Below are 55,933 nucleotides of genomic sequence, written 5' to 3'. Positions count from 1 at the left end.
TTATCACGGTCGCGGCGATGCCCGATCATATCACGCGCACCAATCTTCGCACCCACAGAACTCATGGCTGGCCACACCGCATGACCGCATCTCCTGCCTCCGTCGTCTCGGCCAGAAAGCTTGGCCTCACCTTCCAGACCAATGATGGCCCGGTTCATGCGCTGTCGGATGTCGATCTGGAGGTGGAAAAGGGCGATTTTGTTTCCTTCATCGGCCCCTCCGGCTGCGGCAAGACGACCTTTCTTCGCGTCATCGCCGACCTGGAGAAGAACACGGGCGGCGAAATCAGCGTCAACGGCATGACGCCGGAAGAGGCACGCAAGGCGCGAGCCTACGGCTATGTCTTCCAGGCGCCGGCGCTCTATCCTTGGCGGACCATCGAGAACAACGTCGCGCTGCCGCTCGAGATCATGGAATATTCGAAAGCCGAGCAGAAGCAGCGCGTCCAACGCACGCTTGACCTCGTCAACCTGGCGGGCTTCGGCAACAAATATCCGTGGCAGCTTTCCGGCGGCATGCAGCAGCGGGCCTCGATCGCCCGAGCACTTGCCTTCGACGCCGACCTGCTGCTGATGGACGAGCCCTTCGGGGCGCTGGACGAGATCGTCCGCGATCACCTCAACGCCCAACTGCTGAAGCTCTGGGCGACGACGGAGAAGACGATCTGCTTCGTCACCCATTCGATTCCGGAGGCCGTCTATCTCTCCACCAAGATCGTCGTCATGTCGCCCCGCCCCGGCAGGGTGACGGACGTGATCGAGTCGACGCTGCCGCGCGAACGGCCGCTGGACATCCGTGAGACGCCGGAGTTCCTGGCAATCGCCCACCGGGTGCGTGAAGGCTTGAGGGCGGGGCACAGCTATGAGGAATGAACGCCTCTCCTCCCGCATTGTCCCCGTTCTCACCATTGTCGCAATCATCATCGCGATCTGGTACCTGGCTGCCATCTGGATGAACGCGCCGTTCCAGCGCGATCTCGACCGGCGCGGTAACGTGACGTCGACGACGATGGAGTTCGTCGGCAAGACACTGTCGCAGCCGAAGCCGGTGGTGCCGGCGCCGCACCAGGTGGTGCAGAATGTGTTCGAGAACACCTTCCTGCGCAAGGTGACGAGCAACCGAAGCCTGGTGTACCATTCCTGGGTGACGCTCTCCTCGACGCTCGCAGGTTTTGCGTTCGGCACGGCTCTCGGCGTGCTGATCGCCGTCGGGATCGTGCATGTGAAGGCGCTTGATCGCAGCCTGATGCCCTGGATCATCGCTTCGCAGACGGTGCCTATCTTGGCGATCGCGCCGATGGTCGTCGTGGTGCTGGCGGCGGTGAATGTCACCGGTCTGATCCCCAAGGCGCTGATTTCGACCTACCTTTCGTTCTTCCCCGTCGCAGTCGGTATGGTGAAGGGCCTGCGCTCGCCGGACCTTATCCATCTCGACCTGATGCGAACCTACAATGCCAGCACCTGGCAGACCTTCTGGAAGCTCAGAATGCCGGCCTCCATGCCTTTCCTGTTCACCTCGATGAAGGTCGCAGTCGCCGCAAGCCTCGTGGGCGCCATTGTCGCCGAACTTCCAACAGGCGCCGCTGCCGGCATCGGCTCAAAGCTGCTCGCCGGGTCCTATTACAGCCAGACGATCGACATGTGGGCAGCGCTGATCGCCGGTTCGCTACTGGCCGCCATGCTGGTGACGATTGTTGGCATAGGAGGACGCGTGGTGGATCGGCGGATGGGAGTCCAGGCGACATGACCCTCCTCCTCCGCTCCGGGCAGGGCGTCCTTACCCTGCTCCTCTGTCTTGTCGCCCTGGTGCGGCTGCCTCTTCTGGCACCGGACGCGCCTTTCCCCTTTGGCATGGAGACCACTGCGCTCATCCTGCTGCTGATCGCCATCGGCGCCCTCGTCTCTTTTCTGCCAATCGGGCGGCTGGCGCGGGTGTCCGTCCTGCTGGTGACGGCGCATCTTGCAGCCTGGCTTCTGATCGGCGGCATTTCCGGCAACGAGGGCCAGGCGCGGCTCTCCTATTTCCTGCTGATCGCCGCAAGCTGGCTCCTTGGCTGGCGGTGCATCTCAGAACTCGCCGAGATCAAGCCATCCAGCCGCCAGTTCACCATGGCGCTCCGCTTGCTGATCCCGGCGATCTTCGGCGCGTGGATCCTGATCCTCTGGGAAGCGATCACACGCGGGGCTGGCATCCCCTTTATCCTTCTGCCTCCACCGTCGGCGATATGGGATCGGATCACCGGTTCGCTCCCGATCCTGGCGGCCGACGTACGCCAGACCATCTTAAAGGCCGTTCTGTTCGGCTACCTGGTTGGCTGCGCCGCAGGCTTCATCGTGGCCATCCTGGCGGACCGAGTGGCCTTCCTGCGGCGCGGCCTTCTGCCGATCGGCAATCTGATGTCGGCTCTTCCTATCATCGGGGTGGCGCCGATCATGGTCATGTGGTTCGGCTTCGACTGGCAGTCGAAGGCAGCCGTCGTCATCGTCATGACCTTCTTCCCTATGCTCGTAAATACTGTGGCTGGCCTCGGTGCATCCGGGTCCATCGAGCGCGACCTCATGCGCTCCTATGCTTCCGGCTATTGGCAGACACTGTGCAAGCTCAGGTTGCCGGCCGCCATGCCCTTCATCTTCAACGCGCTCAAGATCAACTCGACGCTGGCACTGATCGGCGCGATCGTCGCGGAGTTCTTCGGCACGCCGATCGTCGGCATGGGCTTCCGGATCTCCACCGAGATCGGCCGCATGAATGTTGACATGGTCTGGGCGGAGATCGCCGTTGCGGCGCTTATCGGATCGGTCTTTTATGGCGTCGTGGCGCTCGCCGAGCGGGCGACGACGTTCTGGCATCCGTCTAACCGTGGTGGCTAGACGTTTCCGCCTTCCGCAACGACGGAGGGCGGCGAAACCTCAGAGGGAAAGGATAAGAACAATGAGAAATATCCTTATGACATTGATGGCGGGTGCGATGTCGCTTGCGGCAGCGCAGGCGGCCATGGCCGCGGACATAACCCTGCAGCTTAAATGGGTCGCCCAGTCTCAGTTCGCCGGCTATTACGTGGCGCAGGACAAAGGCTTCTACGAGGACGAGGGACTTGATGTCGAGATCAAGGCCGGCGGTCCGGACATTGCGCCGGAACAGGTGATTGCTGGCGGCGGCGCCGACGTCATCGTCGCCTGGATGGGCGGTGCGCTGGTTGCCCGGGAAAAGGGCGTGTCGCTCGTCAACATCGCCCAGCCCTTTCAGAAATCGGGCCTGCAACTCATCTGCCCGAAGGACGGCCCGATCCAAACTGAGGCAGACTTCAAGGGCCACACCCTTGGCGTCTGGTTCTTCGGCAACGAATACCCCTTCTTCGCCTGGATGAACAAACTGGGCTTATCCACCGAGGGCGGAGCGGATGGCGTGAACGTCCTGAAGCAGAGTTTCGACGTCCAGCCGCTCGTCCAGAAGCAGGCCGACTGCATCTCGGTCATGACCTACAACGAGTATTGGCAGGCAATCGATGCCGGCTTCAAGCCGGAGGACCTGGTGGTGTTCAACTATACGGAGATGGGCAACGACCTGCTGGAGGATGGGCTCTACGTTCTTGAAGACAAGCTGCAGGATCCGGAGTTCAAGGAGAACATGGTGAAGTTCGTCCGGGCCTCGATGAAGGGTTGGAAATATGCCATGGAGAACCCTGAAGAAGCTGCGGAAATCGTCATGGACAATGGTGGCCAGGATGAGAACCACCAGAAGCGGATGATGGGCGAGGTCGCCAAACTGATCGGCGATGCGACGGGCAAGCTGGATCCGGCCGTCTACGAGCGAACCGCCCAGGCATTGCTCGACCAGAACATCATCACGAAGAAACCCGAGGGCGCCTACACGACCGAGATCACCGACGCCGCCATGCAACAGTGACTCAAGTATACTGCAATAAGCAAAGAAACGCGCGGCTTAGCGGTCGCGCGTTTACGTAATACATAACAAAAACTGGCTTCACCCATAACCGCTGACGATTGATTTGTGCGGCTTGCGCACGTAAAAGGACCCAACGGATGAAACGCCGGAAGCTGATCTTGTAACTACAGTGATCGGCTCCCAAGTGAACATCGTATATAGGGCCATGAGGGTACGGGATCCCGGGTGACTCGACCCTGATACCGCTCTCCACTTCTTCTGGAACCGACACGCATGCTTCGCAAGTACGCCTCTCTTGCCGGTCTCATCCCGGCTGCCATTCTCGCCCTTGCCGCTCCTGTGCTCGCGCAGGACGAGGAGAAGGCCGCACGCGAACCGACCTCGCCGTCGATCGTTGTCACGGAGGCGGTCGAGAAGCCGCTGACGGATCGCGTTCACGCAACCGGCACCATTCGCCCAGTTCAGGAAGTCTATGTGCAGCCGCTGGTCGACGGACTTTCCATCCGCGAACTGAAGGCCGAGGTCGGCGACCGTGTCGAGGCAGACCAGGTACTGGCGACGCTGAATGACGACACGCTGATCCTGCAGAAGAGCCAGTTGCAGGCGAACAAGGCAAAGGCGCAAGCGGGACTTGCTCAGTACAAGGCACAGGTGATCGAGGCGCAGGCCAACCTCGATGACGCCATCCGCCAGCGCGACCGCGCAACGCGCCTTCAGGAGTCGGGAACCAGCACCGCCTCGCAGGTCGAGCAGGCAACCGCGGCGGCTGAAGTGGCGCAGGCGCGACTTCAGGCTGCGAAGCAAGCCGTCGCCGTCGGTCAGGCCGAGATCGAGGTCGTTGACAGCCAGATTGCCGACATCGACCTGAAGCTGGCGCGGACGGGCGTGAAAACGCCGGTTGCGGGGATTGTCTCCGCTCGCAACGCAAAGGTTGGTGCCATCGCCAGCGGCGCAGGCGAACCCTTGTTCACCGTCATCGAAGACGGCGCGCTCGAACTCGTAGCCGACCTTTCGGAGACGAACATCCAGAAGGTCGAGCCGGGTCAGAAGGCGCAGATGACGATTGCCGGTGGCAATGAGACCACTGAAGGTGAAGTTCGCCTGGTTTCGCCGACCGTCGACCCTGTCAGCCGCCTTGGCTATGTCCGCATTGCCATTGACGAAAAGAGCGGCGCGCGGGCCGGCATGTATGCCAGCGCTGAGATCACCGTAGATCAAAAGACCGCCCTCGCCCTGCCGCTTTCGGCCGTTACCTCCGGCCGCGAAGGCTCCTACGCCCGCAAGGTCGAGGACAACGTCGTCAAGCAGGTTGAGATTCAGACCGGCATTCAGGATGGCGGCTTCGTTGAAATTGCAGACGGCTTGACGGCCGGTGACATGGTTGTCGAAAAGGCTGGTGCATTCGTGCGCGACGGCGATCGCATCTCTCCGGTTACCGCCCAATCGGCCGCTTCGAACTGAGCGAGGACGCAAGATGAACTTCTCCGCCTGGTCGATCCGCAACCCGATCGCCCCGCTGCTCGGCTTTGCGCTGCTGATCTTCTTGGGGCTGCAGTCCTTCTATTCCCTGCCGATCACCCGCTTCCCGAACATCGACGTGCCGGTGGTCTCCGTCACCGTCGTCCAAAGCGGTGCCTCGCCTGCCGAATTGGAAATGCAGGTGACGAAGGAGGTCGAGGACGCCGTGGCCTCGATCAGCGGCGTCGACGAGATTACCTCGACCGTCACCGATGGACAGTCGCAGACCGTCGTGATGTTCCGCATCGAGAAGCCGACCGACGAGGCTGTGCAGGACACGAAGGATGCGATCGACCGCATCCGCAGCGACCTGCCGGCAAGCGCAGAGGAGCCGATTGTCTCGAAGATCGATGTCGAGGGGCAGGCGATCCAGACCTTCGCCGTCTCCTCGCCGAACATGACGCTGGAGGAATTGTCCTGGTTCGTCGATGACGTGATCAAGCGCGAACTGCAAGGACAGCCGGGCATCGGCCGCATCGACCGCTATGGCGGTGCCGACCGCGAAATCCGCATCGCGCTCAATCCTGACAAGCTCGATGCGTATGGCATCACCGCGGTCGACGTGAACAACCAGCTGCGTGGGACCAACGTCGATCTGGGGTCGGGCCGCGGACAGGTTGCCGGTAACGAACAGACCATCCGCACGCTCGGCGACGCACGTACTGTCGCGCAGCTGACGGACACAACAATAGCGCTGCCCGGCGGCCGCTTCGTCAAGATTTCCGAACTTGGCCGGATCTCGGACACCTATGAGGAACAGAAGTCCTTCTCCCGCTTCAACGGCGTTCCCTCCGTCACCTTCGCCGTCTTCCGCGCCAAGGGTGCGAGCGAAGTCTCGGTTGCAGAAACCGTCGAGGAGAGCCTGACGGGTGTCCGCGCCACTCATCCCGACGTCAACATCGAGATGGTGGACGATTCCGTCTACTTCACCTACGGCAACTACGAAGCCGCGCTGCACACGCTGATGGAAGGAGCCCTGCTGGCGGTCATCGTCGTGATGCTGTTCCTGAAGAACTGGCGCGCAACGTTGATTGCGGCCGTGGCGCTGCCGCTTTCGGCGATCCCGACCTTCTGGGTGATGGACCTCCTCGGATTCTCGCTGAACCTCGTGAGCTTCCTGGCTCTGACGCTGGCGACCGGTATCCTCGTCGATGACGCGATCGTCGAGATTGAAAACATCGCTCGCCACATCAAGATGGGCAAGACGCCCTACCGGGCGGCGCTGGAAGCCGCAGACGAGATCGGTCTTGCCGTCATCGCGACGAGCTTCACCATCATTGCCGTCTTCGTTCCGGTGTCCTTCATGCCGGGCATCCCCGGCCAGTACTTCATCCAGTTCGGCCTGACAGTTGCCTTCTCGGTATTCTTCTCATTGATGGTTGCGCGTCTCATCACGCCATTGATGGCCGCCTACTGGATGCGTGCCGAAGACGCGATCGACGATCACCACGACAATGACGGCCGCCTGATGAAGGCCTATACCCGTCTCGTCACCGGCACCACCAGCAAATGGTACATGCGCTACGCAACGCTGCTGGGCGCGATTGCCTTCCTCATTGGTTCGCTCGCGCTCCTGGCCCAGGTGCCCGGCAGCTTCCTGCCGCCGGAAGACTCGTCCCGGATCGTGCTGTCGGTCGAGCTACCGCCGAACGCGACGCTGGACGAGACGGCACAGACAACCGACCAGATCTACGCAGCCGTGCGCGACCTTGAGGGCGTCGAGAGCGTCTTCGTCCTGGGCGGCGCCTCGCCCAAGGGCGACCTCGAACTGCGCCGTGCTACCGTCCGCGTCATCTTGGAAAACATCGACCACTCCCTGTTCAAGACGCTCGTCAACAAGGGGCTGGGATCAATCCCTGTGCTCGGCGAGCTTATCCCGAAGGTGCCGGACAACGGACGCACGCGTCCCCAATGGGAAGTGGAGCGCGAGCTCTTCGAGAAGGTGCGGAGCATTCCGGACGTCCGGATCTCCAAGCTTAACGACCGCGGCGAACGTGAACTCAGCTTTAACTTCCTATCGTCCAGCGAAGAGGACCTGAACCTCGCAGTCAGCCGGTTGGAATCGGAGCTGCGCACCTCGCCGATCCTCGCCAACGTGAGCTCGGAAGGCGCCCTGCCCCGGCCGGAACTGCAGATCCGCCCGCGCAAGGATGAGATGGCCCGCCTCGGCATCACGCCGCAGCAGATCTCCGAGACTGTTCGCGTCGCGACCATCGGCGACATCGACGCGCAGCTGCCCAAGATGTCGATCGACGATCGGCAGATCCCGATCCGGGCGCAGGCGTCGCTCGACCTGCGGCAAGACCTTGCCGCCATCCGTGCACTGAAGATAAAGACCGCCACTGGCGAAATGGTGCCGCTCTACGGTGTTGCCGATGTCGATTATTCGGAAGGCCCGAGCTCGATCAAGCGCTACGACCGCAGCCGGGTCGTCTCCATTGGCTCGGACGTGCCTTTCGGCACGGCGCTCGACACCTCCACGGAGGAGTTTAAGCGTATCGTCAGCGAGACTGAGCTTCCGCCGACGGTGCGACTTGCGGAAAGCGGCGACGCGAAGGTCCAGGCTGAGATGGTTCAAGGCTTCGGCAATGCCATGCTGCTCGGCCTGCTGCTGGTGCTGGTGGTGCTGATCCTGCTGTTCAAGGACGTGATCCAGCCGTTCACTATCCTGTTCTCGCTACCGCTCGCGATCGGCGGCGTGGCGATCGGGCTGATCGTGACGCAGAACGCGCTTTCCATGCCGGTTCTGATCGGCATCCTGATGCTGATGGGCATCGTGACGAAGAACGCCATCCTGCTGGTGGACTTCGCCATCGAGATGCGCCGTCACGGCATGGAGCGGGTGCACGCCATGGTGGAAGCCGGCCGCAAGCGTGCCCGGCCGATCATCATGACATCGATTGCCATGTCTGCCGGCATGCTGCCTTCAGCGCTCGGCGTCGGCGAAGGCGGCTCGTTCCGCGCGCCGATGGCGATCGCCGTGATCGGCGGCATCATCGTCTCGACCGTGCTCTCTCTGGTGGTCGTGCCGGCCTTCTTCCTGATCATGGACGACCTTTCCCGCCTGCTCGGCCGCGTCTTCGGCCGCTTCGTCGGCAGCAAGGAGGAGGAAGAGGAGACGCTCTCCTCCGAACAACTCACGCGGCATGCGGAGGAAACCACCCAGTCGATTGCCACGCTGGAGCAACGCATCGCCTCGATCGAGAAGAAGAACGGCGCGACCGAAGAGCCCGACAAGGGCGGGCAGGGTTCGAACGTGCTGCGGCTCACCCCTTGGGCGGCTGAGTAGCGATTTCGCGGCGCAGGCGATCAGAAACATGTTCAAGGCCGGGTGAAAGCCCGGCCTTTTGCGTTGCACGTCGGCGCAATTGATCGAGGTCAAATGGCTCTATCACCGCGGCTGTTACATTCCCCCCATGACCGGTCTCTGAAACAGCCGGAAGCGCCAACGGAAACAGCGACGGTCCAGATGAACAAGAGCCTGAAACTGAACAGCCGGGACAAGGCGCTTCTGGTGCGCACGCCGTTCATGACATCACTCGGCGGCGACTCGCTAGTGAAGATGGTGAATGCGGCGACGATTGCCAGCGTCCCTGCCCGCCATGTTCTGTTTGGTGAGGGCGAAGCCTCAGACCACTTCTACTGCGTACTCTCCGGCTATGTACGCCTCTACCGCCTTCAACCGCGAAGGCCGGGAAGCCGACATCCGCATCTGTGGTCCCGGCGATACCTTTGCCGAATGCCTGATCTTTGGCGACGACACCTACCCTTTCAATGTTCAGACGGCTGAAAACGCCACGCTTGCCCGTTTCGGCATCCACGCAGTGCGGACACTGGCGGAACAGGCGCCCGATGTCGCCAAGGCGATCATGCGCTGCCTGTCGCAGCACCTGTTGGCGACCATGGAATGCGTCGCGAACGATCGTCTTCACACCGCCCAGCAGCGGGTGGCGGAATATCTGCTGAAGAATTGTCTGGTCGACGGAGGCGCGACGTCGCTCCGCCTGCCGTTCCAGAAGAGCCTGCTCGCGGGCATGCTGGGGCTTGCGCCGGAAGCGCTCTCGCGCGCCTTTTCCTCGCTTTGCCGCGTCGGCGTGGCCGTGCGTGGGCGGCATCCTCCAGATCGGCGACGTCAACGCCCTGCGCGACATCTAGAGGCCGCCGTTCTCCTTCAGGAAGCGGACGACGTGGTCGACGCCATCGCCGCTCTTGAGGTCGGTGAAGAGGTGCGGCCTCGGATCCCGCATCTGCCTGGCATCGCGATCCATCACATCAAGATCGGCGCCGACATAAGGCGCCAGATCCTTCTTGTTGATCACCAGGAGATCGGAACGCGTGATCCCGGGGCCGCCCTTGCGCGGGATTTCCTCGCCCTGGCAGGTGGAGATCACGTAGATAGTGAGGTCCGCCAGGTCGGGCGAGAAGGTCGCGGCGAGGTTATCGCCGCCGGATTCGATGAAGACGATATCGAGGTCCGGAAAGCGCTCATTTAAGCCCGCGATCGCCTGCAGGTTGATGGTTGCATCTTCGCGGATTGCCGTGTGCGGGCATCCACCTGTCTCCACCCCCACGATGCGGTCAGAGGAAAGAGCCTGCATCCGCACCAGCGCCTCGGCGTCTTCGCGCGTATAGATGTCGTTGGTCACCACCGCGATGGAATACTTGTCCCGCAGGGCCTTGCAGAGCTTTTCCGTCAGCGCCGTCTTGCCGGACCCGACGGGGCCGCCGATGCCGATGCGAAGCGGACCATTCTGCGATTTCATGCGATATCCTTTCGTCTGCGAAGGCTCGTTCCTCAGGAGCGAAAGAGCCTGGAATGCTGTGTTTCGTGCCGTAGCGAAGCAATGTCTACCTGAATGGCTGCCGTACCGAGATCGTCCAGAGTGGCGCCCGAGACATCGCGAATGACTTGCCCGATCTCCGTCTCCAGCGCCGCCAGAATGGCAACGCCATCCATCTGCCCGCAGGCGCCGAGACGGATGCCGGCGGACACGGCCTGCGAAAGGGCCGCATGCAGGTAAGCCGCCAGCACATCCTCAAGCGATATCCGGTGCGCCGCAGCGATGGCGCCGACCGCGACTGGAAACGGCACGTCAGCCGGCAGACGCTCCAGCACCGGCGCCGGCCAGGCGCGTGCGGTGGCGACGAAGGCTTTGCCGAGGGACAGCGTCTCGAAATGGCGTTCGGCCGAACCGGCAAGCGCCAAGCCCAGTTCAGAAAGCTCCGCCAGTCCCTCATGGTCCTCATGCCGCCGCCAACCCTCACCGAACAGAATGGCATCGTTCCAAAGGCTCCCATGGCGAAGCACGGCGACCAACCATGACCGCAGCTCCGAAGCGTCCTGCACAAGCCGATCATGCACCGCCCGCTCCAATCCGCCGGACCAGGCAAAGCCGCCGATCGGGAAGGCAGGGGACATCCATGCCATCAAGCGAAGCAGGGTCTGCGTTCGAAGCTCTTCACCCGTCATGGCTATCCATGCCGGTGATGATGGTCGTGCCCATGAGAATGTCCGCCGTGGGCGTGGTAAGCGCCACGGACTGGATGGAATGGCTCCTCCACTTCGGACACGGTCGCACCCAACCCTTCCAGCATCTTGCGGATGACATGGTCGCGAAGGATGAGGATACGCTCCGCCTCGATCTGCGCCGAAAGGTGCCGGTTGCCGAGATGCCAGGCAAGCTCTGTGAGATGCATGCGGTCGCGTGCGGTAATCTCGAACAGCTTCTCCGCAGCTGCCGCAATCGCGAGATTGCTGCCGTCCTCCAGGACCAGCCGGTCCCCATCGGCAAACAGCACCGGCTCCTTCAGGTCGAGCATCACCATCTCGCCATTTGACAGATGCAGCACCTTGCGCCTCAGATGGCGCAGGTCGTGCGGCAGCGCGATCGTGTCGACCGGGGGATCGGTGATGACGCCGGCGTGGTGGTATGCGGTTATGCGTTGCATGCGTTGGTCCTCGAACGGGGATCGCGCCCCAGCGGCTTCCGGAAATAGATGACGCGTTCGGTCTCGATGAAACCCCAGTGCTGATGAGCCCTGTGAGAGGAGATGTTGTGCATCTCAGCGTCCGAACAAAGTTCGACATAGCCTTTCGCCCTAAGATCCGCCTCAATCTGTGCCAGCAGGAGCCGGGCGATCCCCATCCGGCGATTGTCCTCTTCCACGAAGATTCCTTCTAGGAAAGGCACCGGCGTCGACGTGCAGCCGTTCGCATAGGGACGGATAGAGATCTCGGCGAAAGCTATCAGGACCTCGGCACGAAACGCGCCATAGCAGGTGCCGGCTTGGCGACGCTGCAGATCCTCTATCTCAGCAAGATGCGCCTCAGCCGATTGGTCCGACCACAAGGAATGGCGCAATGCCGACCATGGCTCGAAGTCCGGCGGCGTCAGCAAGCGGACGGAAACGAGATCGCACGGCATCGTCAAAACAGGAAATAACGCTGCGCCATCGGCAGCACAGTGGCAGGCTCACAGGTGAGCAATTCACCATCGGCACGAACCTCATAGGTTTCCGGGTCGACCTCGATGTGCGGCGTCAGCGAATTATGGATCATCGACGCCTTGGAGATGCCGCCGCGGACGTTCTTCACCGCTACCAGCTTCTTCGCCACGCCGAGACGCTGCGCAAGTCCACCATCCAACGAAGCCTGCGACACGAAGGTGACGGAGGAATTGGTCCTGAGCTTGCCATAGGCGGCAAACATCGGCCGGTAGTGCATCGGCTGCGGCGTCGGGATCGAGGCGTTCGGATCTCCCATCGGCGCTGCGGCGATGGATCCGCCAAGCAGCACCATCTCGGGCTTCACGCCGAAGAAGGCCGGGCTCCAGAGCACCAAGTCGGCCCGCTTGCCGACTTCCAACGAGCCAATCTCATGTGAGACGCCGTGGGCGATCGCCGGATTGATCGTGTACTTGGCGATATAGCGGCGGACGCGGAAATTGTCATTCTCGCCCTTCTCGTCACTCAGCCGGCCGCGCTGGCGCTTCATCTTGTCGGCCGTCTGCCAGGTGCGGATCGCCACTTCGCCGACGCGGCCCATGGCCTGGCTGTCGGAAGAAATGATGGAAAAAGCGCCGATGTCGTGCAGGATGTCTTCCGCCGCGATTGTTTCCTTGCGGATGCGGCTCTCGGCAAAAGCGATGTCTTCGGGGATCGACGGCGACAAGTGGTGGCAGACCATCAGCATGTCGAGGTGTTCGGCCAGCGTGTTGACTGTGTAGGGCCGCGTCGGGTTGGTCGATGACGGGATGACGTTCGGCTGCCCGCAGACCTTAATGATGTCCGGCGCGTGACCGCCGCCCGCCCCTTCCGTGTGGAAGGCGTGGATCGTGCGGCCCTTGATGGCGGCCACCGTGTTCTCGACGAAGCCCGATTCGTTCAGCGTATCCGTGTGGATCATCACCTGCACGTCGTGTTCATCGGCAACGGTGAGGCAGTTGTCAATCGCAGCCGGCGTCGTGCCCCAGTCCTCGTGCAGCTTCAGCGACGAAGCGCCCGCGAGGATCATCTCCTCCAGCGGCTTCGGCAGCGAGGCATTGCCCTTGCCAGCAAGCGCGAGGTTCATCGGGAAGGCATCGAAGCTCTCGATCATCCGCTCGATATGCCATGCGCCGGTGCAGGTGGTGGCGAGTGTTCCGTGAGCAGGCCCCGTCCCGCCGCCCAGCATGCAGGTGAAGCCGCTCATCAGCGCTTCCTCGATCTGCTGCGGGCAGATGTAATGGATATGCGCATCCATGCCGCCGGCGGTCAGAATCTTGCCCTCCCCTGCGATCGCCTCGGTCGAAGGGCCGACGATGATGGTCACACCCGGCTGCGTGTCCGGATTGCCGGCCTTGCCGATCGCGTGGATGCGGCCGTCCTTCAGGCCAACGTCGGCCTTGTAGATCCCGCTATGGTCGACGATCAATGCATTGGTGATGACGGTGTCGACCGCGCCTTCTGCGCGTGTCGCCTGGCTCTGACCCATGCCGTCGCGGATCACCTTGCCGCCGCCGAACTTCACCTCCTCGCCATAGGTGGTGAAGTCCTTCTCCACCTCGATGAAGAGTTCGGTATCGGCGAGCCGCACCTTATCGCCGACGGTCGGACCGAACATGGCGGCATAGGCGGCGCGGGAAATCTTGTGCGGCATGTGATAAAACCTTCTCTATAGGGATCAGGGAACTGGCAATCGAGCAGATCAGATGCCGTCCATCACATCCGTCAGTTCTTTCAGTTCTTCCGTGCGCGTGCGGGTGAGATCGGCCTGGCAGGCGTAAATGAGCATCGGCTCCATCGTGCCGCCGTGAGCCTGAAAGCCGACGGAGGTGCATTGCGCATCGCGGAAGCCAACCCACGCCCGCTGAGCCGCGACCAGTGCATCCTCCGCACCCTTGAACTCCGCCATGGCATCGGCATCCCAAGCCTTCATCACCTGCCGCGCCTGCTTGTACTGCGCGTTCAAAACCTCATCTGCCGCCGCGAAATCCCGCTCGGCGCAGTAGGTCATCTCCATCTGCGTCTGCGCATTCTGGCAGTCGATATCCGGCTGATCCTGGGCGGAGACCGGCACCTCGACCAGAAGAACGCATCCGCTCAGCAGGAGCGAAAGAACGGGCTTCAACATTCAGAGTGCTCCCATGATCTTCTGCTGGAAACCGTAAACCGTGCGCGTTCCCGACAATGGGATCAGTGTCACCTGCCGCCTCTGTCCGGGCTCGAACCGCACGGCGGTGCCGGCAGGAATGTCGAGCCGCATGCCGCGGGTCATCTCGCGCTCGAAGACAAGGCCCTCATTGGTTTCGAAGAAATGATAGTGGCTGCCGACCTGGATCGGCCGGTCGCCGGTATTGGCAACCTCGATCACGATCGTCGGCGCGTCCGCGTTCAGCTCGATTTCCCCTTCAGAGGCAATGACTTCCCCCGGAATCATGAATCAGCCCCCTAACCTCTTAACGTATCGGTTCATGCACAGTGACGAGCTTCGTTCCATCCGGGAACGTCGCCTCCACCTGCACGTCATGGATCATCTCGGCGACCCCTTGCATGACCTGGTCGCGGCTGATGACATGCGCGCCGGCTTCCATCAGGTCGGCGACGGAGCGGCCGTCACGGGCGCCTTCGACAACGAAGTCGGTGATCAGCGCGATGGCTTCCGGGTGGTTGAGCTTCACGCCCCGCTCAAGCCTGCGTCGAGCTACCACGGCGGCCATGGAAATCAGCAGCTTGTCTTTTTCTCTCGGCGTCAGGTTCATGATCGTTCAGCACTCATTATCAAATGTTCCAGACCTTCGGCACCGGAGCGCCATTTCGCAATACGGTAATTACCGGTACCAGCACTTTTCTTAGTTCGAATCCGCTCGAAGCGATCAGCCGGACGACGAGCTTGCCGTTCCAGCGGCTCGCCCCGCCGTTGGTTAAGCCCAGCGCGTCGCGCACCTTCGGCAGCAGTGCTTCGGCAAGCGGGCCGACATAGAGTACGGTCGCGAAAGCCGTTTGTCCGGCAAGCGTCGCAGGCTGCGAGGCGACCGCGTTGACTTCACCCTCGAACCGCACGTCTTCGGCATGAACGAGCCGGCCTCCGCGCCGCACCCGCCAGCGATCGCGAAACAGCCCGCGGTTCAACCGCTCGCCCATTGCCTGCCGCCCCATCAGGACAGCTTCGACTGCCAGGAATTCTGATGTATCGTGAAGATCGACCTCCAGCCGGCGGCTGAGCGACGACTGGTCGAACAGGATGGTTTCCTGCGGCATCCAGTGAAGCGCCGCGTTCGCGGCAACGCGGAGGTTGGTAGTGAGGGACGCAGTGCCGGAGGCGGCTCGGTAGACCTTCTCGTTCGCCTGTGTGGTGACGGTGAGGCGGGTAGAAGCAGCGGCGGCGACGGACCATTCGATCACGTCGCCGCCAGTCAGTCCCCCTGACGTATTGATAAGGATCGCCTCCATATCGGGCGAGAAGGTGTCCGGAAGGCGGATCTTGGCGCAGCCTTCCTGGTAGAACTCCGAAAGACGCGTACGTCCATCGAAGAGCTTGGTTACAAGGCGCCCTTTGCCCCTTGCCCGCTGCGGCGCTTCTCGATGGGCTGCGAAATGCTGCTGCACGTGGTTCCCCGCAGATCGGCGTCCGGTTCGTCGCTCGTTGTTGCCGCCGCACAGGGAGCGCCTGCCATCGCGGCAGCAGGTGCCGCCGTCGCAACCAGACTCGCCTTGTCGGCCTTCTGAAAGAAGTCCCACATCCGCTCTGCCGGATCAACACGCGGATCGAACGAAGGCTTGGATGACGTCGCAACCTTGGCCAGTCCAGCCTGAGCCTCCGCATTCGCGGCAAGGACGTTTTCCGTCGCGCTCGGTTTCGGCCAGGCATGAGTGCCGTCAGCAAAGACGTAAGAAGCAATCCGCGCACCGTTCTTGCAGGTGTCGTAGGTGCCGTAGGTCACGCCACCGACCGTCTCGATCTTGGCGCTGCCGCTGCAGCCGTCGAGCTCGCTCCATCGCTGGATCGCGGTTTTAAAGCCGTACTGCCAATACGGCTTGCCACCGCCGGCGTACGGGTTTGCCGTGTCCTTCTGGCCGGCGAAGGCCATGATGGAAATCGGCCGCGCCGGCGAACAGGATTTCGGATCAGGCCGCCAGCTGCCTTCAACCTCCACCGGCGCGCCGGCGCGCAGCGAGTGGACGAAGCCGGCTGCGGCAAAGTCGCTGTGGCCGCTGCAGATGTAGTGGGACAGCATGCGTCCGCCCCCGGAATAGCCGGACGCATAAATGCGGCCAGGATCAACACATAGGTCACGCTTCACTTGCGTCAGTGCAGACGTTATAAACCCGACCTCGTCGAGACCACCTTCCGCCGTGGTAACGAGCGGCACGTTCCAGGCGTGTGTGCCGGGATAGTGACCGGCAAGGCTGCCCTGCAGGGCCACGACAACGAAACCGTTCTTCTCGGCAACCTTGTCCCAGGAACTGCGCTTCAGCTGCCCATCTGGATTGCTGTCGCTGCCGTGAAAGTCGAAGACCACCGGCAGCTTCTCCTTGCCGGTGTAGGAAGACGGAACGAACACGACGCCGGAGCGTATGGCATCCGTCGACTGGACGCTAAGGTCGTAGCGGCCTGCCGGAAGCGACGTACCACAGCCTGCCGCGGCGGCGACGCCGGAACAGGCGCCCAAGAAAAAAGCTCCTACCGTGATCAAACGAGCAAGAGCGGCTGAAGCTTGAAAGCCAGCGATGCGTGCAGATGCCATCAGCGCCTCACAAAAGGGGTGCAGGGGGTATCACTCGGTGCGCAATACTCTAAAACTGCGGTGGTATTAGCATATGCAAGCTGGCTTTGAAACGATCTAAAGGGATAGAAGCTATGCGAGTTGTTACCTTAAACAGTAAGGTGCCGCCTTGCTTCTGCCGTATCCAGCGTTGCGGCAAGACCTTCGTGCACAATTTCGCCACGGTCCATAATATAGACGCGGTCGGCGAGTTCCCGGCAGAAGTCGAGATACTGTTCCACCAGCAGGATCGCCATGCCCGTCGAGTCCCGCAGGTAGCGGATCGCGCGGCCGATATCCTTGATGATCGAGGGCTGGATGCCCTCCGTCGGCTCGTCCAGCACGAGGATCTTTGGCCGCATCACCATGGCGCGGCCGATGGCCAACTGCTGCTGCTGGCCGCCGGACAGGTCTCCACCGCGCCGCGACAGCATGGTGCCGAGCACCGGGAACAGGCTGAAGATCTCATCCGGTATAACCCGCTCCTTGCGTGGCAGCGGCGAAAAGCCCGCTTCCAGATTTTCCTGGACCGTCAGCAGCGGAAAGATTTCCCGTCCCTGCGGCACATAGCCGACGCCTTTTTTTGCCCTCGCATAAGGAGCAAGGCCATCGAGTGCTGAGCCGCCAAAGCTGATCGAACCGCCGCTCACAAGATGCTGACCGGTGATGGCCCGCAACAGCGAGCTCTTGCCGACGCCGTTGCGGCCGAGAACGCAAGTGATCTTTCCCATCTCCGCCGTCAGGGAGACCCCGCGCAAGGCTTGTGCCGCACCGTAATGGAGGTTGATGTTGTCGACTGTCAGCACGACGCTGTTCCCCCGTTCGACCGCGCCTCAGCGCCCAAGATAGTTTTCGATAACCTTTGGATCGCTCGAGACGAAGTCGATCGATCCCTCGGCCAGGACAGCCCCTTCGGCGAGGCACGTCACCTTGACCCCGAGTTCGCGGATGAAGCCCATGTCGTGCTCGACCACGACCACCGAACGCGTCTCGGCGATCTCGCGAAGCAGGATGGCCGTCTCGGCGGTCTCGGCGTCGGTCATGCCGGCCACCGGCTCATCGACCAGGAGCAGCTTCGGCTCCTGCGCCAGGAGCATGCCGATCTCGAGCCACTGCTTCTGGCCGTGCGAGAGATTGGCGGCAAGCTCGTCCGTGCGATGCGTCAGGCGGATGGTCTCGAGGATCTCCTCGATGCGAGCCCGGTCCTCACCAGTGAGCGCGTAGAACAGCGTGGCGAAGACGCCGCGGGAGCGGTTCAGCGCAAGCTCCAGATTGTCCCAGACGGTATGGCTCTCGAACACCGTCGGCTTCTGGAACTTCCGCCCGATGCCGAGTTGGGCGATGTCCGCCTCATCCCGCTTGGTGAGGTCGATGGCGTCCTCGAACAACACGGTGCCGGTATCGGGTCGCGTCTTGCCGGTGATGATGTCCATCATCGTCGTCTTCCCGGCGCCGTTGGGGCCGATGATCGCCCTGAGCTCACCCGGCTCCACCACGAAGGACAATGCATTCAGTGCTTTGAAGCCGTCGAACGAGACCGAGACGTTTTCAAGATAGAGCAGGCTCTTTGACCGCGTTTCAGCAACCGTCGTCATCGTCCTACTCCGCAGCCTGTGGCATCATGTCGGTATCCTCGCCCTTCTCGCGCTCGGCGGCCGCCTTAAGGGCCTTGCGGGCGTTCCACCCATGCTGGATCGTCCCGACGATGCCCTTGGGCAGGAACAGCGTGACGGCGATGAACAGGCCGCCCAGTGCGTAGAGCCAGAACTCCGGGAAGGCGCCGGTAAAGAAGCTCTTGCCGGCATTGACGACAATAGCGCCGATGATCGGCCCGATCAGCGTGCCGCGCCCACCGACCGCCGTCCAGACCACCACCTCGATGGAATTAGCCGGCGCGAATTCGCCCGGGTTGATGATGCCGACCTGCGGCACAAAGAGTGCGCCCGCAATGCCCGCCATCATGGCTGAGACGACGAAGGTGAAGAGCTTGATGTTTTCCACCCGAAACCCGAGGAAGCGCACGCGGCTTTCCGCATCCCGCACGCCGACCAGCACCTTGCCGAACTTCGAGCGCGCGATGGCCGACGCAATCAGCAGGCAGAGCGCCAGCATGATGGCCGACAATGCAAACAGCACATTACGGGTACCGGCCGCCTGCACGGAAAAACCCAGGATGTCCTTGTAGTCGGTAAGGCCGTTATTGCCGCCGAAGCCCATGTCGTTGCGGAAGAAGGCGAGCATCAGCGCGTAGGTCATCGCCTGTGTGATGATTGACAGATAGACGCCGTTGACGCGGCTGCGGAAGGCGAACCAGCCGAACAGGAAGGCGAGCAGCCCCGGCACCACCAGCACCATCAGCATGGCGAAGGGGAACATGTCGAAGCCGTACCAGAACCAGGGCAGTTCCTTCCAGTTGAGGAAAACCATGAAGTCCGGCAGCAGGGGATCGCCATAGACGCCTCGGCTGCCGATCTGGCGCATGAGGTACATACCCATGGCATAGCCGCCCAGCGCGAAGAAGGCGCCGTGGCCGAGCGAAAGGATGCCGCAATAGCCCCAGACAAGATCAAGCGCGAGCGCCAGCAGCGCGTAGCAGAGATACTTTCCGAACAGTGACACAGCATAGGTTGGGACATGGAAGGCACTTCCGGCCGGGACCAGCAGGTTCAATGCCGGCACGAGCACGGCAATTGCGAGAAGGACACCGATGGCGACGACGATCTTGCCTTCCAGCGCGCGAAGAACGAACCTGGTGATCATGCTTCCACCGCCCTTCCCTTGAGTGCGAAGAGCCCGCGCGGCCGCTTCTGGATGAAGAGGATGATCAGCACCAGCACGAGGATCTTGCCGAGCACGGCGCCGGCCCAAGGTTCCAGGAACTTGTTGAGGACCCCTAGCGACATGGCGCCGACGAGCGTGCCCCACAGATTGCCCACCCCGCCGAACACCACCACCATGAAGCTGTCGATGATGTAGCTCTGGCCGAGGTTCGGCGAGACGTTATCGATCTGGCTGAGCGCAACACCGGCAATCCCGGCGATGCCGGAGCCGAGCGCGAAGGTGAAGGCATCGACCCAGGGCGTGCGGATTCCCATGGAGGACGCCATGCGGCGGTTCTGCGTAACGGCCCGCATCTGAAGCCCGAAGGAGGACTTCTTCATCAGCACCAGCAGCGCAAAGAAGATCGAAAGAGAGAAGATGATGATCCACATGCGGTTCCAGGTGACATTCATGCCTCCCAGCGCAAAGGAGCCGGACATCCAGGAGGGATTGCCGACTTCCTGGTTGGTCGGGCCGAAGATCGACCGGATCGCCTGTTGCAGGATGAGCGAGATCCCCCAGGTGGCGAGCAGCGTTTCCAGCGGGCGACCGTAAAGGAAGCGGATCACGCCGCGCTCGATCGCAAGCCCGACCGCCGCCGTCACCAGGAAGGCGACCGGCAACGCGATCGCGAGCGACCAGTCGAAGAGCTGCGGGGCGCTGGAGCGGATGAGGTCCTGCACCACGAAGGTGGAATAGGCGCCGAGCATGACCATCTCGCCATGCGCCATGTTGATGATGCCCATGACGCCAAAGGTGATCGCGAGTCCAATTGCCGCCAGCAGCAGCACCGAGCCGAGCGACAGACCGTACCAGACGTTCTGCGCCATGTCCCAAAGCGCAATCTCGCTCTCGATCGCGCCGATCGCCTTGTCGATGTCCGGCTGAAGGCTGGCGTCGACGGAGCCATAGGCGCCGCGCAGCACGCCGATCGCGTCGCGTCCGCCATAGTTGCGGATCCGCTCGATCGCCTCGCGCTTCTCCTCGATGGAGCGGCCGGAGGTGAGCAGCGATACGGCCCGTGCCTCCTCCATTCTGGCTCGCACCTCGCCATCGGTTTCCTTGGCAAGAGCGGTTTCAATGAGTTCGAGATTATCCTCGCTCGGCGCGGCAAGCATGGTGTTAGCTGCCTGCAGCCGCGCATTGCGGTCCGGGCTCATCAGCGTCAGGGCGCCGAGTGCATCCCGGATAGCGCGGCGCAGGTTGTTATTGACCTTGATCTTCGTCATTGCACCCTTGGCCGCCTCGCCGGCGCTCTCCCCCGTCAGCGGGTCGACAAGCGCCAGCTTGGAGCCCGATGTCTTGGTGATGAAGACGACATCGTCAGCCTTGCGGGCATAGAGGTCGCCCTCGGCAAAGGCTTCCAGCGCGGGCACAACGCGAGCGTCACCTGTCGCGGCGATCTGGCCGATGATCTCTTCGGCCTGCTTGAAATTCGCATCGGCCAGTTGATCGATGAAAGGCTTGGGATCGCTCTGCGCCAGAGACGGCGCGGCGGCGGAAATGATCAGAAAAAACAGAGTGACGAAACGGATTAGCATGCTCTTGGCCCCCGGTTGGCTGCGCGTGAGGGGCGCGACCCGCCCCTCTTCCGCCTGCCGGCACCTTCCCCCGCATCCGGGAGAAGAAACGTCTGCGCCGTGCCCGCTTGAGCGACAAGGCGGTTGAGGCGCTGACCCTCCTCCCGCTGCGGGAAGAGGGTCAGGTTCGGAGGCCCCAGCACCCCGTCCCCTCACCATTGGTCGGCAGATCAGCTACCTTTGCCGCCGCACTTGCCGGTGGCGACGTTGAAGTTGCCGCACTCCATCGGCTTGCGCCAATCGGCGATCAGGTCCTTGGAGTCCGGCAGGTAGTCGGACCACTCGTCGCCCACGACGGCTGGCGTTTCCTGGACGACTTCGAATTGGCCGTCGGCCTGGATTTCTCCGATCAACACCGGCTTGGTGATGTGATGGTTCGGCATGACGGTCGCGTAGCCACCCGAAAGATTCGGGACGGTCACGCCAATGATGGTGTCGAGCACAGCGTCTGTATCGGTAGTTCCGGCGGCCTCAACAGCCTTCACCCAGGCGTTGAAGCCGATATAGGCGGCTTCCATCGGGTCGTTGGTGACACGCTTGTCGCTGCCGGTGAAGGCATGCCACTGCTCGATGAACTCGGCATTGGCTTCGCTGTCGACAGACTGGAAGTAGTTCCAGGCTGCGAGGTGACCGACGAGCGGCGCAGTGTCGAGACCGGCAAGCTCTTCTTCGCCAACGGAGAACGCGACGACCGGGATGTCCTCAGCCTTCACGCCCTGGTTTGCGAGCTCCTTGTAGAAGGGCACGTTGGCGTCGCCGTTGATGGTCGAGACGACGGCGGTCTTCTTGCCGGCGGAGCCGAAGTTCTTGATGTCGGTCACGATCGTCTGCCAGTCAGAATGACCGAACGGCGTGTAGTTGATCATGATGTCGTCCTCGGCCACGCCCTTCGACATCAGGTAGGCCTTGAGGATCTTGTTGGTCGTCTGCGGATAGACGTAGTCGGTGCCGGCGAGCACCCAGCGCTCGACGCCTTCCGTGTTCATCAGGTAGTCGACGGCAGGGATGGCCTGCTGGTTCGGTGCCGCACCCGTGTAGAAGATGTTGCGCGAGGATTCTTCACCCTCGTACTGCACTGGGTAGAACAGGATCGAGTTAAGCTCTTCGAACACCGGCAGAACCGACTTGCGCGACGAGGATGTCCAGCAGCCGAACACGGCGGCAACCTTGTCCTGGCTGATCAGCTGGCGGGCCTTTTCGGCAAAGAGCGGCCAGTCGGAGGCAGGGTCAACGACGACCGCCTCGATCTGCTTGCCGAGCACGCCGCCCTTCTTGTTCTGCTCTTCGACGAGCATCAGCATGGCGTCCTTCAGCGTCGTCTCCGAAATCGCCATCGTGCCCGACAACGAATGAAGCACACCGATCTTGATCGTGTCTTCCTGGGCAAAGGCGCCATGGAAGGCTGTGGTGGACAGCGCGGCTGCGAGCAGCACACCGCCGAGTTTTGCGGAAATCTTCATGATCGAACCCCTCTTTTTCTTCGTTCGCAGCCGGAAGCGGAAACTTGACCAGTGCTGAGGGAACTATCCGATGTTGCAGCGCAAACCCGTATACGTAGAATGACGTACCGGAGGGGGAGAAGAGGGAAAGGTCGACTGGTTCGACTGAACCGATCCCGTTGACAGCTGGCACTCAACGTCTGAAATGGATCGCAGCGAGAGGATCAAATGAACGTCATGACGATCGGCTTCACCAAGACGAATGCCGAGAACTTCTTTGGCCGGATCAAGGCTGCTGGAGTCAAGAAGGTGATCGACGTTCGCCTGCACAACAGCTCCCAGCTTGCCGGCTTCGCCAAAGCCGATGACCTGCCCTTCTTCCTGAAAGAGCTCTGCGGTGCAGATTACACGCACGAGCCCCTTCTGGCGCCGACGGAAGAGATCATCGCTGCGTTCAAGAAGCAGAAGGGCGACTGGAACGTCTTCCGCGAAGCCTTCCTTGGCCTCATGGCAGAGCGGAAGATCGAGAGCCAGTTCAATGCGGAGATGTTCGACGACGCCTGCCTTCTGTGCTCAGAAGACAAGCCGCACCACTGCCACCGCACGCTGGTCTGCGACTACCTGAACGGCAAATGGGGCGGCCGGCTTTCCGTCAGGCACTTGTGATCCTGCTTCGGTAGGGCTTGCAAATCCCTCGCCCGCACGGGACAGTGCCCAATCTGCAATCACATCAGCTTGGGCGCTAGATATTAGGCATGGCCGCACGCCAACGCATCATACCGATCCGTCGCGAGTACAACCGCTGGGTCGCGGACCAGACGCTGGAAGATTATGCGCTACGCTTCACCGCCAAGAGCGCCCGCCGCTTTTCCTCGAGCCGAATCTCGCACACGGCCATCGGCGCCATCTCCTTTCTGGCGCTGGAAGCGATCGGCGGCACGATCACCCTCTCCTACGGCACGACCAACGCCTTCTTCGCCATCATCGCCGCGGCGGTCGCCATGCTCGTGATCGGGCTGCCGATCAGCCGCTACGCGATCCGCCACGGTGTCGACATCGACCTGCTGACCCGTGGCGCCAGCTTCGGCTATATCGGCTCGACCGTCACATCCCTCATCTACGCCGCCTTCACCTTCATGCTGTTTGCGATCGAAGCTTCGATCATGACCGGTGCGCTGGAGCTTGCCTTCGGCATCCCACCCTGGATCGGCTACATCATCAGCGCGGTCGTCGTCATACCCCTGGTGATCTATGGCGTGCGGCTGATCTCCCGGTTCCAGCTGGTGACCCAGCCCTTCTGGATCATTCTCAACATCCTGCCCTTCCTCTTCATCGCCCTCCTCCACTGGGAGAAGTTCGACCTTTGGCGCGCCTTTGCCGGCATCAACCACTCGAATGCCCAGATCGGCGGGGTCGCCCCCTTCGACTTGCTGGAGTTCGGTGCGGCGTCCGCCGTGATCCTGGCGCTGATGCCGCAGATCGGCGAGCAGGTTGACTTCCTGCGCTTCCTTCCGGCCGAAGGGCAGCGGAAGTGGCGCCACCGGCTTGCGGTGTTCCTGGCGGGGCCAGGCTGGGTGGTCGTCGGCGTGCCGAAGCTTCTGGCGGGCTCCTTTCTCGCGGTCCTCACGCTCTCGACTGCTGTGCCGGTGCGGGAGGCGGCAGATCCGGCCCATATGTATCTCACCGCCTTCGGCTACATGATCCCCAATGAGACCGCCGCGCTTCTCCTGATGGCGGCCTTCGTCGTGGTGTCGCAGCTCAAGATCAACGTGATGAACGCGTATGCCGGGTCGCTTGCTTGGTCGAACTTCTTCTCGCGCCTGACGCACAGCCATCCCGGCCGGGTCGTTTGGCTGATCTTCAATGTTGCGATCGCGCTTCTCCTCATGGAGCTCGGCATCTATCGGCTGCTCGAGGCAACGCTTGGCATCTTCTCCATCATCGCCATGTCCTGGCTCTGCACGATCTCGGCCGACCTTGTCATCAACAAGCCTCTGGGCCTTTCCCCGCCCGGCATCGAGTTCAAGCGCGCGCATCTCTACGACATCAATCCGGTCGGCCTCGGCGCGATGGGGGGATCGGCAGCCATTGCCCTTGCTGCTCACCTCGGCCTGTTCGGCCCGGTGATGGCGTCGCTCTCCACCTACCTGACGCTGATCGCCTTCCTTCTCTCGCCAGCCATCGCCTTTGCGACCAACGGCAAGTTCTACCTCGCCCGCAAGCCGCGACAGAGCTGGAAGAGCCTCGGTTCCATCACCTGCTCGATCTGCGAACATCCCTTCGAGCCGGAAGACATGGCCTGGTGCCCGGCTTATGCGGCCCCCATCTGCTCGCTCTGCTGCTCGCTCGATAGCCGCTGCCACGACATGTGCAAACCGAAGGCGCGTCTCCACGCCCAGATGGGCACGGTGGCACGCGCGGTGCTGCCGCAAACCGTCGTGACGAAGCTAACGACGCGCCTTGGTCGCTATGCCATCGCGGCCGCGGTATCCATCTCCGTCATCGGCATCATTCTCGGCATGATCGCCTATCAGGCCGGGCTCGCCGCCCCGGCCAATGCCGAGGTGATTTACAGCACGATCTTCATCGTCTTCTTCGTCTTTGCCGTCATTGCCGGCATCGTCTCGTGGTTCTATGTGCTGGCTCATGACAGTCGCGTGGTGGCGGAAGAGGAATCCTCCCGCCAGAACACCCTGCTTCTGCGCGAGATCGCCGCCCATAAGAAGACCGATGCGGCCCTGCAGCAGGCAAAGGAAACGGCGGAAGCCGCCAACCGAGCCAAGAGCCGCTACGTCGTCGGCCTGTCGCACGAATTGCGCACGCCGCTGAATGCCGTGCTGGGCTACGCCCAGATCCTCGAGCGCGACCCCTCGATACCCACTCCGCGCCAATCGGCGATCAAGGTGATCAAGCGTTCGGCCGACCACCTCTCCGGCCTTATCGACGGGCTGCTCGACATCTCGAAGATCGAGGCAGGCCGTTTGCAGGTTTATTCCAACGAGATCAACATCCAGGATTTCCTCGACCAGATCGTCGAGATGTTCGGAATGCAGGCACAGGCGAAGGGCCTCGATTTCGAGCACGAGCGGTCACGCGCTCTGCCCCAGTACGTGCGCACGGATGAAAAGCGGCTGCGCCAGATCCTCGTCAACCTGCTCTCCAACGCCATCAAGTTCACCGATACCGGGACCGTTTACTTCGACGTCGCCTATCGCAGCCAGGTGGCGACGTTCACCGTCAGCGATACCGGCCGTGGCATTGCGGAGAAGGATCTCGTCCGGATCTACGAGCCCTTCCAGCGCGGCGAGGCAGACAGCATCAAGCCGATGCCCGGCCTCGGCCTCGGCTTGACGATCACGCGGCTCCTGACCAACACGCTTGGCGGCGATATTTCCGTCACCAGCATCAAGGACGAGGGCTCAACCTTCCGCGTCCGGCTGATGCTTTCGGCCGTCGATCGGCCCAGCACGGCGCCTGCGCCCGAGCGCCGCATCGTCTCCTATACCGGACCGCGGCGCACCATCATGGTTGTGGACGACAACGAGGATCATCGCGAACTGATGCAGGAAGCCCTTGCTCCGATGGACTTCGTCGTGCTGACCGCGAGCAGCGGGCCGGACTGCCTGACCTTGATCGAAGGGGTGAGACCCGACCTCTTCCTGGTCGACATTTCCATGCCCGGCATGAGCGGCTGGGACCTCGTCACCAGGCTCCGGGATCAGGGCCAGACTGCGCCGATCGTGATGCTCTCTGCCAATATCGGCGACGGGACCGCGGCACAGGCCGAGGGTCACAACGACGCGATTGCCAAGCCGGTGGACATGCGCCATCTCGCCGACCGCCTCGCAAGCCATCTCGGCCTCACCTGGGTCTATGAGGACGAGCTGCCGGCGGTGACCGCGCCACGACCGGCTACCGCCGTTGTTGCCCCAGCAGAAAACCACCTGAGAGACCTGTTGCGGCTCGGCGAGATCGGCTACGTCCGAGGCATCGAATCCAAGCTCGCAGAGCTCGCACGATCGGATGAGTACCGCGCCTTCGTCGAGGAGCTCGAGGCCTACGTGCGGGCCTTCGATTTCGAAGGTTACGTGACGTTCCTGAACCGCTTCACGGGAGAAACCACGACAGATGGCTGAGGCTGCCCTTCCCCGCGACATCGTCCTTCTGGTGGACGACAGTCCCGAAGCGCTCGGCTTTTTGACCGAGGCGCTGGAGCAGTCCGGCTTCTCCGTGCTGATCGCGACCTCGGGACAGGCTGCCCTTAATATTGTGGAACGGATCACCCCGGACCTCATCCTGCTCGACGCGGTAATGCCCGCGATGGATGGCTTCGAGACATGCCGCCGGCTGAAGGCCAATGCCGCCATCTCTCAGATACCCGTCATCTTCATGACCGGCCTCACCGAAACCGAGCATGTGGTGAATGCGCTCAACAGCGGCGGCGTCGACTACCTGACGAAGCCGATCAACATCGATGAACTGCGCGCCAGGATTCGCGTCCATCTCGCCAATGCCCGCTCAGCCCAGAGCGCCCGCGTGGCACTCGATGCTGCGGGCCGCCATCTGCTGGCGGTGAAAGGCAACGGTGCCATCCATTGGTCGACGCCGCAGGCGACGCGACTGGTCAACGCAGCGGCCCGCAGCGACGATGGCCTGGACGTCGTTTCTGACCAAATCGGGATCTGGCTGAGCACCCGAACGATGCAAGGCGGTCGGGACGATGCTTTCTCTCTGACGCTGACGGGCGACGCCGGCCTGCACTTCACCTATCTCGGTGCGATCGGCTCCGATGAATTCCTGTTCCGCCTCACCGGTTCCAGCCAGCGCGCCGGCCCGGATGTCCTGCGCCATCATTTTGCGCTGACCCTGCGGGAATCGGAGGTTCTCGAGTGGATCGCCAAGGGCAAGTCGAACCGGGATATCGGCGATATCCTCGGCCTGTCGGCACGAACTGTGAACAAGCATCTCGAGCAGATCTACGTAAAGCTCGGCGTCGAAAACCGCGCGTCTGCAGCGGTGAAGGCGGCACAGGTGCTTTACGAGGCGTGAGCGCATCAGCTCTCCTCTTCGACCCATACCCTGAGGTCGCCCACTGGCGAGAAGCCAAGCGACAACATCGATTGGAGATCTGCGCCACTGTCGTAGCCCACGATGGGCAGCTCAGGCACCAACGCGGTCAGCGCCTCGACGGCGAAACGGTGAACAGGATAGTCGGGGTCTCGGGAGAAGACGTTGGAAAGCCCGACACTTCCGTGGGACAGATTTGCTATGCATCCCGCTAACCATCTGCCTTCGGCTTTGCACCCAAGGAAGAAAAAGTCCTCTCGACCAAGCAGAGGGATCGGGAAGACCCTTTGCGAGGCCGGCGAACCGGAGGCCTGCCAAGCATCCTCCCAGGCCACGAGTTCGTCCACCTGATCGACCTTAGCCCAGCCCTGCGGCAGCTGCTTCGGCTCGTACGGGACCGGTGGGCGTAAAATCCAGCTGGCTGTGAACAGAAGCCGCATGCCCGTCTCGGACATGTCGTACCGGCAGAAGCTGTCCTTGAAGCCGAAACTCTTGCCGAAGCGTTGGCGCGCGACGGCGATCTCCGAATCCTGTCCTTCAGCATCCTCGACGGAGGTCGTGGTCAGGCAGGCGTAGTAGGGAGGCGGCTGGTCTTCTGCAACGAAGCAGAAGGGCGTTCGCCGATAGCTTACGCGGTGGGCTCCGAACACAGCTGCGTAGAGGTCGGCATTATTGCTGGCCGCCATGAGCGCGCGTGGGTCTAGATGATCCAACATATCCACCTCGGCTGCCCTATTGATAATGCCGCCGACGGTACTGCGGCCGTTAACGCAAAAGCCCGGCCGAAGCCGGGCTTTCCTAGCCTAATGAGCCTTTCGGTACACCTATCAGTCTTCCTTCTGAACGTAGGTGTAGTTGCCGTCGTCGCCCTTCTTCCACTCGTACATGACGTAGCCGGGAAGCTTCGGGTCGCCCTTTTCATCGAAACCCATGTCGCCGAGTGCGGTCGGGAAAGTGTTGGCCTTCATGGCTTCGGCGACGGCTTCCGGATCGTTCGAGCCGGCAGCCTTGCTGGCGCCATCGAGGACCTGCATGGCAGCATAGGAATAGAGCGTGTAGGCTTCCGGCTCGAAGCCGGCAGCGCGGAACTTCTCGACGAGCTCCTTGTTCTGCGGGGCCAGGCGCGGGTCCGGGCCGAAGGTGTTGAGCGTGCCCTCGACGGCGTCGCCGGCGATCGAAGCAAGCTCGTTGGAAACGATGCCGTCACCCGAAACGAGAGTGGCGTCGAGACCCTGGTCGGCGGCCTGGCGGATGATCAGGCCGGCTTCGGTGTGCAGACCGCCCCAGTAGATGATCGATACGCCGGCTTCCTTCATCTTGGCGATGAGGGCGGAGAAGTCCTTGTCGCCGGTGTTGACGCCTTCGCGAATTACTTCCGTGACGCCGGCAGCGTTCATTGCCTTCTTCGTTTCTTCGGCAAGGCCCTGACCGTACGGGGTCTTGTCGTCGATGATGGCGATCTTGGCGTCACCGAAGTTTTCAGCGAGATAGGCGCCGGCAATGCCGCCCTGCTGGTCGTCACGACCGCAGGTGCGGAAGGTGTTCCACAGGCCGCGCTCGGTGAAGGTCGGGTTGGTGGAAGCGGGCGTGATCTGCAGGATGCCGTTTTCGGCATAGACTTCCGATGCCGGGATCGAAACGCCGGAGTTGAAGTGGCCGATGACGAACTTGACGCCGTCAGCGACGAACTTGTTGGCAACGGAGATGCCCTGCTTCGGGTCGGAGACGTCGTCGCCGAGGACGATCTTGATCTGCTCGCCGTTCAGGCCCCCAGCAGCATTGATGTCGGCGGCAGCCTGCTCAGCACCCTTCTGAAGCTGTGCGCCGAACGCTGCATTCGGACCGGTCAGCGGACCTGCCACACCGACCAGCACGTCGGCCCAGGCGCTACCGCCGAAAGCCACCACTGCGGTCAGTGCAACGGCAGAAAGAAGAGACTTCTTCATTATGTTACTCCCAGTTTTTGAAAGCGGGTTGGGTTACGAAAGCCTGCACGATACCCACCATTATCGCGCCGGAAACTGTTCCACTCTAAGGTTTTTTCACGGTTCAACCTTTCCCCAATCTGAGGGAAGTTTTCCGCGACTGTCAATCTTTCTTCTTCCATGAGAAAGCGGAGGTTTGCTCGTAGAGCCAGTAGTAATTGTGCACCATCTGGTCCGTCCGACGCATGCGGAAACCGATGGTGGAAAACACCAGCAGCAGCACGAAGTCGATGAGGTAATAGAATGGGCTGATAAACGGCCCCTCGAACAGCGAGAAGTGCAAAAAGCGCATCACGCAGGCGAGCAGCGCGGTGTAGACGAGCACCGTCACGTAGCCTTGCCAGCCCTCGGCCACCGCCTTGCCGGTCCGCCAAGCGGTCCAGAAGCCGATCAGCATGACGAGCACGCGCAGCACGTAGCGGACGCCGGTGTCAGTCTCGAAGAAAAGTCCTTGCATATCAATCTCCCCTCGACGCGCGGCTCAGTGCCGGCCCCCTTCAAGGTAGGCCGCACGGACTTCCGGATTGGCGAGAAGTGCCTTGCCCGACCCCGTCATCGTCACCTTGCCGTTGACCATGACATAGGCCCGGTCCGACAGCCGCAGTGCCGCAAACGCGTTCTGCTCCACGAGGAAGACGGTGAGCCCCTCCTCCTTGTTGAGCTTCTTGATCGCCTCGAAAATGCCCTTGACGATCAGCGGCGCAAGCCCGAGCGAGGGTTCGTCGAGCAGGAGAAGCTTCGGCCGCGCCATCAGGGCGCGCCCGATCGACAGCATCTGCTGCTCGCCGCCCGAAAGCGTGCCGCCACGCTGGCTCTGCCGTTCCTTCAGGCGCGGGAAGAGCGTGAAGATCTTTTCGACGTCCTCCTTGAAGTATCTCAAGTTGTCGAGGCCGGCGCCCATCTGCAGGTTTTCGTAGACGGTCATGCGCGGGAAGATGCGCCGGCCTTCCGGAGACTGTGCAATACGACGACGGGCGATCAGGTGCGTCGGCTGCTGGGTGATGTCTTCGCCGTCGAAGATGATCGATCCGTGACGCGCCTGCGGGCTGCCGCAGATCGTCATCATCAGCGTCGACTTGCCGGCACCGTTGGCGCCGATGAGACTGACGATCTCGCCGCGATTGACGTGTACGTCCACCCCATCGAGCGCGCGGATATTGCCGTAGAACGTTTGTACGGCCTGGACTTTGAGGAGAGGTTCATCAGCCATCAGATGGTCCCCTCGTCCAGTTGTTCCTCGATTTCTTCAACTTCGTCATCCTCGACACCGAGATAGGCCGCGATGACCTTCGGGTCGTTCTTCACGTGGTCCGGTGTGCCGTCCGAAATCTTCTGGCCGTATTCGAGCACCACGACATGGTCCGAGATTTCCATCACCACCGACATGTCGTGCTCGATCAAGAGGATCGAGACGCCTTCGTCGCGAATGGAGTGAAGCAGGGTGTTGAGCGCAGCCGATTCCCGCGGATTGAGACCCGCCGCCGGCTCGTCCAGGCACAGCAGCTCCGGCCCCGTGCACATGGCACGGGCAATCTCGAGGCGCCGCTGCGCACCGTAAGGCAGATCGCCCGCCGGATCGTCGGCGCGCTCAGTCAGGTTCGCCTTGTCGAGCCAGTACTTTGCTTTGTCGATGGCGGCAGCTGAAGCTTTCCTATAGGCCGGCAAGCCTAGGAGACCCAGGATCGTGTAACCGGAAGCCTTCATCAGCGCGTTGTGCTGCGCCACAAGGAGGTTCTCCAGCACGGTCAGGCCGGAAAACAGCCGGATGTTCTGGAAGGTCCGCGAAACGCGGGCGAGTTTGGTGATCTCAAAGTCGCGAAGACGCTCGAGCAGGTAGTGCTCGCCGTCCCTCTGGGTCAGCGTGATCATGCCCATGGTCGGCTTGTAGAAGCCGGTGATGCAGTTGAAAACGGTCGTCTTGCCTGCTCCGTTCGGGCCGATAAGTGCGGTGATCTCGCCGCGCTTGGCTTCAAACGAGAAGTCGTTGATGGCCATCAGACCGCCGAACCTCATCGACAGGTGTTCGACCTTCAGGATCGTGTCGTTGCTCATGCTGTTCGTTCCGAGGGACATCAGCCGTGGCCCTCCTTGGTGAAGCTGCCAGAAACAGCCTTGCGCTCCTTGAGGTAGGCCGTGGGCTCACGCGAACCCACGAAGCCGCGCGGCTTGAAGACCATGACGACAATCATTGCCAAGCCGAACAGCAGCATACGGTAGAGTTCCGGCGTGAAATCGGGCCCGAAGACATGCTTCAGGAATTCCATTTCGCGCAACAGCTCTGTACCCCCGACCATGACGATGGCAGCGATGGCGATGCCAGTCAGGGACCCCATGCCGCCCAGGACGACAATTGCAAGGATGACCGCTGATTCCAAGAACACGAAGCTTTCCGGCGAGACGAAGCCCTGCCGGGTGGCAAAGAAGGCGCCGGCAAACCCACCGATCATGGCCCCGATAGCAAAGGCCGTCAGCTTGGTGGTGACGGTGTTGATACCGAGCGAGCGGCAGGCAATCTCGTCTTCGCGCAGCGCTTCCCAGGCACGACCGATTGGCATGCGACGAAGCTTGATCGTTACATAGGCGGTCAGCATGCAGAGTGCGAGGATCAGGTAGAAGAGGAAGATCTTGTAGTAGGCCGAAGACATCGACAGCCCGAACGCCTTGGTGAAGTTGTTCGGTGCACCGACGTCGAAGGACCAGATGCCGAAGAAGGAAGCCTTCGGGATACCGGAAACGCCGAACGTTCCTTTGGTCACCACCGTCCAGTTGATCAGCACCAGGCGGATGATCTCACCGAAGGCCAGCGTCACGATGGCGAGGTAGTCACCGCGCAGACGCAGGACGGGGAAGCCAAGAATGATGCCCCAGAACGCCGCCAGGATACCAGCCATCGGCAGCAGCACCCAGAAGGACAGGCCGAAGTGCTCCGACAGCAGCGCATAGGAATAGGCGCCGACGGCATAGAAGGCGACATAGCCGAGGTCGAGAAGACCGGCGAGGCCGACGACGATGTTCAGGCCCCAGGCCAGCATCACGTAGATCAGGATCTGGATGCCGAAGTTGTCGACGTATTTGAGCGACCCCTGCGTTCCGGCCAGCATGACCGAAAGCGGCGGATAGAGCAGCAGAAGAACCAGCGCGATCTTGAGGAAGTGGCGATGGAAGAAGCCTTTGTGATCCGTGACTTCCGGAATGCCGGCCTTCGCCTTGGCACGCTTGCGCTTGTCGAGGTGCGGCTTGATGAAGCCGACAACCACGAAGCGTCCGAACGCGGCGATCGCCACGAAGCTGAAGAGCAGGCCCCAACGGGTCCGCCAGACCAGGGCATTGTTGATGTCCTGATAGGTTTCGATGCCGACATAGAGAATGAAGAGGCCGAAGGCGACGGCGCCCGCAAAGACGGCTTCCTTTACGGCCTGCATCATCAGGCCGCTGTTTTCGAGAGCAGAAGGCTGCGTCATATCACACCTTCTCCACTTCCGGACGGCCAAGGATGCCCGTCGGCTTGAAGATCAGGACGAAGGCAAGCAGCGCGAAGGTTGCCACATCCTTGTAGGCGATCGTGAAATAGGCCGACCAGAGGGACTCGATCAGGCCGATCAGCAGGCCGCCAAGCACGGCGCCCGGCAGCGAACCGATACCGCCGAGTACGGCGGCGGTAAACGCCTTGACGCCCGGAATGAAGCCGTCGTTGAAGGTCGCGACACCATAATACATGAGGTACATGGTACCGGCCACCGCGGCCAGCGCCGCACCCATTATAAAGGTGATTGAGATCGTGCGGTCGACGTCGACCCCGAGGAGTGCCGCCATCTTGCGGTCCTGCTCCGTCGCGCGCTGGGCGCGCCCGAGCGGGGTTTTGTTGACCACGTACCAGAAGATCGTCAGCAGCACGGCCGTCAGGGCGATGATGATGATCTGCTTCAGCGAGATCGTGATGTCACCGAAATGATAGACATCCGTCACGAGCGCCGGGATCGGCTTGTTGCGCGGGCCCTGCGTCACCTGGATGAAGTTCGACAGCACGATGGACATGCCGATTGCGGTGATCAGCGGCGCCAGGCGGAACGAGCCGCGCAGCGGCCGGTAGGCCACCCGCTCGATCGTCCAGTTCCACAGGCTCGTCATCAGCATTGCGATGATCAGCATGACGAGAAGCGCCAATGCGACCGGAATGCCGGCAAAGAACGATGTCAGGATCAGGAAGACGATCAACGCTGCGAAGGCGCCGAGCATGAAAATGTCACCATGGGCAAAATTGATCATGCCGATGATGCCGTAGACCATCGTGTAGCCGATTGCGATGAGGCCGTAGATGGATCCAAGAGTCAGCCCGTTGGCGAGCTGCTGGACGAAGTACTCCATATATATTTTCCCCCGGATGCGATCCCCGACGGCCGCATCTCTTGTATTCTCGACCCTTTAGGGTCTCTTCACTTCCGGGGCATCCATACCGTTTTCGGCAGAAATGTGAAGACAAAAAGCCGAGAGAGAGGCGAAAACGGAGGAGTTCTCAACAGGCTGCACAGAGAAAATGCCGGGGACCAAAAAAGATGCAGCCAACTGCCGCGTCTGTCGGCAGCTTGTTCTCCAGGCTCTATTCACCGCATCGCACAAATCGCTTGGTGCGATGCAGTAGACGCGCAGGGTCAGCGCCGGTCTTCTTACCGCGACAACAATAGCAGGGCATCAAATCGGCATCCGCAGGTGAACAAAAGCAGTAGCTTAAAGCCTGCATGATTCACCTTGCCGTTGGCTGAGGTCTACTTCCTGAAAAGGAGAGAGACCGTGACCGCTACTGCGCCAAGTCTAAAAACTGCCCTTCATCTTGCCCTCGCAGGCACAAAAGCATGTCACGCACAACGAAGCTTCTGACGCTCCACGCTCACGTAAACCTCGCCTTCGCCGACACCGCTTCGATCCTCCGGCCGCACCGGAAGAAGGGACGGCATATCTCATAGACGCAAATCCCTCGGCGGAGGCTGGGCCGTCAGATCAGGTGGCTGCGTGCGCCCGCACATTAAGCGGAAGCCTTGCCCCCGGTGGGCAGGCCATGCTCTTCCAACCACCGGCACTTTTCTGATCAGCCTGAACGTCTCCGTCGCCTCATCCAGTGGCCATGCCATTACCCTGCTGGTCAGCGAGAATCTTGCACTGCTGTCGCTCGCCGGCGGCACCGGCACATATTCCGCGTCCACTATTGCTCACCTGAATGAAAGCGGCATGCTGTCGCTTTCCCACAGCCGGACCGCGCAGATCAACCTTGGACTAGGAAAGACAGAACTTACGGCTCTCCTCCTATAGACCAAGGCCAGCGGTTGAGCTCCAGCAAATGGTGGCCGCGCGGCAAGTCCTGCGCGGCGGCGTCTAAAGGGGGAAAACAAGCGGCGCGCAACCAACCGACGGATCACCTGCGACCGTCGCGAAACGCTTCTGCGCGCTTTGGAACAATTGCTTCGCCACATTTAGGTAAATGTTAAATCTGCGGCGCTAGCCTTCGCGACGTGGTCTTGTGTTTGTGTAGAGAGTTCCATGACCGAATTGATACGACCCCGAGTAAAATACGTCATCGGCCCCGATGGCAGCCCGTTGACGATTGCCGACCTTCCGCCTGCCAATACCCGCCGCTGGGTTATACGTCGCAAGGCTGAGGTGGTCGCCGCCGTTCGGGGTGGGCTCCTGAGCCTTGAAGAGGCGTGCGAGCGCTACACCCTCACCGTTGAGGAATTCCTGTCCTGGCAGTCGTCGATCAACGATCACGGCCTTGCCGGTCTTCGCACCACACGGATCCAGCAATACCGCCACTAGCGGTACGCACTCATCCAGACACTGCTTCAGGCGCCGCTTGGGAGACCACACCGCGGCGCCTTTTGGTGCGCCTTGATCCGTCCCTTCAACGATGGCCGTGCAAGGCGCGACAGTCAAACCTTAGATCCCGTCAGATCACTAGGTTCCGCTTTCCCGCGACCTCCACATATGCTTCCTCCAAGAAGCGCATGAGAAAGCAAGATGCAGATCGAACACCAGCAGTTATCGTCAGGCGGGCGCTAAGTGGCGACGCTGGATGGCTATGAGGCGAGCTCACCTCTTCCCCCGCCTCTCCGAACCTGATCATCGTCGATCATACAGGTGTGCCGACAAATAGCGCGGTCGTGGAGTGGGTCAGGCTTTGGCCGCATATGCTGTCGAGGATGCGCGTTGGGGTGGCTGGAAGATCATGCCGCTATGCCCGTTCTTCAAGAGCCAGGCGATGCGCCATTCCGACTGGCAGGACGTCATCAGCGGCTAAGAAGCCGCTGCGGCTCTCAACCGCACGAGAAATCGGTCGCGCGCCCATTGAGCTCGCGACCTTCTTTAGATCGAGGCGGACCGACTCAGGCCCGTGCCCGCAGGGCGACGTCTCGCTCCTCGAGAGCGGTTGCCTTGGCAAATTCGGCTTGCGCTTCTTCGACGGCGAGTTCCGCCGCATCCTGCTGGACCCGTAACTCTCGGATCGAGACCTCCAGGTTGTCCGCCCGCTGGCGGGCAGCCTTGGCGAAGGTCGGATAGGCAAAGTGATTCGGATCCGTGATCCCCGACTTCTTCTCTTCCAGGCCGATCTGGTATTCGAGCTCCTTCGCCATTCGCTCGAATTCTGCCATCATCATCTGCAGCTGCTGCAGCTGCCGACGCTTCTCGTTGACCTGAAATTCCTTCAGGCGAACCAGGCTGTCACGCGACTTCATACGCAATACTCCGTGGTAGCGGCGCCCATTCGCTGTAACCTGATCGGCACACATCGAGGATATAAAACGTTCTCACGTTGATCGAACCCCCTTCCGCGTTAACCTTTCGTTTACGGGCATCATTAACAATAAGGCGTATCATTTAAGGGTCGGTAAATGCCAGAGACCTAAATGGCGCGACAATGTGGAGTCGCATGAATCACTTACGGGGATTTCTTCACGTAAGGATTCAAGTCAGGCGATGACCGATCCTCGTTGAAAATCAGACAGGTGCCTCCAGTTGCTTAATAAATATGATACCGCTTGCCTAAGTGAATCAGAATTTGTTAACCATTTGGTGGCAGCTTCCAAATCAGGCACAGTCTGGATCCGTTACGCGTAGGGAGCACGGACTACCGAGCGGCGGCAAAGGGGATAATTATGCGGGTTCTACTCATCGAAGATGACAGCGCGACAGCGCAGAGCATCGAGCTGATGCTGAAGTCGGAGAGCTTCAACGTCTATACCACCGATCTGGGTGAGGAAGGCGTCGATCTCGGCAAGCTCTACGACTACGACATCATCCTACTGGACCTCAATCTGCCCGATATGTCGGGCTACGAAGTCCTGCGCACCCTGCGCCTCTCGAAGGTCAAGACGCCCATCCTGATTCTCTCCGGCATGGCCGGCATCGAGGACAAGGTCCGCGGCCTCGGCTTCGGTGCCGACGACTACATGACTAAGCCCTTCCACAAGGACGAACTGGTTGCCCGCATTCACGCGATCGTCCGCCGCTCCAAGGGCCACGCGCAGTCGATCATCATCACTGGCGAGCTGATCGTGAACCTGGATGCCAAGACCGTCGAAGTCGGCGGCCAGCGCGTTCACCTCACCGGCAAGGAATACCAGATGCTGGAGCTTCTTTCGCTCCGCAAGGGCACGACCCTCACCAAAGAAATGTTCCTCAACCATCTTTACGGCGGGATGGACGAGCCGGAACTGAAGATCATCGACGTCTTCATCTGCAAGCTGCGCAAGAAGCTCGCCAATGCTGCCGGCGGCGCAAACTACATCGAGACCGTCTGGGGTCGCGGCTACGTGCTGCGCGAACCAGAAGGCGCCGAGTACGCAGAAAGCGCCTGATCCCTTACCCGCCATCCCTGTACCAACGCCCGCGGTTGCCGCGGGCGTTTTTCGTTTGTCCGCGTAGCGATTCGTGAATCGCCGCAGCGGCGGCGGACCGCCTATGGCGACAGGGAACCGATGCTGTAGGACCGCAGGATCAGGCTGCGACGGCAAGTCCTGCAAAGACGGAGGTCAGGATCTTGCGGTCAAAGGGTTTCAGCAGGAAGTCATTGGCACCGGCACGCTTGCCGAGCATCATCTTCTTCAGATCGGCCTCGATCACACAGTAAAAGATCCGCACACCCTTGCCGTTGGGCATGGACCGTACGCCCCGGATCAGATCGAGCGCACCGTCGAGGCTTGCATCGACGATCAGGAGCGCGGGGAGGTCCGACTGGCAGCGGCTCCTGGCTTCGGCCGCTGTTCCGGCCTCCACGACGACGAAACCGAGCTCTGTCAGAATGCGCTTGCCTACCTTTCGGACCACGTCCGAGCTGTCGGCAATCATCAGACGCTGCATGGTTTCCCCTCCTGGTCAGCCGCCTCCCCCTTTGGGGAGGTCAAGCTCCAAGGTAGAAGCCAGCCCGCTAAGGAATAGTTACTGCGAAACCTGCTCAGGCAGCGACCGCCTCAGCGGTGAACACGATCTTGTCCTCCGACACCAGGTGTCTGAGTTCCATGCCGCACTCGTCGGCAAGAAGAACGGTGTAGTAAGGCTGGATCGAATGTGCGTCGATTGCCTCCTGGAGCGTGCCCGAGGTGATCTCGATGAACTTCGGCGGCACACGCATCATCCGGCCGCGGATGGTGATCGTGAACTTTGCGTCATATTCCGGATTTTCCAGCCCGACGTCCATGTTGCCGCCGCGCGGAATGCCGCCATAGGCGACGAGGAAAAGGTTGAGCAGCAGCTTCACGCGGTTCTTGGCGATAATGGCCCGCGGTCCGCTCCAGGTAACCTCGGTCTTCTTCTCCGCAGCGGCGAAGTCCTTTGCAGCCTTTTCCGCCTCTCCAGTGTCGATAGAGGCACCGACTGAGCCTGATGCGCCGAAGGCAAGCCGCGCAAACTTCAGCCGGACCGCGGCGTTCAAGGCCGACGTGCGGATGAGGTCCAGCGCATCCGCGTCAGAGCCGCCTTCGTCGAGCAGCTCCAACCCGTTGTTGATCGCGCCTACGGGAGAGATGACATCATGACAGACACGACTGCACAGCAGTGCCGCAAGATCTGGCCCGTCAAGGGTAAGATTCGAGTTCTTGGGCATGCTTGTCTCCTGCTGTTTCGTGCCAGCACTATGGCGCGCGAAAATTGTGCGAAGGTGGTGCCGGATTTGTGGTCATAATGACACCATATTTGGTAAACCGATTGTTAAGGCGATCTCCCGCAATATGAAAGTCCACCCGTACGGAAAGAAAAGACGGACCCAATTGATGCGCCTGTACCCGACTTCACTTACCGCCCGCCTCGCTGCAATCGCAGTCGCCGTGCTGACGCTGGCAAGTCTAGGCCTTGGTAGTCCGGTTTATGCGCAGCAGGGGGGCAGCCAGTACAGCGCGCAGGAGATTGTCGACGCCGGTCACAGCTTCTTCGGCTCGACCAGCGGCGGGCTGGCCAAGGTGGTGGAGAAGGCCTTCGAGCAATACGGCCTTCCGAACGGCTACATCCTCGGCCAGGAAGGCTCCGGCGCCTTTATCGCCGGCCTCACCTATGGAGAAGGGCAGCTCTACACGAAGAACGCCGGCCAGCACCCGGTCTTCTGGCAGGGCCCATCGCTTGGGATCGACTATGGCGGCCAGGGTTCGCGCGCTATGATGCTGGTCTACGACCTGCCATCGATTCCAAGCCTTTACGCCCGTTTCGGCGGCGTTTCCGGATCCGCCTTCGTGGTCGCCGGGGTGGGGATGACGGTGCTGCGTAATAATGATGTGGTTCTGGTTCCGATCCGCACCGGCGTCGGTGCCCGCCTCGGCATCAATGTCGGCTATCTGAAGCTCACCCCTTCCCCCACCTGGAACCCTTTCTAAGCCAATGGATTATAGCCCCCAAGACAAAGGGGGATCAGATGCCGGCCATGAGGCCCAGCGCTTTCAGCATCGCTTGCCGGGACACCGCGGTTGTGCTTAAACGGCTCACCGCCCCACCCCGCGTCCAAGCCGGCGAGATGGCCCTGTCGTGATCCAATTCGCTCTTCTCTTCGGACTGGGTTTCCTCAGCGCTGCCCTGCTCGTCATGTTGATCGCGCCAGCCGTTCATGGGCGCATCGTCCGCTATACGGAAAACCGCATCAAGGCGACGCTGCCGATCAGTCCGCAGGAGGTGCGCGCCCAGCGCGACATGGCGCGCGCCGTTTATGCGGCGGAAAACGCCCGTACCAAGCAGGAATTGGTACAGGAGAAGGACAGCGGGGTCGCCTTGAGGCTTCGCAACGACAGACTTGCGGACGAGGCGCGCCGGCTGCAGTCCGAGAACCACGACCTGCAGATGCAGATTGCCGACATGGATGTCGAAGCCGCTGACTTAAGGGCGCGCCTGCGCCAGGAAGGCAGCTACATCCAGCAGTTGAAGGCGGCCGTCGAAGCCGCAGAAGAAGCCGATGCTGCCAAGGGCATAGAGATCGAGGAACTTCAGCGCAGAATCTCCAGGCTGAGGGCTGACGCAGATAACCTGCGCATCGACCTCTCCGCGCGCGACACCGAAGTCGAGAACCTCAAGTTTCGCATCGCAACGCTCCGGGATGAGCGGGAGAGCCTGCGCAACGACGTCAAGCTGCAGACCACTCGCGCCAAGGATGCCGAAGCCCGTCTGGCGCAGGAAGAACACCGCGCGCTGCGGCTGGAAGACAAGCTCTCGCGCGAAATTGCGGTGCGCTCCGACAAGGAAAACGCGCTGGAGCGCCGCATCGAGGAGGTGGCACGCCTGAAGGAAAGGTTGAAGGTGGCAACAGCGGAAGCCCGCGAAGTGTCTCGCGCATCTCGCAAGTCCAGCACAAAAGCCTCCGCGCCCAAGCGGAATGGCGCCTCCGAAGTTGAAGTGACGCCGCTTGCCGCCGACGCGAGTTCCGGCCCGGCGGATATCGCCGCCGTCATTGCCGCCTCTCCCGAGTTGTCCGACCTGGCAGACAGCGCCCATAACAGGGCGACTGCGCTCTCCGAGCGCTTGCTGAAGGCAAGATCAGACGGCAATGATGCTGCCATCCGCGATGAGATGGCCTCCATTGCCGCGTCCATGATTGCCCTAACGGCCCGCGCGGAAGGTCCGTCCTCTCCTATCAGGACGATGCTCGAGAATGTCCAAAGCGAAAGCGAGATGCGGGAAAGCCTCGCCGCACGGGCGCGAAAAGCTCTCGCCGATCAGGAACCGGCCACGCCCGCCTAAAGACGACCCTGGGCGCGTGCAATCTCATAGAGGGCAATGCCGGTTGCGGTTGCCGCGTTAAGGCTGTCTAAACCAGGCGCCTGTGCAATACGGGCTGTGTTGAACCTATCCAGGATCGCAGAGGGAAGCCCACTTCCCTCTGTTCCGGTGATGAGCGCCATCCGTGGCGCGGCGGCAATTGTCCGCACCTCGGCTCGACCGGCAGGCGATAGCGCCCAGACCTCGAAACCGCGCTGGAGAAGAAGCGAGAGGTTCTCCTCGATGCTGCCGCTTCGTGCATAAGGCACCTTCAGAACCCCACCAACGGACACGCGCAGCGCCTTGCGGTAGAGCGGATCGCAAGACGTTGCGTCCATGATCACCGCGTCGGCGCCGAATGCTGCGGCATTGCGGAAGATCGAACCGATGTTGTCGTGGTTGGAGATGCCGGCCGCCATGACCACCAGTGCCGACGCCGGCAGCCGGTCGATGAGGTCAGCCGGACTCGCCACTGTCTGCCGATGCCCAAGCGCCAGTACGCCGCGATGGAGGTGAAAACCAGCAATTGCGTCGAGGACGGAAGCGCTTGCGACATACACGGGGACGTCTGGAGGAAACGCTGCCAATTCCTCGGCCAGACCTGCCACCCTGTTTTCCAGAAGCAGGAGCTTCTCGGCGGCGAAGTCCCCTCCCCGTGCATGGGCGGCGGCGAGCATGCGAAGAACGACCGTGCCTTCCGCAATGAAGCGGTTCTCGCGGCCGGTCAGGTCCCGCTCCCGGATGCTGCGAAACGCGGCGATCCGCGGATCGTCGGGGTCCTCGATCCGGATCACATGCCGCGGTGCCGTCATAGCCCCTGGCGCGCGCCTACGACCGTCACGTCAGCAACGATGCGCCCGACGTTGAGATCGAACACAAGAGCCTTCTGCTGGCCGCCGATCGCGCCATAGAACAGCATCTGGCTGCCCGATAGGGAAACAGACTGAACGTCGAAACCTTCGGGAAGCGTCACGGAAGATGCAAGCGGCTGATCGGCGGGAACGGAATTGCCGAGGGCCGCAACGGGTGCCGTTTCCGGTCCTTGCGAGACCTTGTAGACAACCGCAGCGAGGACGGCCATAAAGCAGACGAACAAAATCCCGCCCGAAACGAGTTGCAGCAGCACCATCTTCCGGCGGATCCTTTCCATTGCCGGGTCAAGCGGTGCTTCCTGTTCCTCGGGATCAGGATTTGCCATGCTGGGTTTCCTTGCTGCTGTCGGGTCCATTGAATGAACGATCCCTTTAAACAAGCCGAGCCGCCAAGGAAAGTGCTGGTCGCCGGAGAAGATGCCGAAGGCCGGCTGGATGCCTGGCTGACCGCCACGCTGAAAGGCGATTTCTCCCGCAGCCGCATCAAGAGCTTGATCGAACAAGGGGCCGTCCTTCTGCGTGGCGCCGTCTGCACCGAGCCGAAGAAGAAGGTGCAGCCCGGAGATCGGGTCGAGATCGTTCTTCCGGAACCGGAAGACCCCGTTCCTCAGGGCGAGAACATCCCCCTCGACGTGCTCTACGAGGATGCCGATCTGATTGTCATTTCAAAGCCCGCCGGCCTCGTCGTCCATCCGGGCGCCGGCAACTGGACGGGCACACTCGTCAATGCCCTGATCTACCACTGCGGTGACAGCCTGTCGGGGATCGGCGGCGTCCGGCGCCCCGGCATTGTTCATCGTCTGGACAAGGATACGAGCGGCGTCCTGGTTGCAGCCAAGAATGACGCTGCCCACCGCCATCTCGCTGCGCAGTTCGCCGATCATGGCCGCACAGGCCAACTCGAGCGAGCCTATAAGGCGGTGGTGTGGGGCCGGCCGAAGCAGCTGCGGGGTACGATTGACGCTCCTCTGGGCCGAGCTGGTGACCGCACGAAACGTGCGGTAAAGCACGAAGATAGCATCGACGCGCGCGAAGCCGTCACCCATTACGAGGTCCTTAAGCGCTTCTTCGAGCGGCCAGATGCGACAGCACTCGCCTCGCTCATCGAATGCCAGTTGGAGACCGGCCGAACGCACCAGATCCGCGTTCACATGGCCCATATCGGTTGCCCCCTCGTGGGCGACCCCGATTATAGCGCCGGCTTCCGGACCAAGGCGAACCTGCTGCCGGAGCCAGCGAAGACCGTCGTCAAGGCATTTCACCGGCAGGCGCTGCACGCTTATCTTCTGGCGTTCGAGCATCCGCGCACTGGTGAGGTGATGGAATTCGAAGCTCCGCTTCCGGCCGATATGCAGGAACTGGTCGACGCCCTGGAACAGGGGCACCAGGGGGCCTGAGCATTACCAACTTGTAATGATATAACGCTAGCGTGATCACTTGAATCACCCTTTTGCCGCACTTATCTGACAATTGGGTCGGTGTGGGAGGTCGTCAATGACCTACACCGTACGGTTCGCCTCAGCGCCAGTCGCTCGTGACGAGGGAACCCAGATTAGATCAGAAGGGGGTGCTTCATGGCCCGCAATACATTGCCGTCCATCACGTCCGGCGAAGGCGGTCTCAACCGCTATCTCGACGAAATCCGCAAATTCCCCATGCTTGAGCCGCAGCAGGAATACATGCTCGCCAAGCGTTACGCCGAACATGGGGATCGCGACGCCGCACATCAACTAGTAACGAGCCATCTTCGTCTCGTGGCTAAGATCGCCATGGGCTATCGCGGCTACGGCCTGCCAATCGGTGAAGTCGTCTCCGAAGGCAATGTCGGACTGATGCAGGCGGTCAAGAAGTTCGATCCCGAGCGCGGCTTCCGTCTGGCCACGTATGCGATGTGGTGGATCAAGGCCTCGATCCAGGAATACATCCTGCGGTCCTGGTCTCTGGTGAAGATGGGGACGACCGCCAACCAGAAGCGGCTCTTCTTCAACCTGCGCCGGCTCAAGGGCCGCATCCAGGCGATCGACGAAGGCGACCTGAAGCCGGAACAGGTGGCGGAGATCGCCACCAAGCTGAACGTTTCGGAAGAAGAAGTCGTCTCGATGAACCGCCGACTATCCGGCGATGCCTCGCTGAACGCGCCGATCCGCGCCACCGAAGGTGAATCCGGGCAGTGGCAGGACTGGCTCGTCGACGAGCACGAAAGCCAGGAGCAGGTGTTGATCGAGCAGGACGAGCTCGACACCCGCCGGCGCATGCTCTCAAAGGCGATGGGCGTGCTCAACGACCGCGAGCGGCGCATCTTTGAGGCCCGGCGTTTGGCCGACGACCCGATCACGCTGGAAGAGCTGTCATCGGAGTTCGACATCAGCCGCGAGCGCGTGCGCCAGATAGAGGTGAGAGCGTTCGAGAAGGTGCAGGACGCGGTGCAGAAGGAAGCGCTTGCTCAGGCCCAGGCTCTTCGCGTCGTCGACGCCTAAGCGTCAGAAAATCTCGATGAAAAAACCGGCGGATCGCTCCGCCGGTTTTTTGTTGGCTACTGGCCGGTATTCCCATCGTTGCTCAACGATTGCCATTCGCGGATGGCTTCGTTGAAGGTTTGCGTGCCCTCTTCACCCTTCTGCAGGGTGAGAAGCGCCCGGCGCCCGTTGCGGTAGGTTACCGGAATGTCCATCCAATTGCGCGTCCGCAGCAGTTCGAGATTGGTTGCGCGCGCATCGGGAAAGTCGTTGAGCGCGATCATGTGGAAGTCGTCGGTGATCTTGGCCGGCACCGCGATCAGGGCGTCACCCCGATCCTGTTCCGTCTGCTTCATAGCGATCCGCTGAACGCTGTCGATCGCACCGCCCTCAAAGCCCGGCGGCACGGCAAAGACCACTTCAACCAGATGGCTGGCGGGAAGCGAGGCATCCGTATTGCGCTTGAAGGTGATCAGCGCCGTCAGACCGCGTCCCGGAATGTTCACCCGTCCCTGCACCACCGGCTCCTGAACGCCGTTGGCATTGGCTTCGCGCTGCAGAGACCAGGAGACAGCACCTTCGATCGCCGTCGGCGCCGTCTGCCCGACACGCTCTTCGTAGAGGAACATCTTCTCCCCTGACAATGCTGCCGTGTCGGCAGGGGTTGCCGTCGGGGCGGCTTCACCGGCCGGTGCAGCGGAGGCACCTGCATCTCCGGCTTCAGCCGGAGAGGAAGGCGGCGCATTCAGCTGGGCAACAGACTGGCCCGAACCTGCACCATCGGCCGGCCCCGGTCCCTGATCCACTTCCGTGCCGTCAGGAAGAAGGCGCTGCGTGAATTTGTTGCTGGCGGCAACCTCAGGTGTGGCCGGAGCGGTCGCTTCAGTATCGGTTGCCGTCTGCTCTGCCGGAGCAGCGTCATCGCCTGCGGTCGCCGTCGGCTCTTCTATGATGCCATCGGCAGCCTCCCCCGAAGGTGCGACTGCCGTAGGCTCTTCTCCTGCGAGGCCGACGACTTCACTCAGCACATCGCGGTTCAGCCACAGCGCGTAACCGCCTGCGGCGACGATGATCAGGCCGATCAGTGCCAGAATTGGTGCCGTATAATTACGCTTCTTCGGCGCTACTCGGTAGGGACGCGGCGGAGGCGGAACCATGTCCGCATCCTTAACCATATCGTCTGCGTTCGACGCCGCGCCGCCGGCCGGCATCGCGTTTTGATTGTAACCAATCAGCTCCTCGATATCCTCCCACGGATCCTTCGCAGCGGGGGAAGCAGCGGCGGCTGCGGAATCGCCCGGAACCCGGAGTGCTTCTTCGAAGCTGTCATGCCCAGGATGCTCGTGAGCCGCCTGCGGCTGGCCGAACGGCAGGAAATCATCTGTTGAAGGCATGCGGACTGAAGAGACGCTGGCACGCGTTTCCTGGTCGAAATGGGCGTCGACAGTCTCGGGCACCGCCGATGAAGCGGGCTCCGGCGTCAGGTCGGGAACGTCCTGCCAGGCGGCTTCTGCCTGTGCGGGCTGCTCCTCCGGCCATTGCCAGCTGTCGTCAGCTGCGGGAGCAGCCAGTTCCTGGCGTTCGTCTTCCCAGGATGGCGCAACGACCTCCGACTCGTTGGGGGCAGGCTCAGTGACCGTCCAGTCATGCTGTTCGCCCGGTACGGCCTCTACCGAGCGTTCGTCCTGCGGCTGGTCTGCGTCTGATGTCGGCCAGATACCGAGAGGTTCTGGAGCGGTCCTATCCTCGAAGGAGGCATCCGATACATGATTGCCGTCATGCACGCCACCGGCGTAGGTCTCAGCCTCTTCCCGAGGTGGCCAACTTTCGTCTGCGCCATGGACTGGTGCGACCAGGCCTTCGTCAGCGGCAGACTGATCGTCATGCTGGTCGGAGACCGGCTCGTGATCGGCAGCAGACGGCTCGTAGGGTGGCTCGTCCTGCTGTTCGAAGGCAGGCTCGGCGTAGGATGCGGGTTCTTGTTCTTGCGCAAAAGTCTGCGGCGCTTCCGGGGCGGCGTAGACCTCCTCAGGTGCAGCAGCGGCGCGGTCTTCCTCCGGCCACTGTGCCGGAACGGAAGCCTCGGGCTCGTAAGCCTCTTCGGAGGGACGGTCATACGCCTCGGCGGCAGCAGGCGCTTCGTACGGCGCCTCTTCATAATCCGGTTCCGATGCAACGATCGGCGCCGTTACGGGCTCAACCGCAGGCAAGGCCTCCTCATGCTCCGCCTCGACCGAGACGATCGCCGCTTCCAGCTTTTCCATCTGCCGCTGAAGCATCGATTCCGGTGGCGCCGGCTTCATGTTCTCCAGCTGCCGCCGAACCGCGCCGCGTGCCTTGTCGTACACCTTTTCGCGCATCTCCGGCGTGTTCTTCGCCAGACCGTCGACGGCGCGGCGGATCACCGCAACAAAATCTGCCATCAGCACTTTCTCATGATCAGTGGTCGTTCACCGAATGATGATTGATCAATCGTGAACACTAGTCCTCAAACGGGTCGGTCACAAGTATCGTGTCGTCCCGCTCAGGGCTGGTTGAAAGTAGAGCGACCGGCGCGCCGATCAACTCCTCCACCTGGCGTACATACTTGATCGCCTGCGCCGGAAGGTCGGCCCACTTGCGGGCGCCTACCGTGGATTCCTTCCAGCCTTCAAGGGTGACGTAAACCGGCTCGACGCGAGCCTGCGCCGCCTGGCTTGCGGGAAGATGATCGATCTCCTGGCCGTCGAGCTTGTAGCCGACGCAGATCTTCAGCTCGTCGAGCCCGTCGAGGACATCAAGCTTCGTCAGCGCGATGCCAGTGATTCCGTTGGTGGCGACAGACTGCCGGACGAGTGCCGCATCGAACCAGCCACAACGGCGCTTTCGGCCGGTGACGGTGCCGAACTCATGGCCCTTCTCCCCAAGAAACTGGCCGATCTCGTCGTGCAGCTCGGTCGGGAACGGGCCCTCGCCGACGCGTGTCGTGTAGGCCTTGGTGATGCCGAGGATGTAGCCCAGCGAGCCAGGCCCCATGCCGGAACCGGCCGCAGCCTGGCCGGCAACGGTGTTGGAGGACGTGACGAAGGGGTATGTCCCGTGATCGATGTCGAGCAACGAGCCCTGAGCCCCTTCGAAGAGGATGCGCGCACCCTTGCGGCGCTGTTTGTCGAGCAGCAGCCACACGGTTTCGCGAAACGGCAGGATGCGATCGGCAACCGAGGTTAGCTCCTCCATGATCGTCTCGTGCGAGACTTCCGGGGCCCCGAGACCGCGGCGGATCGCGTTGTGATGGGTGAGGATGCGATCGACCTTGCCGCCGAGCGTATCGAGATCCGCCAGATCCATCACGCGAATGGCGCGGCGGCCGACCTTGTCCTCGTAAGCCGGGCCGATCCCGCGACGGGTCGTACCGATTTTGGTGCCGCTGTTGGAGGCGGCGTCTTCACGCATCCCGTCGAGCTCACGGTGCAGCGAGAGGATCAAGGTAGCATTGTCGGCGACGCGCAGGTTCTCCGGCGTGATCGTCACGCCCTGCTTTGCCAGCTTGTCGATTTCCGTGATCAGCGCATGCGGATCGACGACAACACCATTGCCGATGACCGCCATCTTGCCGGGACGCACGACACCGGAGGGAAGCAGCGAAAGCTTGTACGAAACACCGTCGATGACCAAGGTGTGGCCGGCATTGTGCCCGCCCTGGAACCGGACGACGATGTCGGCTCGCTCGGACAGCCAGTCAACAATCTTGCCCTTGCCCTCGTCGCCCCACTGGGAACCGACCACCACGACGTTCGTCATTTCTTCGCTTTCCTATTTCCGCGCAAGCTGTTGCGCCCACTCAAACCGGCGCATCTATAAAACCAAGATGCCAGGAAAGCGAACCGTTTGTGGAGACAAAAGCGGTTTTTGCGTGACAAAGCACAAACGAGCGGTCTATCAGCCTGCGACCTGAAATACTCCCGCCTGCCCCCTACGGAGTCTCCCTTGCACAAGAAGGCCTATCTGTGTCTCGTCATCGCGACGCTGTGCTGGGGCGGGAATGCGGTCGCCGGCAAGCTTGCCGTTGGTCATATCAGCCCGATGATGCTGACATTCTGGCGCTGGACCTTTGCGGTCGCGATCATCTTCGCGATCTCCGTTCCGCAGCTGATCAAGGACTGGCCGGTCGTGAAGAAGCGCCTGCCAATCCTGATGTTCTACGGCATCATCGGCTACACGACGTTCAACGCGACGCTTTATACGGCGCTGAAATACACCACTGCGATCAATGTGGCGATCGAACAGGCCGGCATCCCGATGCTGATCTTCATGATCAACTTCATCCTGTTCAGGATGCGGGTGTCGATCGCGCAGATCCTCGGCTTCTCGCTCACATTGGTTGGCGTGGCGCTCACCGCAGCGCATGGCGATCTCGCGACGCTGCTCGAACTGACCGTGAACTTCGGCGATGCCTTGATGCTGATCGCCGTCGTCGCCTACGCGGTCTACACTGTTTCACTGCGCTGGAAGCCGCTCATCGACTGGCGCACGCTGATGGCGATCCCTGCCCTCTTCGCCCTGCTCACGACGGTGCCTCTGGCGCTTTGGGAGCAGGCCAACAGCCAGGCGATCTGGCCGGACGCCCGCGGCTGGATCGTCGCGCTCTATACCGCTCTCTTCGCCTCGCTCGTGGCGCAGATCCTCTACATCAAGGGCGTCGAAGGGATCGGCCCGAACAGGGCGAGCCTCTTCATCAACCTGATCCCCGTGTTCGGGACGCTACTTTCAGTGGCAATTATTGGTGAAGATATGCAGCCATTTCACGTCGCAGCCCTTGTATTGGCGCTCGGCGGCATCGCAATCGCAGAACGCGGAAAGCCCGCCTCAGTCTGAGGTGGACTTTCTGGCGTTTCAGATGAATTAGATATCGGAATAGGACGTTGCTGGCGATGTGTCGCGCCGGAACGTCTCAGCGGCCAAACCCGCTTGTTGCTCACGCGAACCCCGGATGAACGCGAGGTGCTCTCCGAGCACCACCTCGCCACGATCCGTTCGCACAACCAGCACACGCTGAATGCGGCCACGGTCGCTGACGGCGTAGGCGATCCGCATCATGTCCTTTCGCCAGCCAAGAGCCAGGAGCCGGTCGCGCTTGATGTCTGCACAATCGGTGCAACCGCCCGTTTCCGCACCGGACGCCAACCCCGCAGCAAGCCCGTCGAAATAGCTATCCAGATCGCCAATCGCCCGATTGACCGCCTGGTTGACGCGCAGCAGTCCCATCGCGCTATTCCGGTCGAGGATGCGAGCAGCCCTCTCAACGATACCCCCTTCCGCCAGTTGGAGTTCATGTGCCGGAGATGCCGCAAAGCCGGCAGGGCCGGCAGCATAAGCCGCAGGCGCGGAGATGATTGCAGCCATAAATGCCATACTGGCAAGACGTTTCATCGACATGACTGAGACCCTGTTCTGGTCGGGCAGCTTTGTTGCCGCCTCATGGTTTCGGGTTCATCCCGAGCTGCTGGCCTGATGCCGTTATGTATCCCGATAGCGGATGGGAATTTCAGGCGGCTTAAGCAAAAAGATTCGAATTTATCGAAAGTCGTTTTCTTTCCCGCATTGGACAGTCTGCCTTTTTTGCTCTGCAGCGGCCGGAATCCGGGTCCTTAAACTTTTCGTTAAATTTTACGCGCCAACACTCTTCTCAACCAAGAGGTCTAGCGATGCGTATTGCGTTTTCCATCGCGCTCCTGCTGTTGCTCTCAGCCTGCGCGTCCGCCCCCAGCCAGATCACCAATGCCTGCGCGATCTTCGAGCAGCGTGACGGGCTGTTCAACAACTGGTCGAGAGAAGCCAAGAAGGTCGAACGAGAGTTCGGCGTTCCGGTGCCGGTGCTGATGGCGACGGTTTATACTGAGTCAGGCTTCCGCCCCCGTGCCCGTCCACCGCGCACCAAGCTGCTCGGTTTCATCCCCTGGAAGCGCCAGTCGACCGCCTATGGCTATGCCCAGGCCTTGGATGGCACGTGGGCGGAGTATCAGCGGGCGACTGGCCGGTGGTCGGCGAGGCGGAGCGATTTCGGCGATGCGATCCACTTCATCGGCTGGTATCACAATCGCAGCCACCTGAAGAACGGCATACCGCTCGGTGACAGCTACAACCTCTACCTCGCCTATTACACCGGCCATGCCGGCTATTCACGCGGCTCCTTCACGTCAACTGCGCGAAAAGGTGCTCAGCGATCGGCCAATATCGCCTCCCGCTACGAGGCCCAACTCCGCTCCTGCGGTTACTAGCCCTGTTCAAAGTGGGCGACCGCATCCGCTAGGACGACGGAAAGCTCGAGGGGCTGGTCGAAGAACTCTCGCAAAACGAGCTGTCATCCGGGTGACCCGCACGAAGATCAACGGCACCAAGCTAAAGTGGGAAAAGGGCCTGAACCTGCCGGACACTGCCCTCGGCCTATCGCCATCAACGACAAAGGACCATGAAGATCTGGCCGTTGTGACCGAACATGCGGACATGCTCGGCTACTCCTTCCTCAGCCGACCGGATGACATCGACATGCTGGAGGACATCCTGGCCGAGCTTCCGCCCGGCGACCGTCCGCTCGGCCTGGTCGCCAAGATCGAGCAGCCAGAGGCCTTGTCAAACCTGCCGGCGCTGATCGCCGTCGCTCTTCGGCACCATCGCTCCTCGGGGTGATGATTGCCCGCGGCGATCTTGCGGCCGAGATCGGCTTCGAGCGCGCCGCCGATATGCAGGAGGAGATCCTCTGGCTCTGCGAGGCGGCGTCCGTCCCGACAATCTGGGCGACCCACGTGCTGGAAGACCTGGTGAAAGCGGGATCCCCACACGCGGCGAGATGACCGATGCGGCCATGGCGGCGCGCGCTGAATGCTTGATGCTGAACAAGGGTGCAGCCGTTGCGGAGGCGGTCAGCCTGCTCGACCACCTCATGTCCCGCATTGACGAGCACATCACTAAGAAAACGCCCAACCTGTGCGCGCTTAAATCCTGGACCTACCCGAACCCGCCGGGTTGAACGCCGCGCTTATAGCGGAGCACCAGACAGGACGTCAGGCACCGTAGCCGACGATGCCCTTGATCTCCAGAAACTCGTGAATGCCCCAATCGGCATACTCGCGTCCATTGCCGGACTGCTTGTAGCCGCCAAAGGGAGCGCTCGTATTCCAATCGGGATAGTTGATATAGACGGATCCTGCCCGTAGCCGGGCCGCCACATCGCGCGCCCGATCGATGTCCGCCCCCTGGACATAGGCTGCAAGCCCGTATACGGTATCGTTGGCGATGGCGACCGCCTGCTCTTCGCTGCCATAGGGCAGGATCGACAGCACCGGGCCGAAGATCTCCTCCCGTGCGATGGTCATCGAATTGGAGACGTTTCCGAAGATGGTCGGGCGGACATAGTAACCGCGGTTGAGACCTTCGGGGCGTCCCGGTCCTCCGGTTACCAGCGTGGCCCCTTCCTTCATGCCAGTCTCGATCAACCGCTGGATCTTGTCGAACTGCTGCGCGCTCACCACAGGCCCGATATCGGTGTCGGCTGCACGCGGATCCCCCACCTTCAGCGTCGCGGCAGCGGTTTTGGCGACTGCCAGCGCCTCGTCATGCCGGTCTGCCGGCACGAGCATGCGCGTCGGTGCATCGCAGGACTGGCCGGAATTGCCAAAGCACGAGATGACGCCCTCGGAGACAGCATGTTCGAGATCCGCATCCGGCAGAATGATGTTGGCGGACTTGCCTCCCATTTCCTGCACAACGCGCTTCACCGTATCTGCCGCAGCCTTGGCGACGATGATGCCGGCCCGGGTCGAGCCGGTGAAGGACACCATGTCCACGTCTGGATGACTGGCCATCACCTGGCCGACATCCGGTCCAGTGCCATTGATCAGGTTGAAAACGCCCGCCGGCGTGCCTGCCGCTTCCATCACCTCGGCAAACAGCAAGCCGCTGATCGGCGCGATTTCGGACGGTTTCAGCACCATAGTGCAACCGGCGGCAAGGGCAGGTGCGACCTTGCAGACGATCTGGTTGAGCGGCCAGTTCCACGGCGTAATGAGGGCGCAGACGCCTATCGGTTCCCGCACAATCCGCGTGGTGCCCCGCTGCTCATAGAAGCGGAACGTTTCCAGTGCCTCGATCGTCGCAAGCAGATGCGCCTTCCCCGCCGCCGCCTGGCTGTCGCGTGCAAAGGTGATCGCAGCTCCCATTTCCCGGCTCACTGCCTGGGAGATATCCTCGTAACGCTTCTCGTATTCGGCAAGGATGCGCCACAGCAGCGCCAGTTTCTCTTCTCGCGACCAGCAGGAAAAACTCCGGAAAGCAGCCTTCGCGGCCGCGACGGCGCGGCCGACATCCTCCTCGCTGCCGAGCGCGATCTGGGCAAAAGGCTCCTCGGTGGCCGGATCGATGATATCCAGGGCAACCGGCAGCACAGGCTCGACCCAGACGCCATCAATGAAGAACTTCAAGTGATTGCTGGTCATCGGGCACACCCCCAAGCGGAACAGTCTCCACTATCGGGCACGCCCGCGACCCTCGCAACCCCTTCATCAGCCTCGATATGGAGCGAGAAAGGTCTTCGCCGCCTCGATCTCGTTGGGGCGCAACTCGTGCCCACCCGAATGCCATTCGAACTCCACCTGATCGTCCCGGCGACGGAAGTAGTCGCCGAGCTGCGTGGTGAGTTCGACGGGACAGATCGGGTCCCGCTGGCCTGCAGTGATCAGGATCCGTGTCTTGGACGAGACCGGCCGCTGTTCCGGCTCATAGGGGATGAGCGGATGCATCAGCACGGCCGCGTCAAAGAGACCGGGCTTCTCGATCAGCACGCTCGCCAGGATGTTGGCGCCGTTGGAGAAGCCGAGCCCCACGACGGGACCGGACTGATAGCGCTCCCGGTTCGCCGTCACGAAGTCGCTCATGCGATTGGTGGCGCGCGCCAAGTCCTCGCAGTCGTAGACGCCTTCCGCCTTGCGCCGGAAGAAGCGCGCTGCGCCGTGTTCGGAGATGTCTCCCCGCGGCGAAACAATCGTGGCGTTCGGCAGGAGGCAGCCGCCGAAATCGAAGAACTGGTTCTCGTCGCCCCCCGTGCCGTGAAAGACGAAGAGGATCGGCGCTCCCGGTTCGCCCGGCTTGGCGCGATGGATGTAACTGTCGTAACTCATACAAACTCCTTGGGAAACCTAACGCCTCAAGCCTCCAGCGGTTCGAGTTGCTCTTCGAGGATCGGCCTCAGATGCGCATGCTGGCTAGGAAGCTTCAGTGCTTCGCCCAGATGCGCCGTATCTTCGTCGCGATCGAAACCCGGTTCGTTGGTGGCGATCTCGAACAGCACGCCGCCCGGTGTGCGGAAGTAGATCGCCCAGAAATAGTCGCGGTCGATGACCGGCGTGACCTGGTAACCAGTCTCCATCAGCGCCTTGCGCACCTCGAGCTGCCTTTCGCGGTTCTCCACGGCAAAGGCGATGTGGTGCACCGAACCGGCACCGAGCCGGGCGCCGTTGATGTTCGGCATCGTCTCGATGTCGATGATGTCTGCGCCATTGCCGCCAAGAATCCCGAAGCGCAGGACCCCGTCCTGGCTGTCGATCTGCTGGTAGCCCATGTACTTCAGCAGCTCCGCAGTTGCTCCTTCGTCGCGAAGGCGTAGCGAAGCGGAGTGGAAGCCGCGGATCGCGTGGTCTTCCCCGACGCCGTTGCCGGTCCAGGGTGCGCGCGGATCGTCCTTCGCCTCGACGAGGGCAAAGCCATCCCCATCAGGACCCGAAAAGTACAGGCGGTTCTCGCCGAACGCGGCGCCGGTCTTCAGCCCCTCGACCCCAGCCTGCGTTAGCCGTTCGCTCCAGAAGCCAAACGAACCTTCGGGAACGGTGAACAACGTCGTGCCGACCTCGCCCGTCCCGGGTCGCCCACGGGCAATATGGGGGAACGGGAAGTAGGTCATCACTGAGCCCGGCGTCCCGACCTCGTCACCATAGTAGAGATGATAGACGTCCGGTGCGTCGAAGTTGACGGTTTTCTTCACCCGGCGCAGCCCAAGTGTATCGGCAAAGAATGCGTTGTTGGTGCGGGCGCTTGCGGCCATCGACGTGACGTGATGCAGCCCTCTGATCTGGTCGATCATTTCCAAACCCCTTCTGGCTCCGTGAGCCTCTTCTGGGCGATATTTGGCGAGGGAGACCCTCCATGCCTAGAGAACCACATCCGAACGCATCGTTCACCATCCAGCAACACATCAGCCATTCCCGTTCACACCTCAGGACGTTCCGGCAGCTGCCAGTCGATCGGCGACTTTCCCCGTGACTGCAGAAACGCGTTCGCCCTGGAAAAGTGCCTGCAGCCGAAGAAGCCGTTATGGGCGGAAAGCGGCGATGGATGCGGCGCCTTCAGCACGAGGTGGCGCTCCTTGTCAACGAAGGCTGCCTTCTTCTGTGCATAGGAACCCCACAGCATGAAGACGACGCCATCGCAACGCTCGTTCACTGCGCGGATCACCGCGTCCGTGAACCGCTCCCATCCCCTGCCCTGATGCGAAGCGGCCCGCGCCTCCTCCACCGTCAGCACGCTGTTCAGCAAAAGCACGCCCTGCCGCGCCCAGTGCTCGAGGAAACCGTGTTTGGTAGGCTGGATGCCGAGATCCGTCTGCAGTTCCTTGTAGATGTTGACGAGCGAGGGCGGAATGCGCACGCCCGGCTGGACGGAGAAGCAGAGGCCGTGCGCCTGGCCGAATCCATGGTAGGGATCCTGCCCGAGGATCACGACCTTCACCTCATCGAGCGGCGTGAGGTCGAGTGCCCGGAAATACTCGCTTCCCTTCGGGAAGATGCGCTTGCCCGCCTCCTTCTCGTTGAGGAGGAAGCGGCGCAGTTCGTTCATGTAGGGATTGCCGAACTCGGGCGCCAAGGCCTGCTTCCAGCTCTCCTCCAGCTTCACCCCCTCCTGCATCACGGCCGCCTCTACTTGAACCGCCCGCCGCGCTGCACCACCTCGATCTTGTAGCCGTCCGGATCGGTGGCGAAGAAGAAGCGAGCGAAGGGATTGCCGTCTCGCGGCATGTCGACGAGCCTACCGACGGTGAGACCGAGATCCAAAAACCGCTTGTGCTCCGCCTCGGCGTCCTCGACTGACACGGCCAGATGGCCATAGCCGTCGCCGAGATCGTAAGCCTCCGAACGCCCCGCATTCACCGTCATCTCCAGCTCGAAGTCGGATTGCGCATTCGCGAGGTAGATCAACGTGAAGCCGTCAAAGGGAACACGCTCGACCACCTCAAGATCGAAGGCCTTCCGGTAAAAGTCGAGTGAGCGCTCTTCCTCGAGCACACGGATCATCGAGTGGATCATCTTTGCCATGCGGCACTCCCTGTCATCTGCGACGGCCCTGTTATCGGCCTTGCCCGCACCCTTGCCAATGCCATCTTGGGCAATTGCCGCGGCAATTCACATCAAGCTTCCGCAGGCCGGCAATTGATTTCGCCTCGGCAGGTGATCATATCCTTGACGCGCTGCAGCAGGCGGTGAGCCGCTGCAGGAAGGCCAGCTTCTTCGGGGACATCTGATACATGCGCGCGATCTACCTGAGCCTCGGCTGGCTGTTCGTGACGATCGGCGTGATCGGCGCCTTCCTGCCGGTGCTGCCGACGACGCCCTTCCTGATCCTGGCCGTTGCCTGCTTCGCCCGCTCCTCGCCGCGGCTCGAAGTCTGGCTGCTCGACCATCCGAAATTCGGCAAGCCGCTGCGGGACTGGCGGGAACAGGGCGCCATCCCCCGCAAGGCGAAGATTGCGGCCGTCACCATGATGGCGGCTAGCTACGCTTTCTTCTGGTTCGGCACATCGCCG

General features: G+C 61.7%; 57 protein-coding genes and 2 pseudogenes (1 of these 59 cut by a window edge). 24 read left to right on the top strand and 35 right to left on the bottom strand.

From position 1 onward, the window contains the following. Positions 1–80 precede the first annotated feature (80 nt). From MUU54_RS12840 to MUU54_RS12810, 7 genes and pseudogenes are all read left to right on the top strand, one after another. Entirely contained in the window at positions 81–872 is a 792-nt protein-coding gene (locus tag MUU54_RS12840) for an ABC transporter ATP-binding protein (RefSeq protein ID WP_247244414.1), read from the top strand. Beyond that, on the top strand, positions 862–1,746 hold the full coding sequence (locus MUU54_RS12835; protein WP_247244413.1) for an ABC transporter permease: 885 nt from the start codon (positions 862–864) through the stop codon (positions 1,744–1,746). The genes MUU54_RS12840 and MUU54_RS12835 overlap by 11 nt, the downstream gene beginning before the upstream one ends. Further along, a complete protein-coding gene (locus tag MUU54_RS12830; RefSeq protein ID WP_247244412.1) occupies positions 1,743–2,870 on the top strand; it encodes an ABC transporter permease in 1,128 nt (375 codons plus the stop codon). Before MUU54_RS12835 ends, MUU54_RS12830 begins: the two co-directional genes overlap by 4 nt. A 61-nt stretch (positions 2,871–2,931) precedes the next feature. Beyond that, positions 2,932–3,906, top strand: a complete 975-nt coding sequence (locus MUU54_RS12825; RefSeq protein ID WP_247244411.1) for an ABC transporter substrate-binding protein — start codon at positions 2,932–2,934, stop codon at positions 3,904–3,906. Between the two features lie 273 nt (positions 3,907–4,179). After that, a complete protein-coding gene (locus tag MUU54_RS12820) occupies positions 4,180–5,367 on the top strand; it encodes an efflux RND transporter periplasmic adaptor subunit (protein WP_247244410.1) in 1,188 nt (395 codons plus the stop codon). A gap of 13 nt (positions 5,368–5,380) precedes the next feature. Next, positions 5,381–8,713: an efflux RND transporter permease subunit gene (locus MUU54_RS12815; protein ID WP_247244409.1), complete on the top strand. Its 3,333-nt coding sequence runs from the start codon at positions 5,381–5,383 to the stop codon at positions 8,711–8,713. Positions 8,714–8,893: 180 nt separating this feature from the next. Next, a pseudogene (locus MUU54_RS12810) lies at positions 8,894–9,579 on the top strand (Crp/Fnr family transcriptional regulator). Here the strand turns inward: MUU54_RS12810 and ureG are convergent. The 15 genes from ureG to urtA all read right to left on the bottom strand — a co-directional run bounded on the left by ureG (position 9,576) and on the right by urtA (position 22,527). After that, positions 9,576–10,187 carry an urease accessory protein UreG gene (gene ureG, locus MUU54_RS12805; protein WP_247244408.1) on the bottom strand — a complete coding sequence of 204 codons (612 nt, stop codon included), beginning with the start codon at positions 10,185–10,187 and terminating at the stop codon, positions 9,576–9,578. The pseudogene MUU54_RS12810 and the gene ureG overlap by 4 nt on opposite strands. Before the next feature lie 32 nt (positions 10,188–10,219). Then, positions 10,220–10,894 (bottom strand): urease accessory protein UreF, encoded by a 675-nt coding sequence (locus MUU54_RS12800; RefSeq protein WP_247244407.1) that lies wholly within the window; start codon positions 10,892–10,894, stop codon positions 10,220–10,222. Positions 10,895–10,896: 2 nt separating this feature from the next. Next, positions 10,897–11,373, bottom strand: a complete 477-nt coding sequence (gene ureE, locus MUU54_RS12795) for an urease accessory protein UreE (RefSeq protein ID WP_247244406.1) — start codon at positions 11,371–11,373, stop codon at positions 10,897–10,899. Further along, positions 11,361–11,849: a GNAT family N-acetyltransferase gene (locus MUU54_RS12790; RefSeq protein WP_247244405.1), complete on the bottom strand. Its 489-nt coding sequence runs from the start codon at positions 11,847–11,849 to the stop codon at positions 11,361–11,363. Before MUU54_RS12790 ends, ureE begins: the two co-directional genes overlap by 13 nt. A gap of 2 nt (positions 11,850–11,851) precedes the next feature. Next, the gene (ureC, locus tag MUU54_RS12785) at positions 11,852–13,561 is read right to left on the bottom strand and encodes an urease subunit alpha (protein ID WP_247244404.1); all 1,710 of its coding nucleotides are present in this window, start codon (positions 13,559–13,561) and stop codon (positions 11,852–11,854) included. A 48-nt stretch (positions 13,562–13,609) separates the two neighbouring features. Then, entirely contained in the window at positions 13,610–14,035 is a 426-nt protein-coding gene (locus tag MUU54_RS12780; protein ID WP_247244403.1) for a lysozyme inhibitor LprI family protein, read from the bottom strand. Continuing rightward, entirely contained in the window at positions 14,036–14,341 is a 306-nt protein-coding gene (locus MUU54_RS12775) for an urease subunit beta (protein ID WP_247244402.1), read from the bottom strand. 19 nt (positions 14,342–14,360) lie between these two features. Beyond that, the gene (locus tag MUU54_RS12770) at positions 14,361–14,663 is read right to left on the bottom strand and encodes an urease subunit gamma (protein ID WP_247244401.1); all 303 of its coding nucleotides are present in this window, start codon (positions 14,661–14,663) and stop codon (positions 14,361–14,363) included. Between the two features lie 19 nt (positions 14,664–14,682). After that, on the bottom strand, positions 14,683–15,510 hold the full coding sequence (locus tag MUU54_RS12765; protein ID WP_247244400.1) for an urease accessory protein UreD: 828 nt from the start codon (positions 15,508–15,510) through the stop codon (positions 14,683–14,685). Further along, a complete protein-coding gene (locus tag MUU54_RS12760; RefSeq protein ID WP_247244399.1) occupies positions 15,444–16,574 on the bottom strand; it encodes a CE1 family esterase in 1,131 nt (376 codons plus the stop codon). The genes MUU54_RS12765 and MUU54_RS12760 overlap by 67 nt, the downstream gene beginning before the upstream one ends. A gap of 203 nt (positions 16,575–16,777) precedes the next feature. Further along, entirely contained in the window at positions 16,778–17,473 is a 696-nt protein-coding gene (urtE, locus tag MUU54_RS12755; protein WP_247244398.1) for an urea ABC transporter ATP-binding subunit UrtE, read from the bottom strand. Positions 17,474–17,500: 27 nt separating this feature from the next. Beyond that, complete coding sequence (gene urtD / locus MUU54_RS12750; RefSeq protein WP_247244397.1) at positions 17,501–18,262, bottom strand: urea ABC transporter ATP-binding protein UrtD; 762 nt, start codon at positions 18,260–18,262, stop codon at positions 17,501–17,503. Positions 18,263–18,266: 4 nt separating this feature from the next. Continuing rightward, positions 18,267–19,427: an urea ABC transporter permease subunit UrtC gene (gene urtC / locus MUU54_RS12745; protein ID WP_247244396.1), complete on the bottom strand. Its 1,161-nt coding sequence runs from the start codon at positions 19,425–19,427 to the stop codon at positions 18,267–18,269. Continuing rightward, the gene (gene urtB / locus MUU54_RS12740) at positions 19,424–21,028 is read right to left on the bottom strand and encodes an urea ABC transporter permease subunit UrtB (protein WP_247244395.1); all 1,605 of its coding nucleotides are present in this window, start codon (positions 21,026–21,028) and stop codon (positions 19,424–19,426) included. Before urtB ends, urtC begins: the two co-directional genes overlap by 4 nt. A gap of 209 nt (positions 21,029–21,237) precedes the next feature. Then, a complete protein-coding gene (urtA, locus tag MUU54_RS12735; RefSeq protein ID WP_247244394.1) occupies positions 21,238–22,527 on the bottom strand; it encodes an urea ABC transporter substrate-binding protein in 1,290 nt (429 codons plus the stop codon). A gap of 207 nt (positions 22,528–22,734) precedes the next feature. On the opposite strand from urtA, the gene MUU54_RS12730 reads away from it, so the two are divergent. The 3 genes from MUU54_RS12730 to MUU54_RS12720 all read left to right on the top strand — a co-directional run bounded on the left by MUU54_RS12730 (position 22,735) and on the right by MUU54_RS12720 (position 27,555). After that, a complete protein-coding gene (locus MUU54_RS12730) occupies positions 22,735–23,172 on the top strand; it encodes a DUF488 domain-containing protein (protein ID WP_247244393.1) in 438 nt (145 codons plus the stop codon). An 89-nt stretch (positions 23,173–23,261) separates the two neighbouring features. Next, positions 23,262–26,642, top strand: coding sequence for a hybrid sensor histidine kinase/response regulator (locus tag MUU54_RS12725; RefSeq protein WP_247244392.1), 3,381 nt, complete (start codon positions 23,262–23,264; stop codon positions 26,640–26,642). Next, positions 26,635–27,555, top strand: coding sequence for a response regulator transcription factor (locus MUU54_RS12720; protein WP_247244391.1), 921 nt, complete (start codon positions 26,635–26,637; stop codon positions 27,553–27,555). The genes MUU54_RS12725 and MUU54_RS12720 overlap by 8 nt, the downstream gene beginning before the upstream one ends. 5 nt (positions 27,556–27,560) lie before the next feature. Here MUU54_RS12720 and MUU54_RS12715 read toward each other — a convergent pair whose 3' ends face one another. The 7 genes from MUU54_RS12715 to MUU54_RS12685 all read right to left on the bottom strand — a co-directional run bounded on the left by MUU54_RS12715 (position 27,561) and on the right by MUU54_RS12685 (position 33,923). Continuing rightward, positions 27,561–28,289, bottom strand: coding sequence for a hypothetical protein (locus MUU54_RS12715; RefSeq protein ID WP_247244390.1), 729 nt, complete (start codon positions 28,287–28,289; stop codon positions 27,561–27,563). A 111-nt stretch (positions 28,290–28,400) separates the two neighbouring features. Continuing rightward, positions 28,401–29,519, bottom strand: a complete 1,119-nt coding sequence (locus tag MUU54_RS12710; RefSeq protein ID WP_247244389.1) for a branched-chain amino acid ABC transporter substrate-binding protein — start codon at positions 29,517–29,519, stop codon at positions 28,401–28,403. A gap of 142 nt (positions 29,520–29,661) precedes the next feature. Beyond that, complete coding sequence (locus MUU54_RS12705) at positions 29,662–30,015, bottom strand: DUF6867 family protein (RefSeq protein ID WP_247244388.1); 354 nt, start codon at positions 30,013–30,015, stop codon at positions 29,662–29,664. Between the two features lie 24 nt (positions 30,016–30,039). Further along, the gene (locus MUU54_RS12700) at positions 30,040–30,768 is read right to left on the bottom strand and encodes an ABC transporter ATP-binding protein (protein WP_247244387.1); all 729 of its coding nucleotides are present in this window, start codon (positions 30,766–30,768) and stop codon (positions 30,040–30,042) included. After that, a complete protein-coding gene (locus MUU54_RS12695; RefSeq protein WP_247244386.1) occupies positions 30,768–31,631 on the bottom strand; it encodes an ABC transporter ATP-binding protein in 864 nt (287 codons plus the stop codon). Before MUU54_RS12695 ends, MUU54_RS12700 begins: the two co-directional genes overlap by 1 nt. Next, positions 31,631–33,019 (bottom strand): high-affinity branched-chain amino acid ABC transporter permease LivM, encoded by a 1,389-nt coding sequence (gene livM, locus MUU54_RS12690; RefSeq protein WP_247244385.1) that lies wholly within the window; start codon positions 33,017–33,019, stop codon positions 31,631–31,633. Before livM ends, MUU54_RS12695 begins: the two co-directional genes overlap by 1 nt. Position 33,020: 1 nt before the next feature. Then, entirely contained in the window at positions 33,021–33,923 is a 903-nt protein-coding gene (locus tag MUU54_RS12685) for a branched-chain amino acid ABC transporter permease (RefSeq protein ID WP_247244384.1), read from the bottom strand. 642 nt (positions 33,924–34,565) lie between these two features. Between MUU54_RS12685 and MUU54_RS12680 the strand changes: the two genes are divergently transcribed. The 3 genes and pseudogenes from MUU54_RS12680 (at position 34,566) to MUU54_RS12670 (ending at position 35,847) form a co-directional block, all read left to right on the top strand. Then, complete coding sequence (locus tag MUU54_RS12680; protein ID WP_247244383.1) at positions 34,566–34,862, top strand: hypothetical protein; 297 nt, start codon at positions 34,566–34,568, stop codon at positions 34,860–34,862. Between the two features lie 228 nt (positions 34,863–35,090). After that, entirely contained in the window at positions 35,091–35,366 is a 276-nt protein-coding gene (gene sciP, locus MUU54_RS12675; RefSeq protein ID WP_007769470.1) for a CtrA inhibitor SciP, read from the top strand. A gap of 243 nt (positions 35,367–35,609) precedes the next feature. Then, positions 35,610–35,847 (top strand): annotated as a pseudogene (locus tag MUU54_RS12670) (GNAT family N-acetyltransferase). An 85-nt stretch (positions 35,848–35,932) separates the two neighbouring features. On the opposite strand, the gene MUU54_RS12665 reads toward MUU54_RS12670, so the two are convergent. After that, a complete protein-coding gene (locus tag MUU54_RS12665; protein ID WP_247244382.1) occupies positions 35,933–36,283 on the bottom strand; it encodes a flagellar export protein FliJ in 351 nt (116 codons plus the stop codon). Positions 36,284–36,703: 420 nt separating this feature from the next. Between MUU54_RS12665 and ctrA the strand changes: the two genes are divergently transcribed. Beyond that, complete coding sequence (ctrA, locus tag MUU54_RS12660) at positions 36,704–37,405, top strand: response regulator transcription factor CtrA (RefSeq protein ID WP_247244381.1); 702 nt, start codon at positions 36,704–36,706, stop codon at positions 37,403–37,405. Positions 37,406–37,544: 139 nt separating this feature from the next. Here ctrA and MUU54_RS12655 read toward each other — a convergent pair whose 3' ends face one another. Both MUU54_RS12655 and chpT read right to left on the bottom strand, forming a co-directional pair. Then, the gene (locus MUU54_RS12655) at positions 37,545–37,907 is read right to left on the bottom strand and encodes a response regulator (RefSeq protein WP_247244380.1); all 363 of its coding nucleotides are present in this window, start codon (positions 37,905–37,907) and stop codon (positions 37,545–37,547) included. A 94-nt stretch (positions 37,908–38,001) separates the two neighbouring features. Beyond that, positions 38,002–38,649, bottom strand: coding sequence for a histidine phosphotransferase ChpT (gene chpT, locus MUU54_RS12650; protein WP_247244379.1), 648 nt, complete (start codon positions 38,647–38,649; stop codon positions 38,002–38,004). 166 nt (positions 38,650–38,815) lie between these two features. On the opposite strand from chpT, the gene MUU54_RS12645 reads away from it, so the two are divergent. After that, positions 38,816–39,409 carry a DUF1134 domain-containing protein gene (locus MUU54_RS12645; RefSeq protein ID WP_247244378.1) on the top strand — a complete coding sequence of 198 codons (594 nt, stop codon included), beginning with the start codon at positions 38,816–38,818 and terminating at the stop codon, positions 39,407–39,409. Positions 39,410–39,557: 148 nt separating this feature from the next. Next, complete coding sequence (locus MUU54_RS12640; protein WP_247244377.1) at positions 39,558–40,760, top strand: coiled-coil domain-containing protein; 1,203 nt, start codon at positions 39,558–39,560, stop codon at positions 40,758–40,760. Here the strand turns inward: MUU54_RS12640 and MUU54_RS12635 are convergent. Together MUU54_RS12635 and MUU54_RS12630 are read right to left on the bottom strand one after the other, a co-directional pair. Further along, complete coding sequence (locus MUU54_RS12635) at positions 40,757–41,590, bottom strand: TrmH family RNA methyltransferase (protein ID WP_247244376.1); 834 nt, start codon at positions 41,588–41,590, stop codon at positions 40,757–40,759. The genes MUU54_RS12640 and MUU54_RS12635 overlap by 4 nt on opposite strands. Beyond that, positions 41,587–41,976 (bottom strand): hypothetical protein, encoded by a 390-nt coding sequence (locus MUU54_RS12630; protein WP_247244375.1) that lies wholly within the window; start codon positions 41,974–41,976, stop codon positions 41,587–41,589. The genes MUU54_RS12635 and MUU54_RS12630 overlap by 4 nt, the downstream gene beginning before the upstream one ends. A 33-nt stretch (positions 41,977–42,009) precedes the next feature. Here MUU54_RS12630 and MUU54_RS12625 point away from each other — a divergent pair, with 33 nt between their 5' ends. Both MUU54_RS12625 and rpoH read left to right on the top strand, forming a co-directional pair. After that, a complete protein-coding gene (locus MUU54_RS12625; protein ID WP_247244374.1) occupies positions 42,010–43,047 on the top strand; it encodes an RluA family pseudouridine synthase in 1,038 nt (345 codons plus the stop codon). Between the two features lie 177 nt (positions 43,048–43,224). Continuing rightward, positions 43,225–44,127 (top strand): RNA polymerase sigma factor RpoH, encoded by a 903-nt coding sequence (gene rpoH / locus MUU54_RS12620; protein ID WP_247244373.1) that lies wholly within the window; start codon positions 43,225–43,227, stop codon positions 44,125–44,127. 56 nt (positions 44,128–44,183) lie between these two features. Here the strand turns inward: rpoH and MUU54_RS12615 are convergent, their stop codons facing one another. Both MUU54_RS12615 and MUU54_RS12610 read right to left on the bottom strand, forming a co-directional pair. Beyond that, on the bottom strand, positions 44,184–46,529 hold the full coding sequence (locus tag MUU54_RS12615; protein WP_247244372.1) for a hypothetical protein: 2,346 nt from the start codon (positions 46,527–46,529) through the stop codon (positions 44,184–44,186). A 58-nt stretch (positions 46,530–46,587) separates the two neighbouring features. Beyond that, positions 46,588–47,886 carry an adenylosuccinate synthase gene (locus MUU54_RS12610; protein ID WP_247244371.1) on the bottom strand — a complete coding sequence of 433 codons (1,299 nt, stop codon included), beginning with the start codon at positions 47,884–47,886 and terminating at the stop codon, positions 46,588–46,590. A 186-nt stretch (positions 47,887–48,072) separates the two neighbouring features. Here MUU54_RS12610 and MUU54_RS12605 point away from each other — a divergent pair, with 186 nt between their 5' ends. Continuing rightward, on the top strand, positions 48,073–48,960 hold the full coding sequence (locus MUU54_RS12605; protein WP_247244370.1) for a DMT family transporter: 888 nt from the start codon (positions 48,073–48,075) through the stop codon (positions 48,958–48,960). Between the two features lie 27 nt (positions 48,961–48,987). Here the strand turns inward: MUU54_RS12605 and MUU54_RS12600 are convergent, their stop codons facing one another. Then, complete coding sequence (locus MUU54_RS12600; protein WP_247244369.1) at positions 48,988–49,521, bottom strand: transglutaminase-like cysteine peptidase; 534 nt, start codon at positions 49,519–49,521, stop codon at positions 48,988–48,990. Between the two features lie 269 nt (positions 49,522–49,790). Between MUU54_RS12600 and MUU54_RS12595 the strand changes: the two genes are divergently transcribed. The 4 genes from MUU54_RS12595 (at position 49,791) to MUU54_RS12585 (ending at position 51,112) form a co-directional block, all read left to right on the top strand. Then, positions 49,791–50,363 carry a transglycosylase SLT domain-containing protein gene (locus tag MUU54_RS12595; RefSeq protein ID WP_247244368.1) on the top strand — a complete coding sequence of 191 codons (573 nt, stop codon included), beginning with the start codon at positions 49,791–49,793 and terminating at the stop codon, positions 50,361–50,363. 91 nt (positions 50,364–50,454) lie between these two features. Next, on the top strand, positions 50,455–50,772 hold the full coding sequence (locus MUU54_RS24795) for a pyruvate kinase (protein ID WP_312038824.1): 318 nt from the start codon (positions 50,455–50,457) through the stop codon (positions 50,770–50,772). Further along, positions 50,769–50,936 carry a hypothetical protein gene (locus MUU54_RS24595; protein WP_354532183.1) on the top strand — a complete coding sequence of 56 codons (168 nt, stop codon included), beginning with the start codon at positions 50,769–50,771 and terminating at the stop codon, positions 50,934–50,936. Before MUU54_RS24795 ends, MUU54_RS24595 begins: the two co-directional genes overlap by 4 nt. Further along, entirely contained in the window at positions 50,933–51,112 is a 180-nt protein-coding gene (locus MUU54_RS12585; protein WP_247244367.1) for a hypothetical protein, read from the top strand. Before MUU54_RS24595 ends, MUU54_RS12585 begins: the two co-directional genes overlap by 4 nt. Positions 51,113–51,146: 34 nt before the next feature. Here MUU54_RS12585 and MUU54_RS12580 read toward each other — a convergent pair whose 3' ends face one another. The 5 genes from MUU54_RS12580 to MUU54_RS12560 form a co-directional block, all read right to left on the bottom strand. Continuing rightward, on the bottom strand, positions 51,147–52,577 hold the full coding sequence (locus MUU54_RS12580) for an aldehyde dehydrogenase family protein (RefSeq protein ID WP_247244366.1): 1,431 nt from the start codon (positions 52,575–52,577) through the stop codon (positions 51,147–51,149). 66 nt (positions 52,578–52,643) lie between these two features. Next, positions 52,644–53,258, bottom strand: coding sequence for an alpha/beta hydrolase (locus tag MUU54_RS12575; protein WP_247244365.1), 615 nt, complete (start codon positions 53,256–53,258; stop codon positions 52,644–52,646). A 26-nt stretch (positions 53,259–53,284) separates the two neighbouring features. After that, positions 53,285–54,217 (bottom strand): VOC family protein, encoded by a 933-nt coding sequence (locus tag MUU54_RS12570; RefSeq protein WP_247244364.1) that lies wholly within the window; start codon positions 54,215–54,217, stop codon positions 53,285–53,287. 125 nt (positions 54,218–54,342) lie between these two features. Next, entirely contained in the window at positions 54,343–55,038 is a 696-nt protein-coding gene (gene ung, locus MUU54_RS12565) for a uracil-DNA glycosylase (protein ID WP_247244363.1), read from the bottom strand. 11 nt (positions 55,039–55,049) lie between these two features. Next, positions 55,050–55,445 (bottom strand): VOC family protein, encoded by a 396-nt coding sequence (locus MUU54_RS12560; RefSeq protein WP_247244362.1) that lies wholly within the window; start codon positions 55,443–55,445, stop codon positions 55,050–55,052. A gap of 209 nt (positions 55,446–55,654) precedes the next feature. Between MUU54_RS12560 and MUU54_RS12555 the strand changes: the two genes are divergently transcribed. Next, positions 55,655–55,933, top strand: the 5' portion of a protein-coding gene (locus tag MUU54_RS12555; protein ID WP_247244361.1) for a YbaN family protein. Its footprint extends 84 nt past the window's final position; only the first 279 of its 363 coding nucleotides appear in the window; the start codon lies at positions 55,655–55,657; its stop codon lies off the right edge, out of view.

Origin of the sequence: Pseudorhizobium tarimense (assembly GCF_022968135.1) — a bacterium.
In the GTDB taxonomy this organism is placed as follows: Bacteria; Pseudomonadota; Alphaproteobacteria; order Rhizobiales; family Rhizobiaceae; genus Neorhizobium; species Neorhizobium tarimense.
This window is presented reverse-complemented; position numbering and strand designations above follow the sequence as displayed.

Bases quoted from the DNA above. Each gene is read 5' to 3' on its own strand.
- MUU54_RS12840 (WP_247244414.1), top strand. From the start codon at position 81: ATGACCGCATCTCCTGCCTCCGTCGTCTCGGCCAGAAAGCTTGGCCTC.
- MUU54_RS12835 (WP_247244413.1), top strand. From the start codon at position 862: ATGAGGAATGAACGCCTCTCCTCCCGCATTGTCCCCGTTCTCACCATT.
- MUU54_RS12830 (WP_247244412.1), top strand. From the start codon at position 1,743: ATGACCCTCCTCCTCCGCTCCGGGCAGGGCGTCCTTACCCTGCTCCTC.
- MUU54_RS12825 (WP_247244411.1), top strand. From the start codon at position 2,932: ATGAGAAATATCCTTATGACATTGATGGCGGGTGCGATGTCGCTTGCG.
- MUU54_RS12820 (WP_247244410.1), top strand. From the start codon at position 4,180: ATGCTTCGCAAGTACGCCTCTCTTGCCGGTCTCATCCCGGCTGCCATT.
- MUU54_RS12815 (WP_247244409.1), top strand. From the start codon at position 5,381: ATGAACTTCTCCGCCTGGTCGATCCGCAACCCGATCGCCCCGCTGCTC.
- ureG (WP_247244408.1), bottom strand. From the start codon at position 10,187: ATGAAATCGCAGAATGGTCCGCTTCGCATCGGCATCGGCGGCCCCGTC.
- MUU54_RS12800 (WP_247244407.1), bottom strand. From the start codon at position 10,894: ATGACGGGTGAAGAGCTTCGAACGCAGACCCTGCTTCGCTTGATGGCA.
- ureE (WP_247244406.1), bottom strand. From the start codon at position 11,373: ATGCAACGCATAACCGCATACCACCACGCCGGCGTCATCACCGATCCC.
- MUU54_RS12790 (WP_247244405.1), bottom strand. From the start codon at position 11,849: ATGCCGTGCGATCTCGTTTCCGTCCGCTTGCTGACGCCGCCGGACTTC.
- ureC (WP_247244404.1), bottom strand. From the start codon at position 13,561: ATGCCGCACAAGATTTCCCGCGCCGCCTATGCCGCCATGTTCGGTCCG.
- MUU54_RS12780 (WP_247244403.1), bottom strand. From the start codon at position 14,035: ATGTTGAAGCCCGTTCTTTCGCTCCTGCTGAGCGGATGCGTTCTTCTG.
- MUU54_RS12775 (WP_247244402.1), bottom strand. From the start codon at position 14,341: ATGATTCCGGGGGAAGTCATTGCCTCTGAAGGGGAAATCGAGCTGAAC.
- MUU54_RS12770 (WP_247244401.1), bottom strand. From the start codon at position 14,663: ATGAACCTGACGCCGAGAGAAAAAGACAAGCTGCTGATTTCCATGGCC.
- urtD (WP_247244397.1), bottom strand. From the start codon at position 18,262: ATGACGACGGTTGCTGAAACGCGGTCAAAGAGCCTGCTCTATCTTGAA.
- urtC (WP_247244396.1), bottom strand. From the start codon at position 19,427: ATGATCACCAGGTTCGTTCTTCGCGCGCTGGAAGGCAAGATCGTCGTC.
- urtB (WP_247244395.1), bottom strand. From the start codon at position 21,028: ATGCTAATCCGTTTCGTCACTCTGTTTTTTCTGATCATTTCCGCCGCC.
- urtA (WP_247244394.1), bottom strand. From the start codon at position 22,527: ATGAAGATTTCCGCAAAACTCGGCGGTGTGCTGCTCGCAGCCGCGCTG.
- MUU54_RS12730 (WP_247244393.1), top strand. From the start codon at position 22,735: ATGAACGTCATGACGATCGGCTTCACCAAGACGAATGCCGAGAACTTC.
- MUU54_RS12725 (WP_247244392.1), top strand. From the start codon at position 23,262: ATGGCCGCACGCCAACGCATCATACCGATCCGTCGCGAGTACAACCGC.
- MUU54_RS12720 (WP_247244391.1), top strand. From the start codon at position 26,635: ATGGCTGAGGCTGCCCTTCCCCGCGACATCGTCCTTCTGGTGGACGAC.
- MUU54_RS12715 (WP_247244390.1), bottom strand. From the start codon at position 28,289: ATGTTGGATCATCTAGACCCACGCGCGCTCATGGCGGCCAGCAATAAT.
- MUU54_RS12710 (WP_247244389.1), bottom strand. From the start codon at position 29,519: ATGAAGAAGTCTCTTCTTTCTGCCGTTGCACTGACCGCAGTGGTGGCT.
- MUU54_RS12705 (WP_247244388.1), bottom strand. From the start codon at position 30,015: ATGCAAGGACTTTTCTTCGAGACTGACACCGGCGTCCGCTACGTGCTG.
- MUU54_RS12700 (WP_247244387.1), bottom strand. From the start codon at position 30,768: ATGGCTGATGAACCTCTCCTCAAAGTCCAGGCCGTACAAACGTTCTAC.
- MUU54_RS12695 (WP_247244386.1), bottom strand. From the start codon at position 31,631: ATGTCCCTCGGAACGAACAGCATGAGCAACGACACGATCCTGAAGGTC.
- livM (WP_247244385.1), bottom strand. From the start codon at position 33,019: ATGACGCAGCCTTCTGCTCTCGAAAACAGCGGCCTGATGATGCAGGCC.
- MUU54_RS12685 (WP_247244384.1), bottom strand. From the start codon at position 33,923: ATGGAGTACTTCGTCCAGCAGCTCGCCAACGGGCTGACTCTTGGATCC.
- sciP (WP_007769470.1), top strand. From the start codon at position 35,091: ATGACCGAATTGATACGACCCCGAGTAAAATACGTCATCGGCCCCGAT.
- MUU54_RS12665 (WP_247244382.1), bottom strand. From the start codon at position 36,283: ATGAAGTCGCGTGACAGCCTGGTTCGCCTGAAGGAATTTCAGGTCAAC.
- ctrA (WP_247244381.1), top strand. From the start codon at position 36,704: ATGCGGGTTCTACTCATCGAAGATGACAGCGCGACAGCGCAGAGCATC.
- MUU54_RS12655 (WP_247244380.1), bottom strand. From the start codon at position 37,907: ATGCAGCGTCTGATGATTGCCGACAGCTCGGACGTGGTCCGAAAGGTA.
- chpT (WP_247244379.1), bottom strand. From the start codon at position 38,649: ATGCCCAAGAACTCGAATCTTACCCTTGACGGGCCAGATCTTGCGGCA.
- MUU54_RS12645 (WP_247244378.1), top strand. From the start codon at position 38,816: ATGCGCCTGTACCCGACTTCACTTACCGCCCGCCTCGCTGCAATCGCA.
- MUU54_RS12635 (WP_247244376.1), bottom strand. From the start codon at position 41,590: ATGACGGCACCGCGGCATGTGATCCGGATCGAGGACCCCGACGATCCG.
- MUU54_RS12630 (WP_247244375.1), bottom strand. From the start codon at position 41,976: ATGGCAAATCCTGATCCCGAGGAACAGGAAGCACCGCTTGACCCGGCA.
- MUU54_RS12625 (WP_247244374.1), top strand. From the start codon at position 42,010: ATGAACGATCCCTTTAAACAAGCCGAGCCGCCAAGGAAAGTGCTGGTC.
- rpoH (WP_247244373.1), top strand. From the start codon at position 43,225: ATGGCCCGCAATACATTGCCGTCCATCACGTCCGGCGAAGGCGGTCTC.
- MUU54_RS12615 (WP_247244372.1), bottom strand. From the start codon at position 46,529: ATGGCAGATTTTGTTGCGGTGATCCGCCGCGCCGTCGACGGTCTGGCG.
- MUU54_RS12610 (WP_247244371.1), bottom strand. From the start codon at position 47,886: ATGACGAACGTCGTGGTGGTCGGTTCCCAGTGGGGCGACGAGGGCAAG.
- MUU54_RS12600 (WP_247244369.1), bottom strand. From the start codon at position 49,521: ATGTCGATGAAACGTCTTGCCAGTATGGCATTTATGGCTGCAATCATC.
- MUU54_RS12595 (WP_247244368.1), top strand. From the start codon at position 49,791: ATGCGTATTGCGTTTTCCATCGCGCTCCTGCTGTTGCTCTCAGCCTGC.
- MUU54_RS12585 (WP_247244367.1), top strand. From the start codon at position 50,933: ATGACCGATGCGGCCATGGCGGCGCGCGCTGAATGCTTGATGCTGAAC.
- MUU54_RS12580 (WP_247244366.1), bottom strand. From the start codon at position 52,577: ATGACCAGCAATCACTTGAAGTTCTTCATTGATGGCGTCTGGGTCGAG.
- MUU54_RS12575 (WP_247244365.1), bottom strand. From the start codon at position 53,258: ATGAGTTACGACAGTTACATCCATCGCGCCAAGCCGGGCGAACCGGGA.
- MUU54_RS12570 (WP_247244364.1), bottom strand. From the start codon at position 54,217: ATGATCGACCAGATCAGAGGGCTGCATCACGTCACGTCGATGGCCGCA.
- ung (WP_247244363.1), bottom strand. From the start codon at position 55,038: ATGCAGGAGGGGGTGAAGCTGGAGGAGAGCTGGAAGCAGGCCTTGGCG.
- MUU54_RS12560 (WP_247244362.1), bottom strand. From the start codon at position 55,445: ATGGCAAAGATGATCCACTCGATGATCCGTGTGCTCGAGGAAGAGCGC.